General features: G+C 72.3%; 47 protein-coding genes and 1 pseudogene (1 of these 48 only partly in view). 20 read left to right on the forward strand and 28 right to left on the reverse strand.

Going from position 1 to position 57671, the window contains the following annotated elements; genetic code table 11:
* Nucleotides 1-911 carry the 5' portion of a cytochrome P450 gene (locus QP089_RS34425; RefSeq protein ID WP_285917430.1) on the reverse strand. The gene continues 340 nt to the left of window position 1, outside the view, so the window shows 911 of its 1251 coding nt (coding positions 1-911); it begins with the start codon at nt 909-911; its stop codon lies beyond the left edge, outside the window.
* Nucleotides 912-935: 24 nt separating this feature from the next.
* Nucleotides 936-2297 (reverse strand): glutamine synthetase family protein, encoded by a 1362-nt coding sequence (locus QP089_RS34430; RefSeq protein ID WP_285917431.1) that lies wholly within the window; start codon nt 2295-2297, stop codon nt 936-938.
* Nucleotides 2298-2453: 156 nt separating this feature from the next.
* On the opposite strand from QP089_RS34430, the gene QP089_RS34435 reads away from it, so the two are divergent.
* Nucleotides 2454-3242 (forward strand): acetoacetate decarboxylase family protein, encoded by a 789-nt coding sequence (locus QP089_RS34435; RefSeq protein ID WP_285917432.1) that lies wholly within the window; start codon nt 2454-2456, stop codon nt 3240-3242.
* Nucleotides 3243-3245: 3 nt separating this feature from the next.
* Here QP089_RS34435 and QP089_RS34440 read toward each other — a convergent pair whose 3' ends face one another.
* Nucleotides 3246-3728, reverse strand: coding sequence for a VOC family protein (locus QP089_RS34440; protein ID WP_285917433.1), 483 nt, complete (start codon nt 3726-3728; stop codon nt 3246-3248).
* An 86-nt stretch (nt 3729-3814) separates the two neighbouring features.
* Between QP089_RS34440 and QP089_RS34445 the strand changes: the two genes are divergently transcribed.
* Nucleotides 3815-4741, forward strand: coding sequence for a LysR family transcriptional regulator (locus QP089_RS34445; RefSeq protein WP_285917434.1), 927 nt, complete (start codon nt 3815-3817; stop codon nt 4739-4741).
* 1149 nt (nt 4742-5890) lie between these two features.
* Here QP089_RS34445 and QP089_RS34450 read toward each other — a convergent pair.
* From QP089_RS34450 to QP089_RS34460, 3 genes are all read right to left on the reverse strand, one after another.
* Nucleotides 5891-7162, reverse strand: coding sequence for an HNH endonuclease signature motif containing protein (locus QP089_RS34450; protein WP_285917435.1), 1272 nt, complete (start codon nt 7160-7162; stop codon nt 5891-5893).
* Nucleotides 7163-7808: 646 nt separating this feature from the next.
* Complete coding sequence (locus QP089_RS34455; RefSeq protein ID WP_285917436.1) at nt 7809-8609, reverse strand: SAM-dependent methyltransferase; 801 nt, start codon at nt 8607-8609, stop codon at nt 7809-7811.
* Between the two features lie 27 nt (nt 8610-8636).
* The gene (locus QP089_RS34460) at nt 8637-10091 is read right to left on the reverse strand and encodes an APC family permease (RefSeq protein ID WP_285917437.1); all 1455 of its coding nucleotides are present in this window, start codon (nt 10089-10091) and stop codon (nt 8637-8639) included.
* Nucleotides 10092-10251: 160 nt separating this feature from the next.
* On the opposite strand from QP089_RS34460, the gene QP089_RS34465 reads away from it, so the two are divergent.
* Entirely contained in the window at nt 10252-10824 is a 573-nt protein-coding gene (locus QP089_RS34465) for a MarR family winged helix-turn-helix transcriptional regulator (RefSeq protein ID WP_285917438.1), read from the forward strand.
* A 69-nt stretch (nt 10825-10893) separates the two neighbouring features.
* On the forward strand, nt 10894-11826 hold the full coding sequence (locus QP089_RS34470) for a TIGR03619 family F420-dependent LLM class oxidoreductase (RefSeq protein ID WP_285917439.1): 933 nt from the start codon (nt 10894-10896) through the stop codon (nt 11824-11826).
* 60 nt (nt 11827-11886) lie between these two features.
* On the opposite strand, the gene QP089_RS34475 is transcribed toward QP089_RS34470, so the two are convergent.
* Genes QP089_RS34475 through QP089_RS34485 form a run of 3 tightly spaced genes read right to left on the reverse strand, consistent with a single transcriptional unit; the run spans nt 11887 to nt 15070 of the window.
* Nucleotides 11887-12732: a fumarylacetoacetate hydrolase family protein gene (locus QP089_RS34475; protein WP_353070659.1), complete on the reverse strand. Its 846-nt coding sequence runs from the start codon at nt 12730-12732 to the stop codon at nt 11887-11889.
* Complete coding sequence (locus tag QP089_RS34480) at nt 12732-13634, reverse strand: DODA-type extradiol aromatic ring-opening family dioxygenase (protein WP_285917441.1); 903 nt, start codon at nt 13632-13634, stop codon at nt 12732-12734. Before QP089_RS34480 ends, QP089_RS34475 begins: the two co-directional genes overlap by 1 nt.
* Nucleotides 13622-15070, reverse strand: a complete 1449-nt coding sequence (locus QP089_RS34485) for an aldehyde dehydrogenase (RefSeq protein WP_285917442.1) — start codon at nt 15068-15070, stop codon at nt 13622-13624. The genes QP089_RS34480 and QP089_RS34485 overlap by 13 nt, the downstream gene beginning before the upstream one ends.
* A 200-nt stretch (nt 15071-15270) precedes the next feature.
* On the opposite strand from QP089_RS34485, the gene QP089_RS34490 reads away from it, so the two are divergent.
* Together QP089_RS34490 and QP089_RS34495 are read left to right on the forward strand one after the other, a co-directional pair.
* Nucleotides 15271-15969 carry a gamma-glutamyl-gamma-aminobutyrate hydrolase family protein gene (locus QP089_RS34490; protein ID WP_285917443.1) on the forward strand — a complete coding sequence of 233 codons (699 nt, stop codon included), beginning with the start codon at nt 15271-15273 and terminating at the stop codon, nt 15967-15969.
* A gap of 117 nt (nt 15970-16086) precedes the next feature.
* Entirely contained in the window at nt 16087-16353 is a 267-nt protein-coding gene (locus QP089_RS34495) for a hypothetical protein (RefSeq protein ID WP_285917444.1), read from the forward strand.
* A gap of 13 nt (nt 16354-16366) precedes the next feature.
* Here the strand turns inward: QP089_RS34495 and QP089_RS34500 are convergent, their stop codons facing one another.
* Nucleotides 16367-17068 carry a type 1 glutamine amidotransferase gene (locus tag QP089_RS34500; protein ID WP_285917445.1) on the reverse strand — a complete coding sequence of 234 codons (702 nt, stop codon included), beginning with the start codon at nt 17066-17068 and terminating at the stop codon, nt 16367-16369.
* A 49-nt stretch (nt 17069-17117) separates the two neighbouring features.
* Nucleotides 17118-18596 carry a carboxyl transferase domain-containing protein gene (locus QP089_RS34505; protein WP_285917446.1) on the reverse strand — a complete coding sequence of 493 codons (1479 nt, stop codon included), beginning with the start codon at nt 18594-18596 and terminating at the stop codon, nt 17118-17120.
* A gap of 106 nt (nt 18597-18702) precedes the next feature.
* Here QP089_RS34505 and QP089_RS34510 point away from each other — a divergent pair, with 106 nt between their 5' ends.
* Nucleotides 18703-20127, forward strand: a complete 1425-nt coding sequence (locus QP089_RS34510) for an amidase (RefSeq protein ID WP_285917448.1) — start codon at nt 18703-18705, stop codon at nt 20125-20127.
* Nucleotides 20128-20140: 13 nt separating this feature from the next.
* Here QP089_RS34510 and QP089_RS34515 read toward each other — a convergent pair whose 3' ends face one another.
* On the reverse strand, nt 20141-21505 hold the full coding sequence (locus QP089_RS34515; RefSeq protein ID WP_285917450.1) for a sensor histidine kinase: 1365 nt from the start codon (nt 21503-21505) through the stop codon (nt 20141-20143).
* 404 nt (nt 21506-21909) lie between these two features.
* On the opposite strand from QP089_RS34515, the gene QP089_RS34520 reads away from it, so the two are divergent.
* Entirely contained in the window at nt 21910-23211 is a 1302-nt protein-coding gene (locus QP089_RS34520) for a serine/threonine-protein kinase (RefSeq protein ID WP_285917452.1), read from the forward strand.
* A 25-nt stretch (nt 23212-23236) separates the two neighbouring features.
* Here the strand turns inward: QP089_RS34520 and QP089_RS34525 are convergent, their stop codons facing one another.
* Nucleotides 23237-24355, reverse strand: coding sequence for a PP2C family protein-serine/threonine phosphatase (locus QP089_RS34525; RefSeq protein WP_285917453.1), 1119 nt, complete (start codon nt 24353-24355; stop codon nt 23237-23239).
* Between the two features lie 138 nt (nt 24356-24493).
* On the opposite strand from QP089_RS34525, the gene QP089_RS34530 reads away from it, so the two are divergent.
* A complete protein-coding gene (locus tag QP089_RS34530; RefSeq protein WP_285917454.1) occupies nt 24494-24763 on the forward strand; it encodes a hypothetical protein in 270 nt (89 codons plus the stop codon).
* Between the two features lie 37 nt (nt 24764-24800).
* Here QP089_RS34530 and QP089_RS34535 read toward each other — a convergent pair whose 3' ends face one another.
* The 4 genes from QP089_RS34535 to QP089_RS34550 form a co-directional block, all read right to left on the reverse strand.
* Nucleotides 24801-25277, reverse strand: coding sequence for a ribose-5-phosphate isomerase (locus QP089_RS34535; protein WP_285917456.1), 477 nt, complete (start codon nt 25275-25277; stop codon nt 24801-24803).
* Between the two features lie 101 nt (nt 25278-25378).
* Nucleotides 25379-26512: a hypothetical protein gene (locus tag QP089_RS34540; protein ID WP_285917458.1), complete on the reverse strand. Its 1134-nt coding sequence runs from the start codon at nt 26510-26512 to the stop codon at nt 25379-25381.
* Between the two features lie 45 nt (nt 26513-26557).
* Complete coding sequence (locus QP089_RS34545; protein ID WP_285917477.1) at nt 26558-27505, reverse strand: ATP-binding protein; 948 nt, start codon at nt 27503-27505, stop codon at nt 26558-26560.
* A 93-nt stretch (nt 27506-27598) separates the two neighbouring features.
* Nucleotides 27599-28213, reverse strand: coding sequence for a mycothiol-dependent nitroreductase Rv2466c family protein (locus QP089_RS34550; RefSeq protein WP_285917478.1), 615 nt, complete (start codon nt 28211-28213; stop codon nt 27599-27601).
* A gap of 202 nt (nt 28214-28415) precedes the next feature.
* On the opposite strand from QP089_RS34550, the gene pepN reads away from it, so the two are divergent.
* Both pepN and QP089_RS34560 read left to right on the forward strand, forming a co-directional pair.
* The gene (gene pepN, locus QP089_RS34555; protein ID WP_285917479.1) at nt 28416-30950 is read left to right on the forward strand and encodes an aminopeptidase N; all 2535 of its coding nucleotides are present in this window, start codon (nt 28416-28418) and stop codon (nt 30948-30950) included.
* 82 nt (nt 30951-31032) lie between these two features.
* Nucleotides 31033-32031, forward strand: coding sequence for a hypothetical protein (locus QP089_RS34560; protein ID WP_285917480.1), 999 nt, complete (start codon nt 31033-31035; stop codon nt 32029-32031).
* On the opposite strand, the gene malQ is transcribed toward QP089_RS34560, so the two are convergent.
* Nucleotides 32012-34141, reverse strand: a complete 2130-nt coding sequence (gene malQ / locus QP089_RS34565) for a 4-alpha-glucanotransferase (RefSeq protein ID WP_285917482.1) — start codon at nt 34139-34141, stop codon at nt 32012-32014. The genes QP089_RS34560 and malQ overlap by 20 nt on opposite strands.
* Before the next feature lie 51 nt (nt 34142-34192).
* A complete protein-coding gene (locus QP089_RS34570; protein ID WP_285917484.1) occupies nt 34193-35617 on the reverse strand; it encodes an amidase in 1425 nt (474 codons plus the stop codon).
* Between the two features lie 228 nt (nt 35618-35845).
* Here QP089_RS34570 and QP089_RS34575 point away from each other — a divergent pair, with 228 nt between their 5' ends.
* The 3 genes from QP089_RS34575 to QP089_RS34585 all read left to right on the forward strand — a co-directional run bounded on the left by QP089_RS34575 (nt 35846) and on the right by QP089_RS34585 (nt 39345).
* On the forward strand, nt 35846-36661 hold the full coding sequence (locus tag QP089_RS34575; RefSeq protein WP_285917486.1) for a nuclease-related domain-containing protein: 816 nt from the start codon (nt 35846-35848) through the stop codon (nt 36659-36661).
* A 343-nt stretch (nt 36662-37004) separates the two neighbouring features.
* Complete coding sequence (ilvD, locus tag QP089_RS34580) at nt 37005-38867, forward strand: dihydroxy-acid dehydratase (RefSeq protein ID WP_285917487.1); 1863 nt, start codon at nt 37005-37007, stop codon at nt 38865-38867.
* A gap of 112 nt (nt 38868-38979) precedes the next feature.
* Complete coding sequence (locus tag QP089_RS34585) at nt 38980-39345, forward strand: DUF1330 domain-containing protein (RefSeq protein ID WP_285917488.1); 366 nt, start codon at nt 38980-38982, stop codon at nt 39343-39345.
* Nucleotides 39346-39358: 13 nt separating this feature from the next.
* On the opposite strand, the gene QP089_RS34590 is transcribed toward QP089_RS34585, so the two are convergent.
* Together QP089_RS34590 and QP089_RS34595 are read right to left on the reverse strand one after the other, a co-directional pair.
* On the reverse strand, nt 39359-39577 hold the full coding sequence (locus tag QP089_RS34590) for an FmdB family zinc ribbon protein (RefSeq protein WP_285917491.1): 219 nt from the start codon (nt 39575-39577) through the stop codon (nt 39359-39361).
* Nucleotides 39578-39592: 15 nt separating this feature from the next.
* On the reverse strand, nt 39593-40102 hold the full coding sequence (locus QP089_RS34595) for an HNH endonuclease (protein WP_285917493.1): 510 nt from the start codon (nt 40100-40102) through the stop codon (nt 39593-39595).
* Nucleotides 40103-40402: 300 nt separating this feature from the next.
* Between QP089_RS34595 and QP089_RS34600 the strand changes: the two genes are divergently transcribed.
* Together QP089_RS34600 and QP089_RS34605 are read left to right on the forward strand one after the other, a co-directional pair.
* Nucleotides 40403-42481 (forward strand): prolyl oligopeptidase family serine peptidase, encoded by a 2079-nt coding sequence (locus QP089_RS34600; RefSeq protein WP_285917494.1) that lies wholly within the window; start codon nt 40403-40405, stop codon nt 42479-42481.
* A gap of 64 nt (nt 42482-42545) precedes the next feature.
* Nucleotides 42546-43340, forward strand: coding sequence for a class I SAM-dependent methyltransferase (locus tag QP089_RS34605; protein WP_285917496.1), 795 nt, complete (start codon nt 42546-42548; stop codon nt 43338-43340).
* 84 nt (nt 43341-43424) lie between these two features.
* Here the strand turns inward: QP089_RS34605 and QP089_RS34610 are convergent, their stop codons facing one another.
* Nucleotides 43425-44126: a GNAT family N-acetyltransferase gene (locus QP089_RS34610; protein ID WP_285917498.1), complete on the reverse strand. Its 702-nt coding sequence runs from the start codon at nt 44124-44126 to the stop codon at nt 43425-43427.
* 6 nt (nt 44127-44132) lie between these two features.
* The gene (locus QP089_RS34615; RefSeq protein WP_446474110.1) at nt 44133-45782 is read right to left on the reverse strand and encodes an NsdA family TPR-like regulatory protein; all 1650 of its coding nucleotides are present in this window, start codon (nt 45780-45782) and stop codon (nt 44133-44135) included.
* Nucleotides 45783-46190: 408 nt separating this feature from the next.
* Here QP089_RS34615 and QP089_RS34620 point away from each other — a divergent pair, with 408 nt between their 5' ends.
* From QP089_RS34620 to QP089_RS34635, 4 genes and pseudogenes are all read left to right on the forward strand, one after another.
* The gene (locus QP089_RS34620; RefSeq protein ID WP_285917502.1) at nt 46191-46652 is read left to right on the forward strand and encodes a hypothetical protein; all 462 of its coding nucleotides are present in this window, start codon (nt 46191-46193) and stop codon (nt 46650-46652) included.
* Nucleotides 46653-46871: 219 nt separating this feature from the next.
* Nucleotides 46872-47870 carry a mechanosensitive ion channel family protein gene (locus tag QP089_RS34625; RefSeq protein WP_285917504.1) on the forward strand — a complete coding sequence of 333 codons (999 nt, stop codon included), beginning with the start codon at nt 46872-46874 and terminating at the stop codon, nt 47868-47870.
* Between the two features lie 97 nt (nt 47871-47967).
* Nucleotides 47968-48333 (forward strand): annotated as a pseudogene (locus QP089_RS34630) (globin); the annotation flags it as partial.
* Nucleotides 48334-48356: 23 nt separating this feature from the next.
* Nucleotides 48357-49943, forward strand: coding sequence for a glycoside hydrolase family 13 protein (locus QP089_RS34635; protein ID WP_285917506.1), 1587 nt, complete (start codon nt 48357-48359; stop codon nt 49941-49943).
* A gap of 104 nt (nt 49944-50047) precedes the next feature.
* Here QP089_RS34635 and QP089_RS34640 read toward each other — a convergent pair whose 3' ends face one another.
* From QP089_RS34640 to QP089_RS34660, 5 genes are all read right to left on the reverse strand, one after another.
* On the reverse strand, nt 50048-51469 hold the full coding sequence (locus tag QP089_RS34640) for a S28 family serine protease (RefSeq protein WP_285917509.1): 1422 nt from the start codon (nt 51467-51469) through the stop codon (nt 50048-50050).
* 216 nt (nt 51470-51685) lie between these two features.
* Nucleotides 51686-52123 carry an acyl-CoA thioesterase gene (locus QP089_RS34645; protein WP_285917511.1) on the reverse strand — a complete coding sequence of 146 codons (438 nt, stop codon included), beginning with the start codon at nt 52121-52123 and terminating at the stop codon, nt 51686-51688.
* 100 nt (nt 52124-52223) lie between these two features.
* Nucleotides 52224-53594: an enolase C-terminal domain-like protein gene (locus tag QP089_RS34650; RefSeq protein ID WP_285917513.1), complete on the reverse strand. Its 1371-nt coding sequence runs from the start codon at nt 53592-53594 to the stop codon at nt 52224-52226.
* Nucleotides 53595-53887: 293 nt separating this feature from the next.
* On the reverse strand, nt 53888-55552 hold the full coding sequence (ettA, locus tag QP089_RS34655; protein ID WP_285917514.1) for an energy-dependent translational throttle protein EttA: 1665 nt from the start codon (nt 55550-55552) through the stop codon (nt 53888-53890).
* A gap of 449 nt (nt 55553-56001) precedes the next feature.
* Nucleotides 56002-57291, reverse strand: coding sequence for a sensor domain-containing diguanylate cyclase (locus QP089_RS34660; RefSeq protein ID WP_285917517.1), 1290 nt, complete (start codon nt 57289-57291; stop codon nt 56002-56004).
* Nucleotides 57292-57671: the final 380 nt, after the last annotated feature.

The raw sequence follows: 57671 nt of genomic DNA on the forward strand, positions 1-57671 counted from the left end.
TGGTAGACCGGCGAGGCCCAGCGCAGGAACTCCTCCACCGCGACCGGCATCAGCTCCGGCTCCTCGCGTAGCCGCTCCGCCTGCTCGGGATGGTCGATCAGCGCGCGCATCGCGTGCGTGATCGCGTGCCGGGTCGTCTCGTTGCCCGCGACGACCAGCAGCAGGAAGTAGTTGTCGAAGTCGCGGTCCGACAGCGGCACGCCGTCCATCGGCGTCTGGTTCACCAGTCGGCTGACCAGGTCGGTTCCCGCTCCACCGCGCCGCCTCGCCGCCAGCTCCCGGCCGTACTCGAACACCTCCAGCGACGCCGGGCTGCGGAACGGCAGGTCGCGGTAGCGCTCGCTCTCCTCGCTGTGCAGCAGGACGTCGGCGTAGTCGGGGTCGGTGTTGGCGATGATCCGGTTGCCCCAGTCGATGAGCCGCTGCGTGTCGCCGTCGGGGACGTCCAGCATCCGCGCCAGCACGTTGATCGGGAAGTCGGCGGCGACCTCCGCGACGAAGTCGAACGTGCCGTGGGCGAGCGCCCGGTCGAGCGTCCGCGCAGTCAGGCCGCGCAGGAACGTCGCGTATCCGGCGACGGCGCGCGGCGTGAACTCGCGCTGCAGGACGCGGCGGAGCGCGTTGTGCCGCGGCCCGTCCGTCTCCAGCAGCGAGCGCCGGATCTCGGCCTGCCGCTCGTCCACCTCCTCCAGGTTCACGAACTTCTCGGAGGTGAACCGCTCCTGGTCGCGGTCGACGGCGACGACGTCGGCGTGCCGGGTCAGCGACCAGAACCCTCGGCCGCCGTCGGACTCGGGGTTCCAGTGGACGGGCGCGGTGCGGCGCAGCGCGTCGAACATCCGCCAGGGCGTCTCGTCGTCGAGGAAGTTGTCGGGGTCCGCGAGGTCCACGGCCAGGGTGTCGCTGGTCAACGCGCATGCTCCTTGTGGGTGGCCTTACAGGTGGTAGGCGTACTCGCGGAACTCCCAGTCGGTGACGTGCCGCCGGAACCGCGCGACCTCGTCCCGCTTGTAGGCCAGGAACGCCGACACGAAGCCCGTGCCGAGCACCTCGGCCAGCGCCTCGTCCGCTTCGAGGGCGGCCAGCGCGGCGGTCAGGTCACCGGGCAGGACGGGCGCCTTGGCGGCGTCGTAGCCGTAGCCCTCCAGCGGCGGCGGGGCGTCGAGTTTGTCGCGCACGCCCAGGTAGACGGCCGCGAGCAGGCCGGCGATGCCGAGGTAGGGGTTGGCGGAGGCGTCCCCGAGCCGCACCTCCAGCCGGGACGCGGCGCCCCGCTCGGGCGGGATCCGGACCATCGCGCTGCGGTTGTCGAGCCCCCAGTCGATCAGCCACGGCGCGAGCGTGTCGGGCCCGAACCGCTTGTAGGAGTTGACCGTGGGGTTCAGCAGCGCGGCGAGCGCGGGCGCGTGCTCCAGCACCCCCGCGACCGCCTGGTGCGCGGTCTCCGACAGGCCGTGCGCCCCGTCGCCCTCGAACGCGTTCCGCCCTTCGCCGTCCAGGCAGGACAGGTGGACGTGGAAGCCCGAGCCGCCCTCGTCGTTGAACGGCTTGGCCATGAACGTGGCGAGCAGGCCCTGCGTCCGGGCGATCTCCTGGACGGCCGACTTGAAGCGGAACGCGCGGTCGGCGGCGTCCAGCGCGCCCGAATGGTCCAGGTTGATCTCGAACTGGCCGCCGCCGAACTCGTGGTTGCCCATCGTCACGCCGAGCCCGAGGTCGCGCAGATACCGGAGGGTTTGCAGCAGGTGGTTGCCGGGGTCGCCCCTGAGGCCGGACGAGTAGACGTTGCCGGGCGCGTCCTCGTACCGGCGCCATCCCGTGGGCGAGGAGTCGTCGGGCTCGCAGAGGTAGTACTCCAACTCGGGACCGGCGACCGGGTCGAGGCCGATCTCGCCCATGCGCGCGACGGCTCGGCGCAGCACGTCCCGCGGCCCCTCGGCGCACGGCTCGCCGCCGCCGGGCTCGCAGGCGTCGCCGAGGCAGGACGCGACGCCCGGCTCCCACGGCAGGGTCGCCAGCGTCGACAGGTCGGGGCGCACGCAGATGTCGGGGAGCCCCGCGTCGAGCCCGCCCGCGACGTCCACCACGTCGCCCCGCGGGCTCGTGTGGTAGATCGCGCGGCAGAACGACAGGCCGTGCGCGGCGACCGCGGGCAGCCGCTCGACCAGCACGTCCCGGGCCCGGTCGACGCCGATCAGGTCGGGGTACTGGACGCGCACGACGTCGACGCCGGCGGCGGTCAGCCGCCGCACCGCGTCCTGCACCGGCTCGACGCCGGCGGGCTCGTGTCGGCTCACTCGCTCGCTCCCCTCCGGATTCGTTTGGGCTCAAACCATATGGCGGCCGGTGGGCCCTGACAAGAGTCCCGCCGGCCAGACCCCGAACACCAGCGGCGGAGTGACAAACGCGGGTGGGCGGCCTATCGTATGGGCCCAAATGAAATGGAGGTCCCGGTGGCGCCAGTGCAAGGTTTCCTGCACCCGAAGACCGCGACGGGCCGCTCGTCGCTGATCCCGAGCCCGCCCTGGCACTACTCGGGCGACCTGCTCACCGTCGAGTACCGCACGGACCCGGCGCGGGTCGCCGAACTGCTGCCCGACCCCCTCGCCCCCGCCGCCGACGACCCCGGCGCCGTCGCGATCATCTGGGCGGACTGGCAGTCCTGCTCGGACTCCGCCGAGGAACTGCTCGACCCCGTCCGCGCCCAGTACAAGGAGTGCTTCGTGGTCGTCCGCTGCTCCTTCCAAGGCCGGACGTACTCGCGCTGCGTCTACATCTGGGTCGACAAGGACTTCGCCATCGCCCGCGGCCTGCACCAGGGCTATCCGAAGAAGTTCGGCTCCGTCCACCAGACCCGCCCGCACCCCCACGGCCGGGGCGCGCCCCGCATCGCCGCCGGCGGCCGGTTCGGCGCCACCCTCGCCGCCGCCGACCGCCGTCTCGCCGAAGCCGTCGTGACGCTGCGCGAACCGTCCGAGACCAACGGGTTCGTCAACGGCCACCCCATGGCCCACCACCGCCACCTGCCGTCGATCGAACCCGGGCGTCCCCCGGCCCTGGACGAGCTGATCGAGTCCGGCGCCGCGGCCTTCGAGGGCGGCCAGGCCTGGACGGGCGACGCCGACCTGCGCCTCTTCGACTCCCCCACCGAGGAACTGTCCCGCCTGGCGGTCGAGGAGCCCATCGCCGCCTACTACCGCCAGGTCGGCGTCACCTGGAACGGCGGCCGCGTCCTCGCCTGAGGCTCACGCCGGAAGCGCGGGCCCGAGGCTCGCCTGCACGTACGCCATGGCCTCGGCGTACTTCGGATCCATCGCCCGCTCGCCGATCTCATCGGGCGTCAACTCGGCGAGCCGTTCCTGGATCCACCAGATGTTGCCCAGCGGATCGCGAACACGCCCCACCTTGTCGCCCCAGAACAGCTCCGTCGGACGGGTGACCACTGCCGCCCCGGCCGCGACGGCGCGCTCCACGACCGCGTCGGCGTCGTCCACGAACAGCCGCAGCAGACCGGGCGTCTCGACCGGGAACGGCGAGTCGAACATGAGCACGACCGAGTCGCCGATCCGGGCCTCGGCGTGCCCGATCCGCCCGTCCACCTCCATCCGGCTGAGCTCCTCGCCGCCGAACGCGTCCTCGATGAACCCGATCAGCGCGGCGGTGTCCCGCGTGACGATCCACGGCGTCACCGTGCCGTACCCCTCGGGCGCCTTGGGAAAGTCGGCCATCTTCGTCTCCTCGCTCGCGGCTTCGAGCCTGACTCTAACAGAACGGAATGATTCGTTCCACAGCCTTGCGGCTAGGGTCGTGCGGCGTGGACCTAGAAGCCGTGCGGACGTTCGCCGCCGCCGCGGACGCGGGCCGGTTCCAGGACGCCGCCGCGGAACTGTCGATCACCCAGCAGGCCGTCTCCAAGCGCATCGCCGCGCTGGAGAAGGACCTCGGCGTCCGCCTGTTCACCCGCACCGCGCGCGGCGCCCGCCTCACCATCGACGGCCAGGCGTTCCTCCCCCACGCCCGCGCCCTCCTCCAGGCCGAGGAGCGCGCCATCGCCTCCGTCCGCCCCGGCCGCCGCGCGCTCCGCGTCGACGTCATCGGCCGGCGGCTGGCCGCCGCCGCGCTGCTGCGCGACTTCCACCGCGCCCACCCCGGCATCCGGCTGGACGTCGTGACCCTCTTCGACGCCGACGCCGCCGTCGAGGCGATCGCCTCCGGCACGATCGACGCCTCCTTCCGCGCCGTCACCGCACCCGCCCGACTCCCCGCCGGCGTCGAGACCATCCGCGTCCTCGACGAGCCCATCCAGCTCATCACCGGCCCGGCTCACCCCTTCGCCGCCGCCCGCGCCGTCCGCCCCGCCGACCTCGCCGGACACCGCATCTGGATGCCCGGCATCGTCGCCGGAACCGAATGGGCCGCCTTCTACGCCGACCTCGCCGCCGCCTTCGGCCTCACCATCGACTCCGTCGGCCCGAGCTTCGGCCTGGAACCGCTGCTCGACACCATCGCCGACTCCGCCACCCTGGCCACCTTCGCCGGCGACCGGACCCGGCTGGTCTGGCCCGCCGACCACGGCCTGCGGCGCGTCCCCGTCCAGGGCCCGACGCCCGTCTACCCGCACTCGCTGATCTGGCACCGCGACAACCCGCACCCCGCCCTCACCGCCCTCCGCGACCACCTCGGCCATCCTGCGTCTGCCGCTGGCACCTGGACTCCGGAGTGGTCCCGCCAACCAACCTAGAAATCGCTGGGCCGCTTACTCGGCCGTCGCAAGTCTGTGCGCTTTCGTCATAGCGGACACCTAATGCAGGGCGGCAAGTTGAGGGGAATATGCGACGCGCCATGAGGACCGGCTCGGCTATTCGGTGGTGAAGGGCAGGGTCGGGACAGTGGGCCGTGAGGCGTTCTCGGCCATCAACCAAGTGGTGAGCGCAATGGATCCGACGGGCATCTTGTTGTGCGATGGAATGTGCGGGCCCCTGACATGAAGGGACTGGCAAGCAAAGTCGTGTTCGGGATCCTTGAATGGTCGGTTTGGCTGTTCAGGGCAGAGGCGAGGGGTTGGCCGTGCGGTGGGGTGGCGCTGGCGTACGGGGCCGGCTCCGCCTGCCCCGCCCGGGTCGCGCCACCCCACCGCCCCCGAACCAGAGGACCAAGAGGCGAGCGATCTCCACGAGCAGACCACTACCGCCGCCGCACCGGTAACTACCAGGCGAGGCGGGAATTGATCACGGGCTTTCCCTGCGATTACCGATGGCGTTGGTACGGATTTGCTGGATACAGAAGAAAAGCCAGGCGCGCAACACGGCCAGGACGCAGGTGAAGGCCCTGCCCGGCGCTCCCACCGCAACCGGCCGAGCAGTGGGGCTGCAGGAAGCGAGGCTCAAATACGAGCAACCAAGGCTGCGGCGGCGAGGTCTGGTGCAGTCCATGCGACACGGGCGAATGCCGAGCAAGTGCTGTGGTCAGGCGCACGCGACGGCTGGGACTGTGGGCGTGGCGGCTGAGCTGCTCACGGTGCAATGAGCATGGTGCCCGTCTGGGCGCGCCAGTACGCAGATGGGCACCGAGGCCAGCGCCATGGACAAGGGCGACTATGTGCGTGCGGCCTGGTCACCAGCGGTCCGAGGCCTGGCGTGAGTGGGAGTGTGATCGGCCGTCGGCCGGTTTGGTGTAGGCACGCCCGCAGACGGGGCATGTGGCAATTCGTTCGGCCACTAATGGAACGGGCGGCTGAGGCTGCCTGGCCGGGCGGGGCTGCTGATCGTCTCGTCTCGTTGCGGTGTGGTGCAGCGGGTGTCAGTGGAGTAGCGGAGGGCGGAGGGGTGATGTGGGCATGCCGGTTCGCCCGAGATCCCGGATGGATTCGGGCGAACCGTGGGTGTGTGGGTTACGCGGCCCAGGTGATGGCGGGATCGGGTGGGCCGAGTGAGCCTGGCGGACCGCTCCCGGTCCGGGTTCTTCGGGCGTCGGGTGGTGGCAGCAGCCGGTACACATACCGCCCGTCCGGATCTTTACTGATCCCGATCTGCTTCGGGCTGGTGTGTTTGAAGCGGTTGTGCCATCCGCAGGTGAGGGTGAGCTGGTCGATGTCGGTGGGTGAGTTTCCGAGTGCCCAGCCGTGGACGTGGTCGACCTCGCACAGCGTCCCGGGGATCTCGCACTCCCGCACCGCACACGTCGGGTAGAGCGTCTCCAGGACCCGGCGTTGGGCGGGGCTGGCGAACCGTTCCCGGTAGCCGAGGTACAGCGGGTTGTGGTCGCGTCCCAGGATCAGGGGTGAGACTCCGGCTGACAGGGCGATGCGGCGTACCTGCTCGGCCGGGATGGACGTCCCGTCGATGAGGTGGCCCGGAGCGTTGCCGCCGGTGAGGGTTTCGAGGTCGCAGATGACGGTGACCTTGGTGGCCTTGTGTCCGCCCGACAGCACACTCGACAGCGCCGCCGCCGTTCGCTCGGCGACATCGCGGTGGTCCTCGGGCCCGGCCGGCTTCGCAAGCGGAGCCAGCGTGCCGTCCCAGATGGCGGCGTCTTCGGCGTTCAGCCAGCCCTTGATGTACCGGCCGCCGTCCAGGGAACCGGAGCTGGTGATCCAGGACTTGGCGTAGCCGCGCTTGACTTCCTCTGGTTCGCGCTCGGTGTCATCGCGTTCGGCGATGACGTCGCGGATCCGGTGGCCGAACACCGCGATCTTCCCCGGCGAGAACCCCTGCCCGACCATCTCCAGCAACTTGTTCTCTGCCTTGGCACAGTCGGTGTCGTCCAAACGGGCCACCGAGTCAGCGACCGTGGCGGCGTAGCCGTAGGACAGCTCTCCGGCTGCCAGTTGCTCGGCGACCTGCGGCAGGCGGCGGCGTTGCCGCGCCAAGGTCAGGCGTTCTTTGGCGCGGTTCTCCCGCATGCCCAGCCGGGACCGCAGCCAGGCCCGGGTGGAGGGGAATCCCCAGCGCTGCTGCTCGCCGGTGGCATCGACGCGGCCGATGAATCCAGCCAGTGCGCTTTCCTGCATATCGCAGGCGGCGGCCAGGCCTTCGGTGAGTTCCAGACACGCGGCCGCCGATTCGGGGGCCTCTCGCTGGGCGAGTTCAGTGGCGATCGTCGAGAGCGCGTTCACCAATTCCATGGTGGACGCGCCCGCAAGGTCGACCGTCACTGACTGCATACCTAAAGTGTACCCCAAGTGACCGACAATTGCGCGCCGAGCGGGGGCCTTCTTTCTTTGCTGATCAGTGGAAAAATATTGCTCAGTGCGCCCCGAATTCCCCCGCCTTTACCTGGTCGGCGAATTGTTCCTTTGGGGTGGTTTGTCGAGCACGCGGACGGAGGGGGGCGGTGGGGTGGCGCGACCCGGGGCGGGGCAGGCGGAGCCTGCCCCTTGGCGCTGCCTCAGGGGCCGCAGAGGCTCCAAAGTCAAGGGTGGACGAAGTCCATCGCGAAGCGACGCCGAAGGCGCCCTTGACTTTGGAGGGGCGGCCCCGTACGCCAGCGCCACCCCACCGCCCGAACACCCTTCTTGCCGCTCAGCCGAACACCCTTTAGCGTCCAGACGACTTCCCGCCTACGCCTACCGCTCCACACCCCACGACCCAACACACCAACACACCAACACACCAACACACCAACACACCAACACACCAACACACCAACACACCAACACACCAACACACCAACACACCAAGAATTAAGCCCCCAACCAAGCCCGAGCCACCACACACCGCCCAAAAAGTTGCCGCCCGTCCCCACAATGACGAGCCCACCCAGATCAAAACCAGCGAGAGCAGACCCCTAGAAACCCAAACCCACCACGATCAAACCTTCCGACCCACAGCGCCATAGCCAGGAACCTCGGCGGGTTCTGCCCTACTGTCCCCCTCAGGACGCCACCGGGACATCGAGACGACCCCGGGCGGCAGCAGTTCCAGTCCGTCGAAGAAGCCCGCGATGGCATCCCGGCCGCGCGGCACCATGGGGTTGGCCGACTTCTCGTTCCAGTCCGCTTGGGCTTCGGCCTGGGCGGTCCGGCCTTTGTCGAAGTCCAGGGTCGCGTGGGTGATGGCCAGGTGGCTGCCCGCAGGGACGGCGTCCAGCAGGCGCGTGAGGATGCGGCGGACCTCGTCATCGTCGTGCACGAAATGGACGACGCCCAGCAGCATGATGGCGACGGGACGGGTGAAGTCGAGGGTCGCCGCGGCCTTGTCGAGAATGGCCTCGGGGTGCCGCAGGTCGCCGTGGACGTAGTCGCACGCGCCTTCGGGGCTGCTGGCCAGCAGCGCCCGCGCGTGCACCAGGACGAGCGGATCGTTGTCGACGTAGACGATGCGCGCTTCGGGCGCGGTCCGCTGGGCGACCTCGTGGGTGTTGTCCATGGTCGGCAGGCCGGTGCCGATGTCGAGGAACTGCCGGACCCCGGCCTCGCCGGCGAGGTGGCGGACGGCGCGGCCGAGGAAGGCGCGGTCGGCCCGGGCGATGTCGACGATCTGGGGGAACATGGCGCGGAACTGTTCGGCGGCCTGCCGGTCGACCTCGTAGTTGTCCTTTCCGCCGAGCAGATGGTTCCACACCCGCGCCGAATGCGGAACCGAGGTGTCGATGGGGGGATTTTCGGTCACGGCGGCGGCTCCCGGATCATTGGGTTTTCAGGCCAATTTAGCGTCCGGGTCGCCGATGCGGGCGTAGATGCGGGGACGGGCCAAGCGCAGATAGGCGGCGAAGGCCGCGCCCAGGATGGCGGCGGCGAAGATGAGTCCGGGAAGCGCCCAGGTGAGCGCCGATCCCTTCTCGGCGCCGAGGAGCGCGTCGAAGTTGAGGAGGCTGGCGACGAAGACGGCGCCCAGGCCGGCGCAGGCGACGGCCGGTGCGATGAGGCGGTTCCAGATGTTCTCGCCGCGGTGGTCGCGGGCGAAGTAGGCCACCACGGCCGCCGAGGTCAGGGCCAGCAGCAGAATGACGCCGAGCGCGCCGAGATTGGTGAACCAGTTGAAGAGGGTGAGGACCGGGTCCCTGCCGGAGAAGGCGAAGACCGCCACCACGACGGCGGCGAGCACGGTCTGGGTCAGCGATCCGATGTGCGGTGAGCCGTGCCTGGCATGCGTCCGGCTGAGCGGCGCCGGAAGGACGCCTTCGCGGCCGAGCGAGAAGAAGTAGCGGGCGACCGCGTTGTGGAATGACAGCAGCGCCGCGAAAAGGCTGGTGACGAGGAAGATCTGCGCGAGGTCGGCGAAGAGTTTCCCGACGTGCTCTTCGGAGAGTTCGAAAACGAGGCTGGGGCCTTCCTTCTGGGCGCGTCCGATGATGCTGGACGTGCCGGTGCCGACGGTCATCGCCCAGGCGGTGAACGCGTAGAAGACGCCGATGACGGCCACGGCGATGTAGGTGGCGCGGCTGACCGTCCGGCGCGGGTCGTGGCATTCCTCGCTGTAGAGGGCGGCAGCCTCGAAGCCCATGAAGCTGGCCATGGCGAAGCAGAACGCGGCGCCGATCGCGCCGTCGCTCGCGGCGTGGAGGCCGAGCGGGGCGAGCGACACCCCGGACGGCGCGTCCGCGATCTGGGCGAGGTCGAAGACCAGCACGGTGAGGAATTCGACGGCGAGCAGCACGCCGAGGACGCGGGCGTTGAGGTCGACGCGCCGGAATCCGAGGACGGCGACGACAGCGACGCCGAGCAGCGCGACCGTCCACCAGGGCAGGTCGAGGCCGGTCTTGGTCTTCAGCAGGTCGGCCGTGGTGAAGCCGAACAGCCCGTACAGGCCGATCTGCATCGTGTTGTAGGAGATGAGCGCGACGAAGGCGGCGCCGACTCCGGCGACGCGCCCGAGGCCGTGGGTGATGTAGGCGTAGAAGGCGCCGGCGTTGGTGATGGAGCGGCTCATCGCCGCGTACCCGCCGGTGAAGACGGCGAGCAGCACGGCGAGGACCACGTACAGCAGCGGGATGCCGGCGACGCCGGTGACGGCGAAGGAGGTCGGCAGGCCGCCGGCGGCGACGGTCAGCGGGGCCGACGCCGCGACGACGAAGAACACGATCTCGGGGACGCCGATGCGGCGGCGTCCGGTGCCGGAGGACGAGGGGGACACGACTTCGGGGATCGCCATGTGCGGCTCCAGTGCCGGTGCGGACCACCGTCCGAGAAGATCGTTTGGGCCCGCACGAGTTTGCTCGACGTGGATCGTACGGGCTCAAACGACGCCGGACAAGGGTAGATTCGCTGTCGGCCCGCGCGAAGGCGCCGGGCCGCATCCGGGGAGGACGCACGTGACCGGCCATCACACACTGCAAGAGACCGAGCAGGCGATCCAGCGGCGGCTCGGCGACGTGCCACTGCGCCACGACGCGATGATGGCGGTCTCCAACATCTACCGCGCCGCCGCCGCGATCCGGCAGCACTTCGAGAGCTCGGTGCTGCGCGCCGCGGACCTGACGTGGACCGCCTTCGTCGTGCTGTGGGTCGTGTGGATCTGGGACGAGATGGAGACCCGGCACGTCGCCGAGGAGGCCGGCATCTCCAAGGGCACGCTCACCGGCGTGGTCAAGACGCTGGAAGGGCGCGGCCTGATCGAGCGCGGCTCGCACGCGACGGACGGCCGGCTCGTCCTGCTGCGGCTGACCGACAAGGGCCAGGAGTTGATGCGCGGGCTGTTCCCGGCGTTCAACGCCGAGGAGGCGTTCGTGGTGGAGCGCCTCAGCGGGGACGAGAACCGGACGCTCGCGCAGACGCTGCGCTCGGTGGTCGAGCACCTGGAGGAGGCGGGCGACGAGCGGCGCGAGGCGCTGCGGGCCGAGTCGCCGTTCCCTCCGCGCCGCTCAGGCCGCCGCCCGCGCACCTGACCACCCGCACCCCCGACGACCATCCGCGCACCCCTTGCCGCTGATCGTTTGGGCCCTTACGATGCGCCCATGACTCCCCGCTTCGTGCTCGTGCTCAGCGAGAACTGGACCCTGACCACCGGCCGCGACCTGCCCGTGCTCGTCCGCTGGGCGCGCGAGGCCGAGGACGCCGGCTTCGACGCGGTGATGGTCAGCGAGCACGTCGTGCTCGGCCCGGACGCGGGCGCGGACGGCGTGATGGGCAACCCCCGCGAGTACGCGCTGCCGGGCAACCAGGACCCGTTCACGCCGTGGCCGGGGTCGCTGATGCTGCTCGGCGCGATCGCCTCGGTCACCTCCCGGATCCGGCTCGCCGCCGCGGCCGTCCTCGCGCCGCTGAAGCACCCGCTGGCCCTCGCGCGCGACATCGGCACGCTGGACCTGCTGTCGGAGGGCCGCCTCGTCGTCCAGCCGACGGTGAGCTGGAGCCGCGACGAGTACGCCGCGCTCGGCGTCCCGTTCACCAAGCGCGGCGCGATCCTCGACGAGCAGCTGGAGATCTGGAACCTGCTCTGGCGCGGTTCGCCCGTCTCCTACCAGGGGAAGCACTTCGCATTCGAGGACGTCTACTTCGAGCCCCGCGCCTACCGTCCGGACGGGCCGCGCATGTGGTTCGGCGGGCAGCACATGCACGACCGGCTCCTGGACCGGCTCGTCAAGTACGGGCACGGTTTCCATCCGCTGGGTCGTCCGACCCCGGACGAACTGGAGCGGCTGAGGGTGGGAATGGCGGCCGCCGGACGGGACGCGGCCGACCTGGAAATGATCGGCGGTTGCCGCCCTGTGTTCCCCGACGACGACTCGGTCTCCCCGCTCGAACCGGCTCTGGAGAGCATCCCGGAACAGCTCGCCCAGGGATTCACGACCTTCTGCATCAAGCCGTCGCAGTTCACCGACGACCCGGACGGCGTGGGCGCGTTCTGCCGCGAGGTCGTGAAGCGCACCGAGGCGCTGCTGCCCTGAGCCGGAAAGGGCGAAGAACGTCCGGGCCTGCTTGCGCGGCACAGGCCCGGATCCTTTGATTCAGCGGCGCGGTTTGCGGATACCGCGGAATTCCCAGTCGCCGCCGAACGCAGTGGAGACGACCTCCTCCGACTCGGTCGGCTGCGCGCCGCAGTCGTCCCGGATCGGCACCGGACCTGCGACGATGTGGTTGCGGAGCCGTCCGAGCCCCTCCGCCTCGACCTCCACGACGTCGCCGGGCGCAACGGGACGCGAGTTCGCCGGCGTGCCGGACAGCAGCACGTCTCCCGGGTAAAGCGTGATGGTGCGGGCGATGTCGGCGACGAGATAGTGCATGTCCCATTCCATCTCGTCGGTGCTGCCGTCCTGCACCAATTCGCCGTTCACATACGTGCGCAGATACTTGCCGCGGAAATCCCAGCCGGTGACCAGCCCGGGCCCGAGCGGGCACAGCGTGTCGGACCCTTTTACGCGCAGCATCGACCCGGCGTCGGTGTCGCGGAAGTCGTGGAGGCCGTAGTCGTTGGCAACGGTGTAACCCGCGATGTAGTCGCCGGCCTCCTCCCGCGTGATGTTGCGAGCGGCCCGGCCGATGACGATGGCGATCTCGCCCTCGTAGTTGAGGTATTTGCAGCGCTCCGGACGCACCACGGCCCCGCCGTGCGAATTCAGCGCCGACACCGGCTTGTGGAAATAGGTCGGCGCGGGCGGCAGTTTCGTCTGGAACTCCTCGACCCGGCTGCGGTGGTTGAGATGCACCGCGACGACTTTGGACGGTTCGCACGGCGGCAGGTGGACGGCGGCGTCGGCGCGCACCCGGCGGCCGTCCGCACTGAGCAGCTCGTCGCCGTCCCGGATCACCTGCGTCGCGGCTCCGTCCAGCAGTATCCGTCGGTACTCGGGCATCAGGAAGTCCATCCGTTCTGGGGGCGGTCGAACCAGATGTGCACCTGGCCCGTTCCGACGGAGTTCTCGTATTGGCTGTATAGGCGTCCGGGGGCGGTGCAGGCGTGCTCCCCCAGGGCGCCGAGCATCATCAGGTAATGCCCAAAGCGGGCCTCGGGCTTGAAGGCGAGGAATTGCGGCATGGTGTCGAGCACCCGCGCATGGTCGCCGTTCTGCAGCCAGGCGATGCGCTGCTCGTCGGCGGCGCGCGCCGCGGGAGTGAAGATGTGCTCGGGGCCGGCCGCCTCGTGGCCGCGGATGGCGCGCAGCGGCCAGAACGTGTGCGACAGCGCGCCGGACGCGATCAGCAGCACGCGCCGGTCGGTCGCGGCGATCGCGTCGCCGAGGGCGCGGCCGAGGCGCAGGAAGTCCTCGGTGTCGGCGGTCTGGCACACCCCGATCGACATCCACCGCTTGCCGGGGAGGCCGAGGTAGGGGTCGTCGCGCACGCCGAGGTGCGTCCACAGGTTGACCGTCGCGTAGAAGATCGGCAGATAGGGATCGTCGATCGCGGTGATCCACGTCCCGTGCTTGTCGGCGAAGCCCGCAACCGCGCGCGCCAATTCCGGGTCGCCCGGGAAGTCGTACGGCATGCGGCACATGCCGCGCGGCAGTTCCTCGGACGTGTAAAGCCCGGCGCGGCGTTCCTGCGCGGTCGTGACGAATTCGACGGTGGTGGCCCAGTGCGAGTCGAGAACGACGACGGTGTCGTAGTCGTCGCTCTCGAAGACATCCGCGCGGAGCCTTTTCAGGCCCGACACGAGCGTGGTGTCCTCGCCGTGGTTGAGTTCGCGGCGGGTGACCTCGGGCAGGACGATCGTGGGGACGTGCGCGAGGAGCCCCGCGCCGACTACCTCGCCCATGGAGCCGTCACCGTGTTCTTGACGTCGCAGTAGAAATCGAAGCTCCAGTCTCCGCCCTCGCGTCCCATGCCCGATTCGCGGGCCCCGCCGAACGGCGCGCGCAGGTCGCGGACGAAGAAGCAGTTCACCCAGACCGTCCCCGCGACGAGCCGCGAGGTGACGCGCCGCGCGCGTTCCGGGTCGCCGGTGGCGAGGGTGGCGGCGAGGCCGAAGCGCGTACCGTTGGCCATGGCGACGGCCTGGTCCTCGGTGTCGAACGTCTGGAGCGTCAGCACCGGCCCGAACACCTCCTCGGTGAGGATCTCGGCGCCTTCGGGGGCCCCGGTGAGCAGCGTCGGACGGTAGTACAGCCCGCCCAGCTCCTCGTTGGGCCCGCCGCCGAGCAGAGCCTGAGCGCCCGCGTCCATGGCGCGCCGGACGAACCCGCCGACGCGTTCGAGGTGGCGACGGTGGATCTGCGGGCCTATGTCGGTGGCCTCGTCGCGCGGATCGCCCTGCCGCAGCGCAGCGACCTTCGCCAGGAACCGCTCGGTGAACTCCCCCGCGACGGACGACTCGACCAGCAGCCGCGTCGCGGCCAGGCAGACCTGCCCGGCGTTGTCGTACTGCTCGACGGCCAGGTCGACGGCCAGATCGAGGTCGGCGTCGGCGAACACCAGCAGCGGCGACTTGCCGCCCAGCTCCAGCGACAGCGGCGTCAGGTTCGGGGCGGCAGCCGCGGCGATCGCCTTGGCGGTCGGCACCGAGCCGGTGAAGCTGATCCGCCTGACGTCCGGGTGGGCGGTGAGCGGGCCGCCGACCTCCGCCCCGTAGCCCTGGACGACGTTGAACACCCCGTCCGGCAGCCCGGCCTCGGCGGTGATGCCGGCGAGCAGCGACGCGGTCAGCGGCGTCCATTCGGCGGGCTTGAGCACGACGGTGTTCCCGGCCGCGAGCGCGGGCGCGATCTTCCATGTGGCCAGCATCAGCGGCGCGTTCCACGGGGTGATGAGCGCGCAGACCCCCGCAGGGTCCCAGCTCACATGGTTAATGTGCCCCCGCGTGTCGAAATCCTCATGCCCCAGCCTCAGCAGCCAGTCGGCGAAGAACCGGAAGTTGTGCGCGACGCGCGGCATCACGCCGCGCCGGTGCGAGCGGATCAGCGCGCCGTTGTCGGCGGTCTCGACCTGCGCCAGCTCCTCGACGCGCTTGTCGACGCCGTCGGCGATGGCGTGCAGCAGGCGCGCCCGCTCCTCCCGTGACGTGCGCGACCAGGCGGGGAACGCCCGGCGCGCCGCGTCCACCGCCGCGTCCACCGCGCCCGGTCCGCCCCGGGCGATCTCGGCGATCGGCCGCTCGTCGATCGGCGAGACGTCCTCGAACGCGCCCGCCGCGCTGACGCGCTCGCCGCCGATCCAGTGGCCGGGCTCGACGGCGACGCCGGCGACTGCTGCCATCGCTGCACCTCCAGTTTGTTTGGTCCCAAATAATCTAGGAAGCCGGGATGGCGGAGGTCAACCCGGCCGGGTTAATGTTCGGTCCCAAACGAGCCCAGGAGGGCACCCGTGACCGACGTCCCGTACCGGGAGTGGCTCGACCGGGCCGCCGCGCTCGCCGCGCACACCGGCACCGATCTCAAGACGACCTGGATCGAACTGTGACGCACCGCCCCCTCATCGCCCTGCCCGCCCGCTTCTCCACGAGCGCGTCCGCCCTGCGCTACCGGGCGGAGGTCGCCTCCCGCGCGCTCGTGGAGGCCGTCTATCGGGCAGGCGGCGAGCCGTTCGTCATGCATCCCGCCGTGCCGTTCGACCCGTCCCGCCTGGACCGCTGCGACGGCCTGCTGCTGCCGGGCGGCGGCGACCTGCACCCGCGCCACTACGGCGACACGACCGAGCACGAGGCCCTCTACGACGTGGACGACGCGCAGGACGCCTTCGACCTCGCCGTCGCCGCCCGCGCTCTGGAGACGGGCCTGCCCACTCTGGCGATCTGCCGCGGCCTCCAGGTGGTGAACGCCGTCCTCGGCGGCACCCTCGCCCAGCACATGGACCCCCACCATCGGCACAAGGTCCACCCGGTGGACGTCGCTCCCGGCACGCTCCTGGCCAAGACCGTGGAGACCGAGCAGGTCACCGCGTCCTGCTACCACCACCAGGCGATCGCGACCCTGGCCACCGCCCTCACCCCCACCGCCCGAGCCGCCGACGGGACCGCGGAGGCCGCCGAACTCGCCGATCCGCGCGGCTGGTTCCTCGGCGTCCAGTGGCATCCCGAGGACACCGCCGCGTCCGACCCGGCCCAGCAGGCCCTCTTCACCGCCCTGGTCCAGGCCTCCGCGAGCCGCCCTGTGTGACCCTCCGCACGCCGGGCCCTGTAAGGGTTCGCCCCGATGCGGAGCGTGGTCGAGTCATGACATGCTGTTGCCAAAGAGGGCGTCAGGGGGATCCCTCAGGACAGGAAAGCGATCGACATGCCGGACAACACCGAGCCCGGCCGCCCGGCCGTCGCGGGCCTGCTCTCCGCACCGACCTGCAAGGCCCACCGGCTCGTGGCGTGGACTCTCGTGGCGCTCGCCGCCCTGGCCGCGCTCGCCGCGATCGTGGCCTCGACCGTCCCGCGCCGCCGCCGAGGCACCCGCCACCTGCCGCGCACCCGCCCATGGCACCGCCACCGCACCTCAGCCGAGTCCCTCCAGGACACAGACGACGACCCCGCCGACCAGGAGCCGGGTCGTTGAGGGCCGGGCCTGTTCAGGTGGTGGCGATGCGGGCGAGGTAGGCGTCGAGGAGGGTGGTGGTGCGGGCGATCGAGGCGATCTCGGTGCGGCGCAGGGAGGTCATGATCGCGGTGGGGTCGGCGCCGGCGGCGCGTATCTCGGCGTCGCCGCCGTGGGCGAGCCAGAGGTCGAACTCGGCGACGGTGATCTCCGGATGGAACTGCACGCCCATCGTGCGGCCGAGCACGAACGCCTGCGAGCAGACCTCGCTGCGGGCGATCTCGACGGCGCCGGGCGGCAGGATCCACCGGTCGTAGTGGAAATGGAACCAGGGACCGGGTCCGACGAGCGAGGGGTCGTCGGTCTGCACGTCCACCCAACCCATCTCCGGACGGGGCGCGCGTTCGACGCGGCCGCCGAGGGCGGCCGCCAGGGCCTGGCCGCCGAAGCAGACGCCCAGCAGCGGCACACCGGCGGCGTGCGCCTTGGCGAGCATCGCCAGCTCCGGGACGGCCCATGACGCGACGCCCGGATCGTTCACCGACCACGGCGAGCCCATCGGGACGATGAGGTCCCAGTCGAGAGGGTCGGGGTACTCCACGCGGACGTCCGGCGTCAGGTGCCGGTCGGCGGGCACGACCGGCAGTTCCTCGACGGCGTAGCCGCGCGCGGCGAGCCGGTCGACGACCGGGCCGGCGGGCGAGACGTGGTCGTGCTGGATGAGCAGGGCGCGCACGGGACCTCCTTCGCGTCCCGCAAATCGTACGTACCCAAACGAAATGGGGTCAACGGGACGGCCGGTACCGGGCCTGGCGGCTCGCGGCGGTGCCCGGGGCCAGCCCGGACAGCTCGCGCCCGATCGCGGCGGCGGCGCGCCGGCAGAACTCCTCGGGCTCGTCCGCGGCGTCGGGACGCTCGTCGACCAGCGCGTCCACCAGGCCGTCCCGCAGCAGGTCGGCGGAGCGGACGCCCTGCGACGCCGCCATCTCCGCCGCGCGCGACGCCGTCCGGTGCACGATCACCGACGCGCCCTCCGGCGGCAGCGGAGCCAGCCACGCGTGCCGCGCCGCCAGAACCCGGTCGGCGGGCAGCAGCGCGAGCGCCGCGCCGCCCGTCCCCTCGCCCATCAGCAGGCACAGCGTCGGGGCCGGAAGGGTGACGAGGTCGGCGAGGCAGCGGGCGATCTCCCCGGCGAGCCCGCCCTCCTCGGCCTCGGCGGACAGCACCGCGCCCGGCGTGTCCACCACGGTGACCAGCGGGAGCCCGAGTTCGGCGGCCAGTCCCATGCCTCGCCGCGCCACGCGCAGCCCGGCGGGGCCGAGCGCGTGCCCGTCGCGCTGGCTGCGCCGGTCCTGGCCGACGAGCACGCACGGCGCGCCGTCGAACCGGGCCAGCGCGAGCGTCAGGCCGCGTCCCGCCTCGCCCTGCCCGGTGCCCGACAGCGGCGTCACGTCGGCGGCGCCGTGGCGGAGCAGTTCCCGCACGCCGGGACGGTCCGGGCGGCGCGACCGTTCGATCGAGTCCCACGCGTCGTCGTCGCAGGCGGGCGCGCGACCGGGCACCGCGTCGCCGCCGTCCCGAGGCGGGCGCGCGCACAGGACCGACAGCGCCCGCGACGCCACCTCCGCGAGGTCGTCCAGCCCCACGACCGCGTCCACCAGTCCCTTGGCCGCCAGGTTCTCGGCGACCTGCACTCCCGGCGGGAACGGCTCCCCGTACAGGCCCTCGTACACGCGCGGCCCCAGGAACCCGATGAGCGCGCCGGGTTCGGCGGCCGTCACGTGGCCGAGCGACCCCCACGACGCGAACACCCCGCCCGTCGTCGGATGCCGCAGGTAGACCAGGTAGGGCAGACCGGCCGCGCGGTGCGCCATGACGGCGGCGGTGATCCGGGCCATCTGGACGAACGCGGCGGTCCCCTCCTGCATCCGCGTCCCGCCCGAGGACGGCGCGGCGAGCAGCGGCAGGCCCTCGGCGGTGGCGCGCTCCACCGCCGCGACGATCCGGTCCGCGGTGGCCAGCCCGATCGAACCGGCCAGGAACCGGAACTCCGACACCACGAACGCCACGCGCCGGCCGCGCAGCAGCCCCTCGCCGGTGACGACCGCCTCGTCGGTGCCGGCGCGGTCGCGGGCGGCGGCGAGGTCGTCCCCGTACGGGGTCCCCGGCTCCGGCTCCCCGGCGGGCGGGACGTCCCAGGAGGTCCAGCCGTCCTCGTCCAGCACGCGGCGCAGCAGCTCGCGCGCCCCGACCCGTTCCGCCACGCGGCTCCTTCCGTCGGTCCCACCAGAATCATGACCGCGCGCGCGGCCGGCCGGTCACCCGGGGTGGACACTGGAAACGCCCACAGCTCAGGGAAGGGAACCGCCGTTGCCCTCCGAACGCGACGAGATCTGCTTCTCCTCCGCCCGCGACCTCGCCCGCCGCCTGCGCGGCCGCGAGCTGTCCGCGCGGGAGGTCGTGCAGGCCCACCTCGACCAGATCGAACGGACGAACCCGCACGTCAACGCCATCGTCACCCTCGTCGCCGAACGGGCGTCGGACCAGGCCCGCGCCGCCGACGAGCGCCTGGCGTCCGGCGCGGACGTCGGGCCGCTGCACGGGCTGCCCGTCGCGCACAAGGACACCCACGCCACCGCCGGGATCCGCACCACGTCCGGGTCGCCGATCTTCGCCGACCACGTCCCGGAAGCCGACGAGCTGGTCGTCGAGCGGATGCGCGCCGCCGGCGTCATCACGCTCGGCAAGACGAACGTGCCGGAGTTCGCGGCCGGGTCGCACACCTTCAACCCGGTGTTCGGGCTGACCCGCAACCCCTACGACCTCGCGCGGTCGGCGGGCGGCAGCAGCGGCGGCGCGGCGGCGGCGCTGGCGTGCGGGATGCATCCGCTCGCCGACGGCAGCGACATGGGCGGCTCGCTGCGCAATCCCGCGTCGTTCTGCAACGTGGTCGGGTTCCGCCCCTCGCCGGGCCGGGTGCCGTCGTGGCCGGTCGCGGCGGGCTGGTCGACGATGGGCGTGCAGGGCCCGATGGCCCGGTCGGTCGCGGACGCGGCGTTGCTGCTGTCGGTGCTCGCCGGGCCCGACCCGCGCAGCCCCATCGCGCTGGAGACGCCCGGCTCCGCCTTCGCCGTCCCCCTGGAACGGGACATGGCGGGCGTGCGGCTGGCGTGGTCGCCCGACCTCGGCGGAACGGTCCCGGTCGATCCCGCCGTCACCGCCGTCCTCGAACCGGCCGTGAAGGCCTTCACCGACCTCGGCTGCGTCGTGGAGGAGGCGTGCCCCGACCTGACCGGCGCCGACGAGGTGTTCCGGGCGCTGCGCGCCTGGCACTGGGACATCGTCCTCGGTCCGCTGCTGGACGAGCGCCGCGCCGACTTCAAGGCGTCCCTCGCCCGCAACATCGAGGAGGGGCGCGCCCTCACCGCCGCCGACCTCGGGCGCGCCGAGGTGCTGCACACCGCGCTGTTCCACCGCGTCCGCGCGTTCTTCGAGCGCTACGACGCGCTGCTCCTGCCGGTCAGCCAGGTGCCGCCGTTCGACGCGGACCTGGAGTACCCGGAGGAGGTCGCGGGGCAGGCCATGCCCGACTACCTGGAATGGATGCGGTCGTGCTTCCTGGTGTCGGCGACCGGGTCGCCCGCGCTGTCGGTGCCCGCCGGGTTCACCTCCACCGGGCTGCCCGTCGGGCTGCAGATCGTCGGCCCGCACCATGCCGACCTGGCCGTCCTGCGGATCGGGCACGCGTTCGAGCAGGCCACCGGGCACGCCCGCCGCCGCCCCGCCTTCGCCTGACCGCGCAGGGCCGCTAGTCGTCCTCCGCCGGGATCCGCAGGACGAACCGGGCGCCGCCGTCGCCGTCGGCGGCCACGAGCGTCCCGCCGTGCGCGCGGGCGATGTCGCGGGAAATGGTCAGGCCGAGGCCGGTGCCGCCCTTGTCGCGGCGCCGCCCCTCGGCCAGCCGTTGGAACCGCCAGAAGATCCGCTCGCGGTCCTCCGGCGGGATGCCCGACCCGTCGTCGCGCACCTCCAGCACCGCGTCCGGGCCGTCCCGTGCCGCGCTCACCCAGATCCGCGACCGGGCGTGCCGCTCGGCGTTGTCCAGCAGGTTCGTCAGCAGCCTGACCAGCTGCTCGGGCGTGGCGCGCACGGCGATGCCCTCCGCCACGTCGATCTCCACCGGGACGCGCCGGTCCCGCCGCGACGCCTCCGCCCGCACCAGCGCGCCGAAGTCGACCCGCTCCCGCTCGACGTGCACGCCCGCGCCCAGCTTGGCCAGGATCAGCAGGTCGGAGACGATGCCCTGCAGCCGGTCGGCGTCCGCGAGCGCCGCCCGCGCCACCGTGGGCCAGTCCTCGTCCTCCGGATGCTGGAGCGCCAGCTCCAGCTGCATCCGCAGCCCGGTCAGCGGGCTGCGCAGCTCGTGCGAGACGTCCCCGACGAACGCGCGCTGCCGGTCCAGCAGGGCCTCCAGCCGGTGCAGCGTCAGGTTCACCGACTGCGCCAGCTCCGCCACCTCGTCGGCCGGGTCCGGGACGGTCACCCGGCCGGGCTCGCCGCCGGTGATGTTCGCCAGCTCGTCGCTCATCACCCGCACCGGCCGCAGCGCCCGCCGCACCGCGCCCGCCACGATCCACGCGACCAGCGCGGTCCCGGTCAGCACCGCGCCGATGAGCAGGCCGATGAAGGCGCCCTTGTTGCGGGTCAGCTCGGTGAGGGGCGCGCCCGCGTAGACGGTCCGGTACCCGAACGACGTCCGGATGCGCTCCTCGACCACGTACACGTCCGCGTTGATGGCCTCGCCGTGGACGATGTGGTCCTCGGCGCGGCCCACGACGTCGGGGGACGGCACCTTCAGCGGCCGCCGCCCGCGCAGCGCGTCGCTGGAGGCGACCACGCGGCCGTGCTGGTCGACGACCTGCAGCAGCGAGAAGTCCGGGTCCTGCACGCGCAGCAGGCCGCGCGGGTCGGTGTCGCGCACCAGCGACACCAGGTCCTCGACGACCAGGTCGCCGCGCTGGTGCAGGCCGCTGTACACGGTGTGCTGGACGGCCGTGTAGAAGATGGCGACGCCCGCCACCAGGACGAGGCCGACCATCAGCGTCGCGGCGGCGGTGATCCGGGCCCGCACCGACCAGCAGGAGGGCGACAGCCTGACCCCGAGAACCCGCACCCCGGCGCTCTCCCCCTCCCCGTCGCGAGGCGCCCGGCGCGGCGCCGCGTCCCAGCGCCCGGGAGGAGTGCGCAGAACAGGTTGTTACCGGGCCATTGCCCGATGAAACCTCGCCCGCGGGTGGCCGATGCCCGCGCCGGCGGCGCCTCCCACCCCTGGGGTGCCGCCCGCGCGGGCATCGCCTTCGGTGCCGCCAGCGGGCCCGCCGCCCGCGCGCCGAGGAGGAAAATCCGACGGGATCGGGCTCGCTGTCGAACAGATCCCACTCTGCCCGTCCCCTGTGGACTGGACGCTACATCGACGTGACGATCACGTTTCCAGTTCTTCCTGGGGGAACGCGCCATAATTCCCGAACGAACGGGGATGGATGGACCCAGGAGACGCAAGGGAGTCGGAAGACCGCCATGGACGGAGACATTCGGCCGCTCGAGCCCGCGGACCCGCGCATGGTCGGCGGGCACACGCTGCTGGGCCGGCTCGGCTCGGGCGGCATGGGCACCGTGTACCTCGGCACCGACCCCGTGTCCGGCGGGCGCGTCGCGGTGAAGACCATCCATCCGCACCTTGCCGGGGACGAGTCGTTCCGGCAGCGGTTCAAGGACGAGGCGTACCTGGCGAGCCGGGTCGCCTCGTTCTGCACCGCGCGGGTCCTCGCGCACGGCGAGGACGACGGCCGCCCCTACCTCGTCACCGACTACGTCGGCGGCATCTCCCTGCACCAGCGGCTCAGCACCGGCGGGCCGCTGCCGCCCGCCGACCTGCACGGGGTGGCGGTCGGCGTCGCCTCGGCGCTGGCCGCGATCCACGCCGCCGGGCTGGTGCACCGCGACCTCAAGCCCGCCAACGTGATGCTGACGCTGTCGGGCTGCCGGGTCATCGACTTCGGCATCGCGCGCAGCCAGGACTCCGGCGGCGTCACCGCGGCGACCGGGAAGGTCCTCGGCACGCCCGGCTGGATGGCGCCGGAGGTGCTGCGCGGCGGCCCGGCGACCCCGGCCGCCGACATCTTCGCGTGGGGCTGCCTGATCGCGCACGCCGGCACCGGGCGGATGCCGTTCGGCGGCGACCCCGAGGCGCTGCGCGTCACCGACGCCGCTCCCGACCTGTCCGGGCTGCCCGAGCCGCTGCTCCCGGCCGTGCGGTCCGCGCTCGCGCACGATCCGGCCGCCCGGCCGAGCGCCTCGGACCTGCTGCTCACGCTGGTGGAGCAGCCGCAGGCGGGCGACTGGCCGGCGGCCCCGCCGGACGGGGCGCCCGCCCCGGTCCGGCCGGTCCCGTCCGGCGGGACGCCCGCCCCGTCCGGGGGGACGCCGGGGACGCCGCATCCGGCGATGGCCGATGACGGCGGCGCGTCCACCGAGACGCGGGCGTTCAACCCGATGGGCATCGCCGGCACGCTCGCCATCAACCGCAACCGGGTGCTCGCCGCCGCCGGCGCCGCCGCGGGGACCGTCCTGGTCGGCGCGGTCATCCTCGGCCTGACGCAGGGCAAGGGCGATCCGCACGCGCACGCCTCGACGCCGCTGCCGACGCCCACGGTGTCCGTCCACCCGACGAAGAAGGCGCGGGCGGGGGCGCCCCGCCCGTCCAAGCGGTCGACGCCCGCACGGACGCACACGTCCAAGCCCGTCCTCAAGCACACGCCCAAGCCGGCCCCGAAGCACAAGGCCAAGCACGCGAAGGGCAAGGGCAAGCACAAGCGCTGACACGCCCCGCCCGTCTCGACGGGGACTAGGTGCGCCAGATGAGGACGAGGGCGCAGTCGTCGTCGCGGGCGGCCGCCATCCTCTCGACCAGTTCCCGCGCGCCCGTGCCGAACCCCTGCGGGACGAGCCGCTCGGCCTCGCCGAGCAGCCGGTCGATCCCGGCGTCGAGGTCGCTGCCGGGCGACTCGACCAGGCCGTCGGTGTAGAGCATCAGCGCGTCGCCGGGACGCAGCTTGCCGCGCTCGGGGACGCAGTGCAGGTCGGGCACCACGCCGAGGACGACGCCCTTGGCCGGGCTGACCTGCCAGGCGCCGCTGCTCGCGTCGAACTGGACGGCGGGCGGGTGCCCGGCCGACCCGACCGTGTACTCCCCGGTCGCCAGGTCGACGACGACGTGCACCGCCGTGACGAACCCCTCGTCCCAGCGCTGCTTCTGGAGGTAGACGTTGCAGGCCGGGAGGAAGCGGTCGGGTTGGATCGATCCAAGCAGCCCACCGAACGCCCCCGACAGCATCAGCGCCCGGGTGCCGGCGTCGGTGCCCTTCCCCGACACGTCGACCAGCGCCACCTCCAGCGAGTCGCCCTCCAGGGACGACACCACGAAGTCGCCGCCGAAGGAGGAGCCGCCCGCCTGCAGCATCACCACCTGCGCGCCCCAGCCCTCCGGCAGCTCGGGCAGCTCGCCCTGCCGCCGCAGCCGGTCGCGCAGCTCCAGCAGCATCGAGTCGCCGCGCAGCCCCTGCACGCCGAGCTGCTGGCGGGTCCGCGCGAGGGTCAGCGCGAGCACCGCCGTGATCGTCAGGGTCGCGACGATGCCGGGGCCGATCGCCGCGACGTCCCGCCAGGCGTCGTAGGACACCATCGCCACCACGACGAACAGCAGCGCGACGAGACTGCGCACCTTCAGCAGCAGCCCGCCGCCCAGCACGATCAGCACCAGCGCGCCCGACGGCGCGAGCCCGCGCGTGTCGTCCGCCGTCGCGATGCCGATCGCGATCGCCGCGACGGCCAGCGCGGCGAAGACGTACCGCTCCCGGGTCAGCTTTCCCTGCCGCAACGCCCGGTACAGCGCGACGAGCAGCGGGATCCTGCGCAGGAAGGCGCGGACCCCCGGCGGAAGCAGCTGCACCAGTCGTTGAAGCATGTCTCCCGCACTGTATCGAGCATTCGTGACGACCGGCGGCCATCTGGCCGACCGGTGACGTGTTGCAACGATCCAGCTCCGTTCCAGATGGGTAGGACCGTTTTGGGTCGAAGTTCTGGAACGCGAGGGAGATGGCATATGGGGCAGCCGGGAATGCGCATCACCGTGGACGCGGCGATGCGGGCGCGGGACGTCTCGCGCCCGCGGCCGGACGGCGCGCCGGACCCCGCGCCGGGCGCGGCCCGCCGGGCGGACGGGGCGTCCGGGACGTCCGGAAGTGCCGGGACGGGCGAGCGCGGCGAGCCCCGGCGCACCGAACCGGCCCGCCGCTCCCGCGCCGCCAAGAACGAGCGGCGCCGCCTCGGCAAGCGCGGCGGCGCCCGGAAGGTCCCGGAGAACGAGCTGTAGGCCGCGGCGCCCGCCGGATCGGAGCGCGCGTCCGGGGTCAGCCCTCGTCAGGCAGCGGCGGCAGCTCGCCGGTCCGCTCGTAGTCGCCCAGCATGGTGATCCGGCGGGTGTGCCGGTCCTCACCGGAGTACGGCGTGCTCAGGAACAGCTCGACGAACCGGGTCGCGGTGCCGGCGTCGTGCTGCCGCGCGCCCAGGCTGATCACGTTCGCGTCGTTGTGCTCGCGGGCAAGCGTCGCGGTTTCCTCGTTCCACACCAGCGCGGCGCGCACGCCCTTGACCTTGTTGGCCGCGATCGCCTCGCCGTTGCCGGAGCCGCCGATCACGATGCCCAGCGTGCCGGGCTCCGCCGCCGTCCGCTCGGCCGCCCGCAGCACGAACGGGGGGTAGTCGTCCACTGCGTCGTACGCGAACGCGCCGCAGTCGACGGGCTCGTGCCCGTTGGCCTTCAGCCAGGAGACCAGGTGCTCCTTCAGCTCGAAGCCGGCATGGTCGGTTCCCAGAAACACGCGCATGGGCCGATTCTCGCAGGCCCGCGCGCGGCGGCGCGCGCCCGGGTCATGAGGCCCTTTTCACACGCGCCGGACGCCGCCGCACCGCCCGTGACCGGCGGCGATCACATGGGCGGCGGCATCGGGCCCGCGTCGCGGGGCAGGTCGGGCTTGCGGTCGGCCCGCGTCCGGTCGGGCAGCCGCAGGTCGTCCTCCTCGTCCCCGCCGTCGTCGTGCCCTGCGTCCTTGGACGACGCCTCGTCGGCGGGCGCGTCGTCGGGTACGGCGTCCTGCGGCTCGTGCTGCGCGGGCTCGCCGTCCTGCGCTCTGGCCTCCTCCGGCTCGGGGGCCGCCTGCTCGGCCGGCGGCTCCACCGCCGCCTCGGACGCCTGCGGAGCGGCCTCGGAGGCCGGGGCGTCCGGCTGCTGCGGCGGGACGGGGACGCCGCCCCACGCGGGCGACTGCGACGGGCGGGCCGGCGGGACGTAGGGAACGGCGGCCGGGTGCTGCGGCGGCAGGCCCGCCTGGTCGCTCGCCATCGGCATGCCCTGCTGCATGCCCTGCTGCATCGGCTGCTGCATGCCCTGCTGCCCCTGCTGCGGGGCGTAGGGCTGCGGCGCGAACGGCTGCTGGGCGTAAGGCTGCTGCATGGGCGCGGCCTGCTGCGGAGCGTACGGCTGCTGCGGGTTGTAGGGCTGCTGCTGCGGCGCGTACTGACCGAACTGCGGCGCGGCCTGGCCGCGCGGACGGCTGAGCAGGAAGCCCACCAGCGCGCCGACCCCCGCGAGCCATCCGTAAAGCAGGCCCGAGGCCGCACCCGCCTGGAGCGACTCGAAGAAGTTGCGGCTCACCGACCCGTCGGAGTACTTGACCGACCATTTCAGCAGCAGCCCGGCGACGCCGCCCGCGATGCCGCCCGCGACGACCGTGGCCCACCATCCGGTGATCAGCGCGCCGAGCACGCCGCGCTCGGGGTCGACCGTCCGGGCGCCGGCGAGCACGAGCACCGCCACCAGGGCGAACAGCAGCAGCGTGCTGAAGTCGTCCGACACGACGAAGCGCCAGTCCAGCCCGCGCGGCGGGGTGAAGCGCCAGGCGACGAAGAACAGGTGCGACACCAGCGGGCCGAGGCCCTCGTCGAACTTGAAGCCGCTCTTGTTGATCCCGTCGACGACCCACTGGTTGCCGACGAGCAGGGCCAGCACCAGCAGCGGCACCAGCGAGCCGCCCGACATCATGAACATCCGCCGCGTCGTCATGGCGGGCAGAGTAGTGCGGTTCATGGGCCGCCGGTAGGCCCGATGTCACCCGGCGTAGGCGACCGGGAAGCGGAACTCCGGGTCGACCTGCGCGGCGAGGTCCTCGCCGGTGGCCCGGTTGGCCCAGCTGCGCGCGTTCTTGAGGTGGAACTCCACGGCCTGCCGCTGGAACTTGTCCCAGTCCTTGGGCCGGGCGTCGACCTCGGCGAGCATCCGGCCGAGCGCGGCCTCGTTGCCGTCCTCCAGCACGGCGCCGGACCGGCCCTGCTCCATCGCCCGGACGGCGGCGGACTGGCCGAGCCAGACCAGCAGGTCGTCGCCGACGTGCTCGCGCAGGTAGGCGACGTCGTCCTCGGACTGCACCTTGTTGCCGACGACGCGGATGGCGACGTCGTAGTCGCGGGCGTACTCGACGTACTGCCGGTAGACGCCGACGCCCTTCCGGGTGGGCTCGGCGACCAGGAACATCAGGTCGAACCGGGTGAACAGCCCGGAGGCGAAGGTGTCGGCGCCCGCGGTCATGTCGACCACGACGTACTCGCCGGGGCCGTCCAGCAGGTGGTTGAGGTAGAGCTCGACCGCGCCGGTCTTTGAGTGGTAGCAGGCCACGCCGAGGTCGTCGTCCTCGAACGGGCCGGTGACCAGCAGCGTCGCGCCGTTCACCTCCTGCCCGAGCGCGTGCACCGGGTCGTCGCCGCGCAGCCGCAGCAGCCGCGACCCGGTGCCCGCCGGGGTCGTCTTCACCATGGTGGACGCCGAGCCGATGCGCGGGTTGCCGCCGCGCAGCCAGTCCTTGATCTCGGTGAGGCGGGCGCCGAGCGGCGGGATCTTGGCGGCCCGGTCCTCGTCGAGGCCGAGCGCCGCGCCGAGGTGCTGGTTGATGTCGGCGTCGATGGCGACCACCGGCAGCCCGCGCAGCGCGAGGTGCCGGACGAACAGCGACGAGAGGGTGGTCTTGCCGCTGCCGCCCTTGCCGACGAACGCAACCTTCACGAATGCCCCCTAAACGGATATGAAAACCGTTGCCATTTTCTCGGAGCACCGAGTCTGGCGGAGGGGCACCGGCGAGGCAACCGGAACGGCCGATCAGTCGAAGATCGGCTCCCGGGTGCGGGTGCGCTTGAGCTCGAAGAACCCGTCCGTCGAGGCCACCGCGACCACGCCGTCCCACAGCTTCGCGGCGGCCTCGCCGCGCGGGATCGGCGACACGACCGGGCCGAAGAACGCGCTGCCCTCGACCTCGATCACCGGGGTGCCGACCTCCTGGCCGACCCGGTCGATGCCGTCCTTGTGGGACGCGCGGACCGCCTCGTCGTAGGCGGTGGAGTCGGCGGCGTCGGCGAGCGCCGGGTCCAGGCCCGCCGCGGTCAGCGCCGCCTCGAAGTACTCGCGGGTGAACTTCTGCCGCTCGTGGTGGCGGCGGGTGCCGAGCTCGGTGTAGAGCCGGCCCAGCACGTCCGAGCCGTACTTCTGCTCGGCGGCGATGCACACGCGCACCGGCCCCCACGCGTCGGCCAGGCCCTTGCGGTACTCCTCGGGGACGTCCTTGTCCTCGTTGAGGACGGACAGGCTCATCACATGCCAGCGCACCTGGATCGGGCGCAGCTTCTCCACTTCCAGGATCCAGCGCGAGGTGATCCACGCCCATGGGCACAGCGGGTCGAACCAGAAGTCCACCGGGGTGGGAGCGTCCTGCGGCAACGTCGTCTCCTATGGCTGCTCGAGCATCATCGGTGAGATCTCCCCTCGGACAACCCGGCGCCCACCGCGTCGATTCCCGCCCGTCCCCGCCCGCCCGGTTTCCCGTTCCGGACGGCCCGGAAGGCCGTGGCGCGCGGACCTGGTCCCCGGCCGGTTGGTAGACATGGGGTCAGCAAAGAATTAAGCCGACCAAGGAGTACATGTGGCAGGCAACCTCACGCGCGACGAAGCGCGGGAACGGGCCCGGCTGCTCACCGTCGAGTCGTACGCGGTCGAGCTGGATCTCACGACCGGCGAGGAGCGGTTCGGCTCGACCACCGTCATCCGGTTCGACGGCACCGAGCCCGGCGCGTCGTCCTTCGTCGACCTGCACGGGGCGGTCGTGCGGGAGGCGACGCTGAACGGCGAGGCGCTGGACCCGGCGTCCTACGACGGGGAGAAGGGCCGCCTCCCGCTACCGTCCCTGGCCGCGCGCAACGAGCTCCGCGTCGTCGCCGACTGCGCCTACTCCCGTTCCGGCGAGGGCCTGCACCGGTTCGTGGACCCGGTGGACGGGAGCGTCTACCTGTACACGCAGTTCGAGACGGCCGACGCGCACCGGATGTACACGTGCTTCGACCAGCCCGACCTCAAGGCGACGTTCGAGCTGACGGTGAAGGCGCCGCAGGACTGGCAGGTCGTCACCAACGAGACCCCCGAGACGGTCGAGGGCGGGACGTGGCACTTCCTGCCGACCCCGCAGATCTCCACCTACATCACCGCGCTCGTCGCCGGGCCGTACCACGCGGTCCGCGACGAGTACCGCCGCGACGACGGCACCGTCATCCCGCTCGGCGTGTACTGCCGGGCGTCGCTCGCCGAGCACCTGGACGCCGAGGCCATCGTCGACGTGACCCGGCAGGGCTTCGCCTACTTCGAGAAGGTGTTCGGCCGCCCGTACCCGTTCAGCAAGTACGACCAGCTGTTCGTGCCGGAGTTCAACGCGGGCGCGATGGAGAACGCCGGCGCCGTCACGTTCCTGGAGGACTACGTCTTCCGGTCCCGGGTCACCGACGCCTCCTACGAGCGGCGCGCGGAGACGATCCTGCACGAGATGGCGCACATGTGGTTCGGTGACCTGGTCACCATGCGCTGGTGGGACGACCTGTGGCTGAACGAGTCGTTCGCCACCTACATGAGCGTGCTGTGCCAGTCCGAGGCCACCAAGTGGACGGGCTCGTGGACGACGTTCGCGAACCTGGAGAAGGCGTGGGCGTACCGGCAGGACCAACTGCCGTCCACGCACCCGATTTCCGCCGACATCCCGGACATCCGGGCCGTCGAGGTGAACTTCGACGGGATCACCTACGCCAAGGGCGCGTCCGTCCTGAAGCAGCTGGTGGCCTATGTCGGCCGGGAGAACTTCCTGGAGGGCGTGCGCCGGTACTTCGACCGGCACGCGTGGGGCAACACCGTCCTGACCGACCTGCTGGACGCGCTGGAGGAGACCTCCGGCCGCGACCTGGCGTCCTGGTCGAAGGAGTGGCTGGAGACCGCGGGCGTCAACACGATGCGCCCCGAGTACGAGGTCGACGCCGACGGGAACTTCTCCTCGTTCGCCGTGCTGCAGGAGGCCAAGGCCGACTACCCGACGCTGCGCTCGCACCGCCTGGCGATCGGCCTGTACGACCGGACCGGCGACGGGCTCGTCCGGCGGGAGCGGGTCGAGCTGGACGTGGTCGGCGCGCGGACGGAGGTGCCGCAGCTCGTCGGGCAGAAGCGTCCCGACCTGGTGCTGGTCAACGACGACGACCTCACCTACGCCAAGGTGCGGCTCGACGAGCACTCGCTGAAGACGCTGGTGGAGCACATCGGCGACATCAAGGAGAGCCTGCCGCGCGCGCTGTGCTGGTCGGCGGCGTGGGACATGACCCGCGACGCGGAGATGGCGACGCGCGACTACGTCCGGCTCGTCGCGAAGGGCATCCGCGGCGTCACCGACATCTCGGTCACGCAGACGCTGCTGCGGCAGGCGCGGACGGCCGTCCAGCAGTACGCCGACCCGTCCTGGCGCAAGGAGGGCCTGGCGCTGCTGGCCGACACGCTCTTCGAACTGGCCCGCGAGGCGCTGCCCGGCTCGGACCTCCAGCTCGCCTACACGCAGGCGTTCGCGGCGTCGGCGGTCAGCGAGGAGCACCTGGCGTTCGTCCGGGCGCTGCTGGACGGCTCGCAGACCCTCGACGGGCTGACGGTCGACACCGACCTGCGGTGGGCGCTGCTGCGCCGCCTCGTCGTCACCGGCAAGGCCGGCGAGGACGAGATCGACGCCGAGCACGACCGGGACCGGACGGCGGCGGGCGAGCGGCACGCCGCCGCGTGCAAGGCCGCGATCCCGACCGCCGAGGCCAAGGCCGCCGCGTGGGACCGGATCATCGGCGGCACGCTGCCGAACGCCGTCTACCGGGCGACGCTCGGCGGGTTCGTGGAGCCCGACCAGGCCGGGCTGCTCGTCCCGTACGTGGACCGGTACTTCGCCGAGGTCGGCCGGGTGTGGAAGGAGTGGACCAGCGACATGTCCCAGACGTTCGCGGAGGTCGCCTACCCCTTCCTGGTGATCGAGCAGTCCACGATCGACCGCACCGAGTCCTACATCACCGGCGAGAAGCCGCCCGCGGCGCTCGTCCGGCTGCTGTCGGAGGGCCGTGACGGCGTGGCCCGCGCGCTGCGCGCCCGCGCGAAGGACGCCGCCGCCGGCTAGCGTCGCGCGACCCTGCCGAAACCCCCGTGACCATGCGATCGTTGCAGGGTCACGGGGGTTTCGGGGAGAAGGGGATGGTCGCGTGGAGACGGCGCGGGACGTGCTGGCGGCGCTGGCGCGGCGGTACGCGTTCGGGGACCTGGAGGCGCTGATCGGCGAAGGGACGCTGATTCCGGCCGGGCGGGCGAGGGCGGTCGCGCCGCTGTGCGCGTTCGGGCAGCGCGTCCTGGACCTGGACGCCGAGGACTTCGGGATGCCGGAGGCCGTCGGGGAGGTCCCCCGCGACCTGCTCGACCGCGCCCGCGCCAGCCGGATGCCGCAGGCGCCCAAGGAGCGGCCGCGCGGCGCGCTGGCGAGCCTGCGGCCCGCGTACGCGCTGCTGCTGGAGGTCATCGCGATCCGCTGGCACCGCCGCGACATGGCCGCGCTGGTCGCGGCCGTGCACATCGCCAGCGAGTACCTGCCGCTGCTGGCGTGGGAGCCCGTCCTCGGGCACGCCGGCGACCCGGCGCTGATCGGCGCGTCGGTGAACGGGGAGGGCAGCCGGTTCGGCGTGCCGATCGCGCCGGGCTCGGCCCGCGAATGCGACCACACCCGTCCGGAGCGGTCGGCGTGCGAGCGGACGCTGCGGGTCGCCAAGGAGCCGCCGCCCGGATGGCGCGCCTACCTCGACCGGCAGCACAGCCAGGTCGCCGCCGCACTCGGCGACTGCGCGGCCCGCTGCCGCACCCCCTGCACCGTGATGACCCGGCTCGACGAGCGCGTCCGCGCCGATCTCACCGAACGCTGCAAGCTGGCCGCCGAGTTCACCGACGGCGCCCTGGTGAAGCTGCGGCACGCCGCCCCGGTCGGGCACGGCTTCGGCGTCCCGTCCCCCGAGGAGGTCGAGGCGGCGTGGGCCCGCGCCTGCAGGTCCATGTCACACCAGCCGCTCGGCAAGGCCGCGCTGGACGGCGCCGACACCGACCCGTACCCGCTGCCGGGCCTGCCCGCCCTGTTCTCGGCGATCGCGTCGGTGCCGATCGTCCCGGACACGCTCCTGTACGACGTCACCCAGCGCATCAGCGCGAGCTTGAGCTGACCTCCTTCAGCACGGCGCGGACGCGCGGGTCGGCGACGAGGTCGTCCAGGAGGACGGGACGGCCCTGCGCGTCGGCCAGCGGGACGCGCCAGTTCGGATACTCGTCGGTGGTACCGGGCTGGTTCTGGGTGCGGCGCTCGCCGACCGCGTCGGCCAGCGAGACGCCGATGAGCCGGGCGGGGCTGCGGCCGAGGAAGGCGTGCAGCGCGGCGACGACCTGCTCGTCGTGGGCGGTGGAGCCGTCGGCGAGCGCACGCACGACCTCCTCGGGCGGAACGGACAGCAGGCCCTCGGAGTGCAGCAACGCCAGCCACGCGGCCAGTTGCCGCCGGTGGTCGTCGGTCTCCTCGGCGAGCGGGCGGGTGAGCAGGCCGAGGCGGTCGCGCAGGGCGATGTGGTCGCCGTGCAGGAACCCGGTGATCGGCGGCATGTCGTGGGTGCCGACCGTGGCCAGCGACAGCTCCCGCCACTGCTCCGCCGGCTTCGGGCGGCCCTTCGCGTCGCGCTCGAACCACAGCAGCGAGGTACCGAGGACACCCCGGTCGGCGAGGTCGTCGCGGACCTCCGGCTCCACGGTGCCGAGGTCCTCACCGACGACGAGCGCGCCCGCGCGGCTGGCCTCCCACACCAGGCAGCCGAGCATCGCCTCGCGGTCGTAGCCGACGTAGGTCCCGTCCGCGGGCGACGCGCCCTCCGGGATCCACCACAGCCGCGACACCTGCATGGCGTGGTCGAGGCGGAGGCCGCCGCCGTGCTGGAGCGCGGCGGCCAGCATCTCCCGGTACGGGACGTAGGCGTTCGCCGCGAGCGTGGTCGGCCGCCAGGGCGGCTGGCCCCAGTCCTGGCCGCGCTGGTTGAACTCGTCCGGCGGCGCGCCGACGCTCATCCCGGTCGCGAGCTCGTCCCGGTAGATCCAGGCGTCGGCGCTTCCCTGCGCCACCCCGACGGCCAGGTCGTGGACGATCCCGGCGGGCATCCCCGCGTCGCGGGCGGCCCGCTGCGCGGCGGCGAGCTGCTCGTCCAAGCGCCATTGCAGCCACGTGTGGAACTCGGCGCGGTGGTGGTGGCGGGGCTCGTCCAGGACGGCCCGCCCGTGCGCGTCCCGCAGCGGGGACGGCCACCGCCGCCAGTCGGTGGTGCCCTGCTCCTCGCTGATCGCGCACCAGGTGGTGAAGTCGCGGAGCGCCGCGCCGTTGCGCTTGCGGAACTCCTGGTAGCCGGGCTCGTTGCGGACGTTCGGCGCCGAGCGGTACATCGCCTCCAGCGCTTCGAGCTTCGCCGTCCAGACAGCACTGCGATCCAGCGGGCCCTCGAGCGCGCGCAGTCGGGCCGCCATGGCCGCGAACCGTTCGCGGCCCTCGGCGGGCAGCGCCGCGTACTCCGGCATGTCCTCGATCCGCAGGTAGATCGGGGCGGGGAAGCGGCGGCTCATCGGCGAGTACGGCGACGGGCTCACCGGCGGGACCGGCTCCGCGGCGTGCAGCGGGTTCGCCACGACGAAACCGGCGCCGAGGTCGCGGCCGCTCCACGCCGCGAGATCGGCCAGGTCGTGCAGGTCGCCGAGCCCCCAGGAGCCGCGCGAGCGCAGCGAGTACAGCTGGACGGTCAGCCCCCACATCCGCGGCGGTCGCGGCAGTGAGGCCGGCGCCACCAGCAGCGCCGCGTGCTCGTCCTTGCCGCCCCGCCGGACACTCAGGCGATGCCACCCGTACGGGACGTCATCCCCGAAGTCCTCCAGCGGGACGGGCTCTCCGCGCGCGTCGCCGTCAGCCGGTGCCGACAGGACGTCGGGCATGCCCGGCCCGATGCGCACGTCCAGGTCGCCGTCCGGGCCCAGAGTCCGGCGGAGCTTCGCCAGGATCCGGTCGGTGGCCCGTTCCCCGCCCTCGTCGCGGCGGACCACGACGGTCGGCGGGAGGGCGCGCTCGCGTTCACGGTGGCGTTCCAGCTCCGCGCGCACGCTGGACGGGGACGAGGCGTCCACTCCCAGTGCGCCGAGGACGGCGACCAGGGTGGCGGGCGGTACGTCCGCCTTCCTTCCCCGCCAGTCGATGTACCGCGTCGCGACTCTGTGGTGTCCGGCCAGCCTGATCAGTTCGTCGTCAGCCACGCCTGCACCCATGCCCCGGCGGCGCGCCGCCAAGCGCCGCGCAAGCGCTCCTCACTGCCCCCAGATGGGCGGTTTGCGGCCGGTCCAGGGACGCGCCTCCTCCAGCTGCGCGGCGAGCGAGATCAGCGTCCCCTCCCCGCCGAGCCGTCCGGCCAGCATGATCCCGATCGGCAGTCCGTCGGCGTTCCAGTGCAGTGGCACATTCACGGCGGGCTGCCCGGAGATGTTGTAGGCGGCACAGAACGGCGTGAAGAGCATCTGCCGCCGGAAGTTCTCCTCGGGCGGCTGGTCGTGGAAGTGCCCGACGGGGACGGGCGGCTGCGCGAGCGTCGGGTGCAGGATCGCGTCGAACGCGTCCATGACGGGGAACGCCGCGCGCACCGCTGCCTGCAACGCGGCGTGCGCCTGGAACAGCTGCGGCCCGCTGGTGGCGTTGCCGCGTTCGCGCAGCCAGCGCGTCAGCGGCTGGAGCAGGTGCTCGCCGCCGTCCGGGACGGGCGTCATCGTGGCCATGACGCCCCAGAGCAGCTCGAAATGCGGGACCATCTCGGGCCCGAACACCTGCGGCAGCTCCACGACCTCGTGCCCGAGCTCCTCCAGCAGCTCGGAGGCCTCCTCGTAGGCGGCGACGCAGTCGGGATGCACTTCCGCGCCGGGCACGGCGGGCTGCCGGCTGCGCGCGATGCGGAGCCGTCCCGGCGGCCGTCCCGCATACGACAGGAACGTGCCGTCGACGGGCGGGGCCGCGTAGAGGTCGCCGGGCATCGGCTTCGCCATCACGTCCAGTAGGAGGGCGGCGTCCTCGACGGTCCGCGCGATCGGCCCGTTGGTGGACAGGCCGAACAGGTCGGGGACGATCGGGCCCTGGGAGATGCGGCCGCGGGTCGGCTTGATCCCGAACAGCCCGCACACGCTGCTCGGGATGCGGATGGAGCCACCGCCGTCGCTGCCCTGGGCGACCGGCGCGAGCCCGGACGCGACCGCCGCGGCGGCGCCGCCGCTCGAACCGCCCGCCGACCTGGCGGGGTCCCACGGGGTGCGGGCGGGCGGCGCGACGTCGCTCTCGGTGTAGCAGGGGAGCCCGAATTCCGGGACGGCGGTCTTGCCGGGCAGCACCGATCCGGCCGCGCGCAGCAGCCGCACGACGCTGTCATCCGAGAACCCGGTGAAACCGGAAAAAACGGACGAGCCAAAAGTCATCCGGACGCCGTCCACCATGTTCAGGTCCTTGACCGGAACCGGCACCCCGTGCAGCGGCGGCAGGTCCGCCGGGTCCGCGGCGTCGAGGACCGCCTTCTCGGCCCGCGCGGCCTGCTCGCGCGCCACCTCGGCGGTGACCGTCACATAGGCCCCGACCTGCGGGTTCAGCCGTTCGATGCGGTCCAGGTAGTGGTCGGTCAGCTCGACCGGGGACAGGCGCCCCGAGCGGACGGCCTCAGCCGCCTCCCTAGCGCCGAGGTCATGGAGATGTGTCACGAACCGGAACGCTAGACCGCCCGGCGGGCGGGCATCAAAGAGGGCAGCGACTCTCGTGCCCGGGAAGAGGTGGTAAATGACCGACCTACCCGTCCTGCGCGGAAGTCAATCACTCACCCGCGGCGACAAAACTATTAACCCTGCATGACTAGTCGCCGTCCCGCATGATGATTACTCTGCGCACGGAGGATCATGCCCCCGATAGGAAAGGAACACGGAGCGTCACTTATGGCGATCATGGAGCGGGGCAACACACAGCAGGCACGGGGCCAGCCCCGTGAGCAGCCCGAACAGCGAGAGGAACCACGCGAGCGGCCCGCGGCGACCCCGCCGCCGGAGGAACGGACGCTCGCGGGAACGCTCGCCGACCCCCGGATCCGGCGCTGGGCGTGGCGGATCGGCGTCGCCCTCGTGGCGCTCGTCGTCGTCACCCTCGCGGCCGGCGGGCGGCTCGGGATCACCGCGGCGGTCCTGGTGGTGATCGTGGACGTGGTCCGCCGGTCCCGCCGCGACTCCAGCATCCCGGCCTGGCAGAAGTCCTCGGCCGCCGAACGGCGCACCGAGAAGCAGCTGCGGTCGCTGGAGCGCAACGGCTACCTCGTGCTGCACGCGCGGGCCGTCCCCCGCGACGACGAGGGCGTCAGCGACGGGCGGATCGACCACCTGGTGATCGGGCCGAGCGGCGTCTACGCCATCGACTCCGAGAAGTGGGACAAGCGCCTGCCCGTGCGCACCCTGTCGCACCGCAAGCTCTTCCACGGCCCCTTCAACAAGAAGGACCGGCTGGACGAGGCGCGCTGGGAGGCCGACCAGGCCAGCAGGATCATCGGAGGGCAGGTCGGCTTCGAGGTGCCGGTGCAGCCCTCCGTCGCCATCTACGGGCCGTCCATCCCGTGGAAGGTGATGCGCGTCCGGGACGTCGACGTGTACGCCGGCAACCGGGCCCGCTCCTACCTGCGCCGCCGTCCCAAGATCCTCACCGACACCGACGTCCAGCGGATCTTCCAGGCGGCGGAGAAGGCGCTGCCGCCCAAGTACGGCTGACCGGCACGGCCGGGGATCCCGCAGCGACGCCGGATCCCCCCACCGGATCCCCACCGGCGCGGCCCGCTCCCCCGGGCCGCCCGGCGGCTCGACGACGAGCCCCGACCGGGCCCCTCGCGGGCCCGGCCCTTTTCAACCCCGGCCTTCGCGAGCCCCGGCTCCCACCTTGTAGCATCGAGGAGAACAGGGCCGGCCCGCGCGCGACCTCCGCTGAGCCGGCGGCAGCGCCGCGATCCGCCGCTGAGAGCTTCCACCGCGCACCGCTCGCTCCCGCCCGCCGCACCCCGGCGCGGCGACGCGTCCGGCGGCACGGCACCACGGCACAGGTTGGAGAGGTCACAGGATGCCCCCGCTCAGGTCACGTACGGTCACCCATGGCAGGAACATGGCGGGCGCCCGCGCGCTCATGCGGGCCAGCGGCGTCGAACGCGAGGACTTCGGCAAGCCGATCGTCGCGGTGGCCAACAGCTTCACCCAGTTCGTGCCCGGCCACGTCCACCTGGACGAGGTCGGCAAGGTCGTCGCCGGCGCCGTCCGCGAGGCCGGCGGCGTGCCCCGCGAGTTCAACACGATCGCCGTGGACGACGGCATCGCGATGGGCCACGACGGCATGCTGTACTCGCTGCCGTCCCGCGAGGTGATCGCCGACGCCGTCGAGTACATGGTCAACGCGCACTGCGCCGACGCCCTGGTCTGCGTCTCCAACTGCGACAAGATCACCCCGGGCATGCTGCTGGCCGCGATGCGGCTGAACATCCCGACCGTGTTCGTCTCCGGCGGCCCGATGGAGGCCGGCAAGCCCGTCGAGGGCGTGATGGGCGGCCACAAGCTCGACCTGATCGACTCGATCGTCGCCTCCGCCGACGACTCGGTCAGCGAGGACAAGCTGCTGCAGATGGAGGAGAGCGCCTGCCCGACGTGCGGGTCCTGCTCCGGCATGTTCACCGCCAACTCGATGAACTGCCTCACCGAGGCGATCGGGCTGGCGCTGCCCGGCAACGGCACCGTCCTCGCCACCCACACCGCCCGCCGCCGCCTCTACGAGGACGCCGGCCGCACCGTCGTGGAGATCGCCCACCGCTACTACGACGGCGACGACGCGTCCGTCCTGCCGCGCAGCATCGCCACGCGCGAGGCGTTCGAGAACGCGATGACGCTGGACGTGGCGATGGGCGGCTCCACCAACACGATCCTGCACCTGCTGGCCGCCGCCTACGAGGGCGAGGTCGACTTCGGGCTCACCGACATCGACGCGCTGTCCCGCCGCGTGCCGTGCATCTGCAAGCTCGCCCCCGCGACCGCCGAGTACCACATCGAGGACTGCCACCGCGCCGGCGGCATCCCCGCCCTGCTCGGCGAGCTGTACCGCGCCGGGCTGCTGAACGAGGCGACCCACTCGATCCACTCGGCGTCGCTGGCCGAGTTCGTCGACCGGTGGGACGTCCGCTCCCCCAACGCGCTGCCCGAGGCGACCGAGCTGTTCCACGCCGCGCCCGGCGGTGTCCGCAGCACCTCCGCCTTCTCGCAGAGCGCCCGCTGGGAGGAGCTGGACCTCGACCGCGAGAGCGGCTGCATCCGCTCGGTCGAGCACGCCTACACCGCCGACGGCGGCCTGGCCGTGCTGCGCGGCAACATCGCCCCCGACGGCGCGATCGTCAAGACCGCCGGCGTGGACGAGGAGCTGTGGACCTTCACCGGCCCCGCCGTCGTCTTCGAGTCGCAGGACCAGGCCGTCGAGGGCATCCTCGCCGGCCGGATCAAGGCGGGCGACGTCGTCGTGATCCGCTACGAGGGCCCCAAGGGCGGCCCCGGCATGCAGGAGATGCTGTACCCGACGAGCTTCCTGAAGGGCCGCGGCCTCGGCAAGGCGTGCGCGCTGATCACCGACGGCCGGTTCTCCGGCGGCACGTCCGGGCTGTCCATCGGGCACGCCTCCCCCGAGGCCGCCGGCGGCGGGATCATCGCCCTGGTCGAGGACGGCGACCGGATCGTGATCGACATCCCGAACCGGACGCTGGAGCTGGACGTCCCGGCCGACGAGCTGGAGATCCGCCGCGAGAAGCTGCTCGCCGACCTCGGCGGCTACCGCCCCCGCGACCGCGACCGCAAGGTCAGCGCCGCGCTGCGCGCCTACGCCGCGATGGCGACGTCCGCCTCCACCGGCGCCGCCCGCGACGTCTCCCAACTGGAGCGCCCGCAGGTCTGAGCATTACCCGGCGGGTAATCGCCGCCATTCCCCGCGCTGGGCAGAGTGGGACATGTCAGGCCGGGGCCGCCGATCCGGCGGCCCCGGCCCCCACCACCCGGAGGAGACGGCGATGACCGCCTACGCGCTGGCCCACTTGCACACCCCGGCCTCGCTGCACGACGACGTGTTCACCTACATGGAGCGCATCCAGGCGACCATGGACCCGTTCGGCGGCCGCTTCATCGTCCACGGCGAGACCCCGGACGTCCGCGAGGGCACCTGGACGGGCGACCTGGTCCTGCTGGAGTTCCCGGACATCGACGCCGCCCGCGCCTGGTACGACTCGCCCGCCTACCAGGAGATCAAACACCTGCGCGCCGACCACATCCCGGGCACGCTCCTGCTGATCGACGGCTGCGGCCGCGACCACGACAGCGCCGCGATGGCCGCCGCCGTCCGGGCCGCACAGCGCGGCCAGGAGCAACAGCGCGACTAGGAGCAGCAGGCGGCTAGGAGCAGCACCCTCCGCCGCAGCAGCCGCCCCCGGCGGACGGCGGGGGCTTGGGCGCGCCGCCGCGGGACGTGCCGGTGACGGCGACCGTGGACAGCAGCTTCACCGTGTCGTCGTGACCGTCCGGGCAGATCGCCGGGTCGAACGCGTTGATCATCGGGCGGGAGACCTCGAACGTCGACCCGCACGCGCGGCAGCGGTAGTCATAACGTGGCACGCGAACAGGATACGGTCACGCGGCCGGTTCCGACACGTACGGGGCCCACTGGGGGTCGCCGTCGTGGACGATCCCGATGAGGCGCCAGTGGGCTCCGCGCGGGACGCCGGGGGTCATCCCGAGCGTCCAGCCGAGCTCGGACAGCAGCCGGTCGGCCTTGCGGTGGTTGCAGGTCATGCAGGACGCGACGCAGTTCTCCCACACGTGCTTGCCGCCGCGGCTGCGCGGGTGGACGTGGTCGATCGTCTCGGCGCGGCGGCCGCAGTAGACACAGCGGAAGTTGTCGCGGCGCATGAGCGCGGCGCGGGTCAGCGGGACGCGGGTCCGGAACGGGATGCGGACGTAGCGGCGCAGCCGGATCACCGACGGCACCTCGATCTCCATGGTCGCCGAGTGCAGGGAGGCCCCCGAGACGTCGTGGTGGACGATCTCGGCCTTCTCCCGGAGCACGAGGCAGACCGCCCGCCGGAGCGGGAGCGTGGTGAGTGGTTCGTACGTCGCGTTCAGGAGAAGGACCTGTCTCATCAGACGGCCTCCGCCGGCGTGCCGGGGTTCGCCTCGGCGGACGCGGCTGACCGCGCCTCGCACCGAGGCCGAGATATTGTCTCCGGCACCTGCGCACTCGCCATGAGGACCTCCCCAGAGGCGAACCGACCTGGAATCAGTGTGGCGGCTGGGGCAGCCCGACCGCTACCCCAAATATCCCCATCGCGGGGCCAGATCGAACGCAAAAGCGCCCACGTTGCGCCGCGGGGCCGGTGGTGGGCGCGGTACCGGGCGGCCTGACCGGACGGAGGGCCCGGACCGGTGAATACAGTGCATCCCATGACCGGAACGCCTTATCCGCCCGCGCGGCGCCAGGACATCGTCGAGGACATCCACGGGCACCGGGTCGCCGACCCGTACCGCTGGCTGGAGGACGCGGAGAGCGCGGAGACCCGGGACTGGCTCGCCGCGCAGGACGAGCTGTTCCACAAGATCGCCGACGCGCTGCCGGGCCGGGACCGGCTGCGCCGCCGGCTCGGCGAGCTGCTCGGCGCGGGCAGCGTCGGCGCGCCGGTCTGGCGGGGCGACCGGCGGTTCTTCACCCGGCGGACCGCCGAGCAGGAGCACCCGGTGCTGTACACCGTCGACCCGGACGGGTCGGAGCGGGCGCTGGTCGACCCGATGGCGCTGGACCCGGGCGGCACGACGACGCTGGACGGCTGGCAGCCCGACAAGGAGGGCCGGCTGCTGGCGTACAAGATCTCGACGGGCGGCGACGAGGAGTCGCTGCTGTTCGTGATCGACGTCGCCACCGGCGCGCGGGTGGAGGGGCCGATCGACCGGACCCGCTCGTCCAGCATCGCCTGGCTGCCGGGCGGGGAGGCGTTCTACTACACCCGGCGGCTGCCCGCGCGGGCCGTCCCGGAGGGCGAGGAGCAGTACCACCGGCGCGTCTACCTGCACCGGGTCGGCACCGAGCCGGAGACCGACGACGTGCTGGTCTTCGGCGAGGGGATGGACAAGACCAACTACTACGCCGTGGGCGTCAGCCGCGACGGGCGGTGGCTGACTGTCTCCGCCTCGCAGGGCACCGCGCCGCGCAACGACATGTGGATCGCCGACCTGTCCGCCTCGCCGCCCGACCGGCCCGGGATGCGGCCGGTGCAGGTGGGGGTGGACGCCGAGACCTGGCTGCACGTGGGCCGGGACGGCCGCGCCTACGTGTTCACCGACCGGGACGCGCCGCGCTCGCGGCTGTGCGTGACCGACCCGTCCGACCCGTCGTACGGGACGTGGCGGGACCTGGTCCCGCAGGACCCCGAGGCCGTCCTGACCGACTACGCGATCCTCGACGATCTCGACTCTCCGGTGCTGCTGGCCGGGTGGACGCGGCACGCGATCAGCGAGATCACCGTGCACGACCTGGCGACCGGGGAGCGGCTCGGCACCGTCCCGACACCGGGGCTCGGCTCGATCGGCGGGATCGTCGAGCGGCCCGAGGGCGGCCACGAGGCCTGGTTCGGCTACACCGACAACGTGACCCCGTCGTCGGTGCTGCACTACGACGCGCGCACCGGCGAGACGACCCTGTGGGCGTCCGCGCCCGGCACCGTCGAGGTCCCCGAGATCGAGACCCGGCAGGTGGCCTACGCGTCCGCGGACGGCACCGAGGTGCGGATGCTGGTGGTGTCCCGGCCCGGCTCGTCCGGCCCGCGCCCGGCGATCCTCTACGGCTACGGCGGGTTCAACATCTCGCTGACGCCCTCGTACTCGGCGAGCATCCTGGCCTGGGTCGAGGCCGGCGGGGTGTACGCCGTCGCCAACCTGCGCGGCGGGTCCGAGGAGGGCGAGGAGTGGCACCGCGCGGGGATGCGCGAGCGCAAGCAGAACGTGTTCGACGACTTCCACGCCGCCGCCGAGCGGCTGATCGCCGACGGGCTCACCACCCCGGCGCAGCTGGCGATCTCCGGCGGGTCCAACGGCGGGCTGCTGGTCGGCGCCGCGCTCACCCAGCGCCCCGAGCTGTACCGGGCGGTGGTCTGCTCGGCGCCGCTGCTGGACATGGTCCGCTACGAGCGGTTCGGCCTCGGCCAGACCTGGAACGACGAGTACGGGACGGCGGACGACCCGGTGGAGTTCGGCTGGCTGATCGGCTACTCGCCGTACCACCACGTCCACCCGGGGACGGCGTATCCGGCGACGCTGTTCACCACGTTCGGCAGCGACACCCGCGTCGACCCGCTGCACGCCCGCAAGCTGTGCGCCGCGCTCCAGCACGCGACCGCGTCGGACGCCCCGGTCCTGCTGCGCAACGAGTCGGAGGTCGGGCACGCCGCGCGCTCGGTCAGCCGGTCGGTGGACCTGATGACCGACACGCTCGCCTTCCTGGCCGCCCAGACCGGCCTCGGCCTGGCGTGAGCGGGGTCACGGGCGGCGGGGGTGGCACGGCGAAATTGACGGCTGATCTAATAAAGGGGTGAACGTGTCGACGACGCAGCGCCCGTCCGCCGCGCGGCGGGTGCTCGACCTGCTGCGCGACCCGCCCGCCGACCCGGACCTGTCGGCCGGGTACCTCGACCTGCTCGGCCCGGCCGAGGAGCGGGCGCCGTCCCTCGCCCAGTCGGTGATGGAGTCGACGTTCCTGCCGCGGATCTACGAGAAGGTGTGGCGGCCCGTCGGCTTCAACCTCGCCAAGGGCTGGCCGATCGGCCCCGACACCGCCGCCGAGCAGGCGACGGCGCGCGACTGGCTGGGGCTCGGGCGGCCGGGCGACCCCGACCGTCCCGCCGCGACCGTGCTGGACGTGGCGTGCGGGCCGGGCAACGTGACCCGCGCGCTGGCCGAGGGCGTCGGCGGGGACGGCCTCGTGGTCGGCCTGGACGCCTCCGCCACCATGCTCGCCCGCGCCGAGGCCGACACCCCGGCCGGCGACAGAGCCTGCTACGTCCGCGGCAACGCCGTCGACCTGCCGTTCCGCGACGCGGCGTTCGACGCCGTCTGCTGCTTCGGCGCGCTGTACCTGTTCGACGACCCGTGGACGGCCCTCGACGGCATGACCCGCGTGCTGCGCCCGGGCGGACGCCTGATCATCCTGACCTCGCGGCGGCTGACGCCGCTGCACGCCTCGAAGGTGGGCGGCGAGCTGATCCGCCGCGTCACCGGCTACACGGTGTTCGGCGACCGGGAAGTCACCGGGGCGCTGGCCGACCGCGGCTTCACCGCCGTCCGCCGGCGCCGGTACCCCCTCATGCAGCTGGTCGGCGGCACCCGTACCTGACGGGTGCCGCGGGCGCTGGGCCCGAGCCGCGGGCGATGCGCGCCGCGCCGCGCCGCCGGCGCGCGTCCCGCGGCTCGGGTGTCCTCAGCGCAGTGCCTTCTCGATGTAGATGTTGACGATGCCCCCGATCACCTCGCGGCGCGTCTCCCGCCAGCCGAACTTGCGGTACAGGGCGAGCGCCGGGGCCTGCAACTCGGTCGTGTCGCCGCGCAGCACCCGGTACCCGTACTCGACGGCGCGCTCCTCCAGCGCGGAGACGACGGCGGTGCCGTAGCCGCGCCGCTGGACCGACGGCCGCACCCGCAGCCGGACCATCTCCACCGCGTCGAGCACCGGCGCGCCCGGCGCGTAGCCGCCGAACGCCCGGGCCGAGCCCCCGGGGACGAGGTCGGCGCGGCGCAGGCCGCCCATGGCGACGATCCGCCCGTCCACCTCGCCGACGAGGAACTCGCCGTCGTTGCGCAGATAGATGTCCTCCATCCGGAAGAAGTCGTGGTCGTAGTAGACGCCGTCGCCGGGACGCAGGCCGACCTGGGCCAGGCCCTCGCGGTGCAGGGCGAGGACGGTGGCGTGGTCGGTGGCCCGGTAGCGGCGCAGCCGGAGGTCGCCGAAGCTCCAGACGGGGGGATCGGCCTGCAGCCGCACGAGGGTGCGGCCGCCGGGCCGGGTGCCCGGGGTCCGCGACGGCGGCCGCGGTCTCGGCGCCGGAGGCCGCGGTCCCGGCGCCGCGGGTTCCGCGCCGGGCGCGGGGTGGTCCTGCCAGGAGGCGCTGTCAGGAGTGCCCATGCCCGGTCAGACCTGCTCGGTCGGGGGGACGGAGCCCTGCTCGTTGGTGGGGCTGGTGATCCAGGGCCCGGCGAGCGCCTCCCGGAACTCCCGCAGCCCGGCGATCTCGCCGTGCTTGGACTGCACGGCCGCGCCGATCTGGCGGGCCCGGTGCACCAGGATGTCGGAGCGGTGGTCGGGCGGCAGGTCCAGGATCGCCTCCTGGCCGCCGGTCAGCGCCGCGTCCGGATGCCCGGCGTGCAGCTTGCACATCGCCCGGTCGAGGCGCACAAGGGTCAGGTCGACGCGGTCGGTCGGCGCGTACAGGGTCAGCGCGTGGCTCAGCACCTCGTCGCCGTGCTTGTGGTCGCCGAGGTTGGTGAACGTGTCGCCCTCATAGAAGGCCATCTGCCGGTCGGTGAACCCGAACACCAGGTCGCCGGTGTCGGTCTTGGACAACTGGTCGAACACCGAGCGCCCGCGCACGAGCGCCCGGCGGGCGCTGGGCGCGGCGTCGCCGCGGCCGCGCATCGCCAGCATGCCGAGCGCGCGGGCCTCCACCGCGGGCGCCATGGCGGCGGCCACCCCGGGGGTGCGGCCGGCCAGGTCCTGCGCCTTGCGCGCCAGGTGCAGCGCCTCGCGGGGGTCGCCGTAGTACATCGGCACGAGCGACTCGCGGACGGTCACCCAGGCGCGCAGCTGCCGGTCGCCGGTCTCGTCGGCCGCGGTGCGCGCGGTCCGGAAGAACGAGCGGGCCAGCCGGTGGTCGCCCAGATTGATCATGATCAGCCCGGACAGCCCGGACAGCTGCGCCGCGATCCGGCACAGCCGCTCCTGCAGCTCGACCGGCTGCCGCTTGTCGCACATGCGCCGCACCTCGCTGAAGTCCAGCAGCACGTCGCACAGCATCCGCAGCGACGGCGTCGCCTGGTACTGCCGGCCGTAGCCGTAGGTGGTCTCCTCCCATTGGTCGAGCATGGTCGGCGAGACCGTCGCGCCGACCAGCGTGTCGTCCATCTTGCGCCGAAGGTTGTCGACCGCCCCAAGGAACTGGCCGTCGAGCGCCACGCCCGCTCCGGCCAGCAGTTGCAGAAGGGTCCTACGAAGCACGATGTCCTCCTCTCCCACATCAATGGACAGGGGGCCGTCGGCGCGGTCGGGGCCCCGTAGGTCGTTGACGTCCACCCAGGGGCGGTCTTCCGCCCTGGGGATGATCGACCCGACGAGGGTGACGTCGGGCTGCTGCACCGCGTGCCGTTCGGGGCGGCGCGGCTGCGGCACCGTGGCGGCCCCCGGGCGGACGGCGTGCCCGCGTCCGCAAATGCAGGGGCTCTTGTAGTCGAGCTCGTCCGGCTCGACCCGGTACACGGCGCACAGGTAGTGCAGATACTCGGGACCGGGTCTTTTGTACCCGCTCTCGTAGGCCGACAGCAGCGTCTCCCCGAGCCGGGGCGCCGGCTTGCCGTCGACCTCGTACAGGGCCTTGACCTGGGCCACGATGTCCGACAGCGCGACACCGTGGGCCAGCCGGTACGCCTTGACCCGGCTGGTGCCGAAGAGGGGGCCGCACTGCTCGTGGATCTCGCGCGCGATCTCCTTCGGGCTCCGCCCCCGGGCCAGAGCGTGCGCACGGATCCTGCGAGCCACGTCCGTTTCTTTCCGAGGGGGGTCCGACATCGGTTCCGGCCTCCTCACCGTCGGGCCGGGGCGGCGCCCCTCGGGGGAAGGGCGGCCGTCCGGGCCACGGCGACCGGTCAATAGCTGGCCACGACAGATAATCTCTCGCGCACGCAGCGTAACCCTGACGAGGGGGCGGGCCAAGCGATTCCCCGGAAAGACCAGGGCTGCGGATGCGTCCTCACCTCCCAGGGTAGAGATTCTTCCTCCGGCGGGTGTGAGGCTTCCTCTGAGGTGGGGGAATCCGGTACTTCGCCGGACGGGGCCGCCCTTGACCCGCCACCGTGAGAGTTGCAATTCTCACCATGAGCAACGGAACGGATCCAGAGGGTTGATCATCTGCCGGCCGTCCCGGCGGCCGCGCGGTCACGCGCCGCGCACGCCGGGGCCGGCGACGAGGGATCGGCGATGCACACGACGGCGATGCACATGACGGCGCAGGGACCGGCGGCGCGGCGGATCGGCGCGGCGGCTCCCGGCACGACCGACGGGACGGGCGACGGCATGACCGGTGGAAAGGGAGCGCAGGCGGCCGGCGACGGACGCGTCGGCCATCTCCGGGAGCTGGAGCGGGAGCTCGGCGCGCGGGGCCTGGTGGCCCGCGTGGTCCGGACCCGTTCGGGCCCGGCGTTCCTGCGGGTGGTGAACCCGGCCGCCGCGAGCCTGGCCGAGGACGTCACCTGCGCCCCCGCCCCCGGGGGCCACGACCACTACTTCTGGTGGTCCTGGGGCGAGCGCATGCACCGCGTGGACGACGTCGACGGCGCGGCCGTGAAGCTCGCGCACGTCCTGCAGCCCCTGGACGAGCCCCTGGACGAGCGGCTCGACCGACGATCCGCCCGGAGGATGCGGCCGGCCGGCCGCCCCTAGAGCCGGGCGTGCCCCGCGGGGCCGTGGCCGGAACGGCGCGGCAGCCGCGGACCCCGCGGGGCACGCTCGCCGGAACAGCCCCTCCCCGGCCTTGTCAAGACACGTCGCGGGCGCAGTACGAACCGGTCGTTACCGTCCCCTACGATCGGGCTCGTACCCGCCGAAGGTCCACGGCGAGGTGTCGAGACGCCCACAAAGGCCGGGGAGGGTCTGCCCGACATGTTCGTCGATGCTCAGTCGCTGCTGCCCTGGGCGGAGAAGGGCACGCCGGAGGCGGCATGCCGCGACCAGACGCCGAGCACCGGCTGCCGGCTGGTCTGGAACGTCTCCCACAGCCACGACTTCACCCAGTTCTACGCGACGTGGCTCGACAAGCCCCTCGGCACCCTCCTGTCGATCATCCTCACCTTCGTGGTCGCGCTGATCGTGAAGAACATCGCGCACCGGATGATCACCAAGGTGACGGTGCGGATGGCCGAGGGCACCATGTCCGAGCGGGTCAAGGAGCGGTCCCGGACGGTGTTCGAGGGCAGCCCCGCGCTGCTGAACCGGCGGCGCGCGCAGCGCGCCCAGACGATCGGCTCGGTGCTGCGGTCCATCGCCTCCATCGTGATCATGGGGACGGCGGCGTTCAGCATCCTCGGCGCGCTCGGGCTGAACCTCGCGCCGATCCTGGCCAGCGCGAGCGTGATCGGCGTGGCGGTCGGCTTCGGCGCGCAGAACATCGTCAAGGACTTCCTCGCCGGGCTGTTCATGCTGCTGGAGGACCAGTACGGCGTCGGCGACTACATCGACGTGGGCTCGGCGAAGGGGACGGTCGAGGCGGTCACCCTGCGGGTCACCCGGATGCGCGACGTCGACGGCGTCGTCTGGTACGTGCCGAACGGCGAGATCAAGAAGGTCGGCAACGAGTCGCAGAACTGGGGCCGGGCCGTCCTGGACATCCCGGTCGACATCCGCGAGGACACCGAGAAGGTCAAGGAGATCCTGCAGGCCACCGCCGACGATCTGGCCGCCGCCTCCGGCTGGGAGGACGTGATCCTCGAGGAGCCGTCGGTGTGGGGCGTGCAGGCCCTCGCCGGGGACGCGCTCGTCATCCGGGTGGTGCTGAAGACCGCGCCGGGCAAGCAGGGCGACGTGGCCCGGGAGCTGCGTGAACGGGTGAAGAACGCGTTCGACGACGCGGGCGTCTCGGTCGCCACCCCGGCCGCGACCTGACCCCGCGGGCGTCCGCCGGGCCGGTCCGCCGCCCGCTCCGCGGACCTGATCACCCGGCGGCCGATCGCATAGGGTGGGCAGCGCCATGACTGAACAGGTGACCTTCTACGAGGCGGTCGGCGGCGAGGAGACCTTCCGCCGGCTCGTGCACCGCTTCTACCAGGGTGTCGCTGAAGACCCCGACCTTCGCGCCCTCTACCCGGAGGAGGATCTCGGCCCCGCAGAGGAGCGGCTCCGGCTGTTCCTCATCCAGTACTGGGGCGGTCCGAGCACCTACAGCCGGCAGCGCGGGCATCCGCGGCTGCGGATGCGGCACGTCCCGTTCGTCATCGGCGAGGCCGAGCGGGACGCGTGGCTGCGGCACATGCGGGTGGCGGTGGACGAGCTGGAGCTGCCCGAGCAGCTGGAGAAGATGCTCTGGGACTACTTCACGATGGCGGCGCGGAGCATGGTGAACGCCCCCTCGTAAGCGGGTAGAGCGCGGGTATGACGCGAACCCCCTGGTGGCGCAATGCCGTCGTGTACGAGGTCTACGTCCGCAGCTTCGCCGACTCGGGCGGTGACGGCGAGGGCGATCTCCAGGGGATCCGCTCGCGGCTGGGCTACCTGCGCGACCTCGGGGTGGACGCGCTCTGGCTGACGCCGTTCTACACCTCCCCGCTCGCCGACGGCGGCTACGACGTGGCCGACTACCGCGACGTCGACCCCCGGTTCGGCACGCTCGCCGACTTCGACGCGCTGGTGGCGGACGCGCACGCGCACGGCCTCCGGCTGATCGTGGACATCGTGCCGAACCACTCGTCCGACCGGCACCGGTGGTTCCAGGAGGCGCTGGCGTCACCGCCCGGCTCGCCGGAGCGGGACCGCTACATTTTCCGCGCTGGAAGGCCAGCGGAGAGTCCCGGCGAGGAGCAGCCGCCGAACGACTGGCCGTCGGCGTTCGGCGGACCGGCGTGGACGCGGGTCCCCGACGGCGAGTGGTACCTGCACCTGTACGCGGCCGAGCAGCCGGACTTCAACTGGCGCAACCCGGAGGTGCGGGCCGAGTTCGAGGACATCCTGCGCTTCTGGCTGGACCGCGGCGTGGACGGCTTCCGTATCGACGTCGCCGCCGGGCTGGTCAAGGACGCCTCGCTCGGCGACCTGAACGGCCGGGGCCGCCGCGTCGCGAACGGGCCGATCTACAGCCGTCCCGAGGTCCACGAGATCTACCGCCGGTGGCGCCGCATCCTGGACGAGTACGACGGCGACCGGATGGCGATCGGCGAGGTGTGGACGGACGGGCCCGAGGACCTCGCGCTCTACCTGCGTCCGGACGAGCTGCACCAGGTGTTCCAGTTCGACCTCCAGCTCGCGCCGTGGTCGGCGCCGGCGTTCCGCGACGTGATCGAGGCCGCGATCAAGGCGGTCGCGGCCACCGGCGCGGCGCCCACCTGGGTGCTGTCCAGCCATGACTCCGTACGCCACCTCACCCGGTACCGGCGTCCGGGGGGCGTCCCGGGGATCGAGCACGCCCGCGCCAAGGCCGCTCTGCTGATGCTGCTGGCGCTGCCCGGGTCGGCGTACCTCTACCAGGGCGAGGAGCTGGGCCTGCCGGAGGTCACGGACCTTCCGGACGAGGCGCGCCAGGACCCGATCTGGAAGCGCAGCAACGGCGGCCAGCCGGGACGCGACGGCTGCCGGGTCCCGCTCCCCTGGTCCGGCACGGCGGAACCGTTCGGTTTCTCGCCGGACGGCGTCCGTCCCTGGCTGCCGATGCCCGCGCAGTGGGCGTCGCTGACGGCCGAGGCCCAGGCCGCCGAACCGACCTCGATGCTGGCGTTCTACCGGCGCGCGCTGGCGATGCGCCGAGAACTGCTGGACGAACTGCCCGAAGAGCTGGAATGGCTCGACTCCCCCGAGACGGCCGTGTTCTTCACACGCGGCCCGGTCACCTGCGCCGTCAACTGCGGCGAGAACCCCATCCGGCTCCCACCGGGCCGCCCGATCCTGACGAGCATGCCCATGTACGGCGACCTCCTCCCCGGCAACGCGGCTGCCTTACTGCAATCCCGGCCCAGCGGGCTCGCCTAGAGGCACGCCCGCCGGTTGTGAGGCTGTTTCGCCGCGGAGCGCTAGCGGAGCGGCGAAACAGCCTCACAACCGTTGACGGGGGTTCCAGGGGGTCGCCCCCTGGGCTACAGGGGCGGGCGCTGGAGTTCGAGCGGGTCGTCGGCGGTCGGGCCGGTGGTGAGGGTCTTGGCCTGGCCCTGGACGCCGGCCCAGCGCAGCACGTCGGCCTTCGCCTTGGCCTGCTCGTCGGCGGGCAGCTTGGCGATGAGCCGGCCGCTGTGGTTCATGCCGGGGGCGACGTAGACGGCGGAGTCACGGCTGCCGCGGCCGAGGCGGAAGGGCTCGGCTCCCCACGGGTCGTTCTGGCCGTAGAGGAACAGCATGTGGTCGGCGTGCCAGCGGACCCAGCCGTCGATGTCGTGCATCGCCCGGCCGTGGTCGAAGCGCATGGGGATGTCGCGCGGGACGTAGGTGCGCGGCTGGTAGCTGCTCTCGTACCGCAGCAGCGGGCGCAGGCTCTTGAACTTCGGCGACGGCCAGCCGAGCTGCGTGCCCGCCTGGTAGTAGTACGGGATGTAGGGGGCGAGGCCCTGGTCGGTGTAGAACGACAGCCCGGAGATGTCGTCGAGGGTCTTGTAGATGGCGTCGTCGGAGGCGTTCACCGCGGGCAGGGAGGCGCAGTCCGACTGCAGGTGGTACTGCCAGAAGCCCCACTCGTAGTCCATGACGGAGTTCTCGAACGCGCGGTCCGGGGTGCGCAGGATCTTGAACGTCCAGCCGTTCTCCGCGGCGGCGGCCGTGAACCGCTTGAGCATCGCGGGGCGGCGCTTGAGGAACTCGCGGGCGAGCGCCTTCACGTGGGCGCGGCATTCGGGGTCGGTGCCGACGGTCTGGAAGAACTTGTCGTAGGCGCTGTCGTCGTTGTTGTTGACGTCGTTGGGCGCCACGTAGACGACGCTGCCGTCGACGTCGCGGGGGTAGAAGCGCTTGTGGTAGACGGCGGTCATGCCGCCCTTGCTGGCGCCCGTCGAGATCCACTTGCCCTTGTAGATCGTCTTGAGCGCGCCGATGATCCGGTGCTCGTCGGTGGCGGCCTGCCAGATGGTGTCCTTCTTCCAGTCCGCCGGCTCGGGCCGCGACGGGGTGAAGTAGCGGTACTCGACCGAGATCTGGTTGCCGTCCACGAGCGCGGTGGGCTCGGCGGTGAACATGGTCTCGGGGGTGTCGTAGCCGCTGGTGTAGAGCACCATCGGCCGGTCCGCCGCCTTGTGCTGGAGCATGATCCGCTGCTCGAACCACTGCCCGCGCGGGTTGCGGTGGTCGACGGGCTGCCGGTACTCCAGCCAGAACCAGCGGTAGCCGGGGATCGTCGAGGTCTTCTCCGTGACCTGCATGCCGGGGATCGCCTTGAGCCGGGCGAGGACGTCGTCCGGCTGCGCCGCCCTGGCCGCCGTCGCGGGGGCCGCCGCCTGCGCCGCGGTGGCGCCGGTTCCGGCCATTCCCGCGGCCAGCAGCAGGGCGATCGCTCCTCGTGAGATGCGCCGCATTTCATCCCTTCCACGTGGGTTCGCCACTTTCGCGCAGCGACCCTAGAGGGATATGCGCGGCGAAAACGGATGCCTGTTGCGCTTGTTACTTATCCGTGACGGCATGGACATCACCCGGACGGGCCGGTGCGGCCGGGGACACCGGGTCAGCCGGGATCGGCCGGGATCGGCCGGGATCGGCCGGGATCGGCCGGCGCCGGAGCAGGTTCGGCCGGGTCAGTCCGTGGGGACGACGTAGCGCCCGATGAACTCGCGCTCCTCCGGCGTGAAGCGGCGCAGCCGGTTGGCCTCCACGTCGAACGCGACGAGCGTCGAGGTGGCGGTCGCGTACACGTTCTCGTCGTCGCGCACCTCGTAGGCCAGCTTGAACGACGCGGCGCGCGCCTCGGTCACCCACGTCTCGACCCGGATCGGGTAGACGGTCGGCAGCAGCGGCAGCTTGTAGTCGATCTCGTGCCGCGAGATCACCATGCCGCGGACCGGCTGCTCGCCCTTGCGCACCGGGTCGCCGTGGAACATCTCCAGGCGCGCGTCCTCCAGGTAGCCGAGGAACTTGACGTTGTTCACATGGCCCTGGGAGTCGATGTCGCCGAACCGGATGTAGAACTCGTAGACGTGCCGGTACTCGGTCGCGGGCAGGTCGCTCTGCTGCATGTCCTCGCCTGGGGTCGGGGGCCTGGAGCCGGCGACGGGGGAACTCCACCGGTCGGCCCGATGGTACCGGCCGGTGGCGGCGCGCCCGGCGGGCGCCCCGTCAGCGCGCGGCGTCCCTCACCAGGCACGGACGTTTCGGGTCGAACGTCCAGCCGGGGACCAGATACCGCATCGCCGCCGCGTCGTCGCGGTCGCCGAGCCCGTGCTCGCGGTACAGCCGGTTCGCCGCCTCGACCCGCTCCTCGTCGATCTCGACGCCGAGGCCGGGCGCGTCCGGCAGCGCGACCCCGCCGCCCTCGATCCGCAGCGGGTCGCGGGTGAGGCGCTGGCCGTCCTGCCAGATCCAGTGCGTGTCGATCGCCGTGATCTCGCCCGGCGCGGCCGCCGCCACCTGCGTGAACATCGCCAGCGACACGTCGAAGTGGTTGTTGGAGTGCGACCCCCAGGTCAGCCCCCACGCCTGGCAGAGCTGCGCGACGCGGACCGAGCCTCGCATCGTCCAGAAGTGCGGGTCGGCGAGCGGGATGTCGACCGCGTCCAGCCGGATCGCGTGGCCCAGCTCCCGCCAGTCCGTCGCGATCATGTTGGTGGCGGTCGGCAGCCCGGTCGCCCGGCGGAACTCCGCCATCGTCTCGCGTCCCGAATAGCCGTGCTCAGGGCCGCACGGGTCCTCGGCATAGGCCAGCACGCCGGCCAACTCGCGGCCGATGCGGACCGCCTCCTCCAGCGACCACGCGCCGTTCGGGTCGAGGTTGATCCGCGCGGACGGGAACCGCTCGGCCAGCGCCCGCACCGCCTCGGCCTCCTCGTCGGGGCGCAGCACGCCGCCCTTCAGCTTGAAGTCGGCGAACCCGTACCGCGCCCGCGCCGCCTCCGCCTGCCGGACGATCGCCTCCGGCGTCAGCGCCTCCTCGTGCCGGACGCGCAGCCAGCCGTCCGCGCCGTCCTCCGGCTCCTGGTAGGGCAGGTCCGTCCGGCGCCGGTCGCCGACGTAGAACAGGTAGCCGAGCATCGGGACCCGGGTGCGCTGGACGCCGTCGCCGAGCAGCGCCGCCACCGGCACGTCGAGGTGCTTGCCCATCAGGTCGAGCAGGCACGACTCGATCGCGGTCAGCGCGTGGACGGCGATCCGCGTGTCGTGCGTCAGCGGACCGCGCCCGCCCGCGTCCAGATGCCCGAACGCGGCCCGCACCCCGTTCAGCACCTCGTCGGACCGGCCGATCCGGCGACCCACGACCAGCTCCCGCGCGTCCTCCAGCGTCCGCCGGATGCCCTCGCCGCCGGGGACCTCCCCGACCCCGGTGGCCCCCGACTCGTCGGTGAGCAGCAGCAGGTTCCGGGTGAAGAAGGGCGCGTGCGCGCCGCCCAGGTTGAGCAGCATGACGTCGTGCCCGGCGACCGGCACCACCCGCATCTCAGTGATCCTGGGCGTGCTCATCGCCGTCCCGACCTCCCCGCTCCACCCGTCCACCCCACCAACGGTAGGAGCCTGCAGCGATACCCGTCCAACACTGTTTCCGCATCGCCCGATGCCGTCACCGCATCAATCCGCCAACCCGGAGACCCGCGAGCGCGTGAGAGGCGGTCGAGTCGCGCCAACAGCACGATCCCCGAAACCGAACAACATAGCCGCACCAGCATCGTGCCCGCCGGTCCGGCGGCGGATCGCCCTTGGGCGGAAAGCGCCGGAACGCCCCGGAAAGGCGAACGGCCGCGCGGGCGCCTCGTCGGGGCCCGCGCGGCCGTTCGCCGCCGCTCAGGTGATCAGTCGCGGGTGAGCTTGCGGTGCGTCACCCGGTGCGGGCGGGCGGCGTCGGCGCCCAGCCGCTCGATCTTGTTCTTCTCGTAGTCGGCGAAGTTGCCCTCGAACCAGAACCAGTTCGAGCCCTCCTCCCACGCCAGGATGTGCGTGGCGATGCGGTCCAGGAACCACCGGTCGTGCGAGGTGATCACGGCGCAGCCGGGGAACTCCAGCAGCGCGTTCTCCAGGCTGGACAGCGTCTCGGTGTCCAGGTCGTTGGTCGGCTCGTCCAGCAGCAGCACGTTGCCGCCCTGCTTCAGGGTCATCGCCAGGTTCAGCCGGTTGCGCTCACCGCCGGACAGCACGCCCGTCGGCTTCTGCTGGTCGGGGCCCTTGAAGCCGAACGCCGCCACGTACGCGCGGGACGGCATCTCGACCTGCCCGACGTTGATGTGGTCGAGGCCGTCGGAGACGGTCTGCCACACGGTCTTCTTCGGGTCGAGGCCGCCGCGGCCCTGGTCCACGTAGGAGATCTTGACGGTCTCGCCGAGCCGCAGCTCGCCGGTGTCCGGCCGCTCCTCCCCCACGATCATGCGGAACAGGGTCGTCTTGCCGACGCCGTTCGGGCCGATCACGCCGACGATGCCGTTCGGCGGCAGGTTGAACGACAGGTCCTCCATCAGGGCCCGTTCGCCGAAGCCCTTGCCCAGCTTCTCCGCGACGATCACGGTGTTGCCCAGGCGCGGCCCCGGCGGGATCTGGATCTCCTCGAAGTCCAGCTTGCGGGTCTTGGCCGCCTCGGCCGCCATCTCCTCGTAGCGCTCCAGACGCGCCTTGCTCTTGGTCTGCCGCGCCTTGGGGTTGGAGCGGACCCACTCCAGCTCGTCCTGGAGGCGCTTCTTGCGCTTGGCGTCCTTGTTGCCCTCGACCTTGAGCCGGTCGGCCTTCTTCTCCAGGTAGGTGGAGTAGTTGCCCTCGTAGGGGAAGCAGCGGCCGCGGTCCAGCTCCAGGATCCACGTCGCCACGTTGTCCAGGAAGTACCGGTCGTGGGTGACGGCCAGGACGGTGCCCTCGTACTTGGCGAGGAACTGCTCCAGCCACTGCACGCTCTCGGCGTCCAGGTGGTTGGTGGGCTCGTCGAGCAGCAGGAGGTCGGGGGCCTCCAGCAGCAGCTTGCACAGCGCGACCCGGCGGCGCTCACCACCCGACAGCTTGGAGACCTCGGCGTCGCCGGGCGGGCAGCGCAGCGCGTCCATCGCCTGCTCCAGCTGGCTGTCGAGGTCCCAGGCGTTGCGATGGTCGAGCTGCTCCTGCAGCTTGCCCATCTCCTCCATCAGCTCGTCGGAGTAGTCGGTCGCCATCTTCTCGGCGATCTCGTTGAAACGGTCGACCATCGCCTTGGTCTCGGCGACGCCCTCCTGCACGTTCCCGAGGACGGTCTTCTCCTCGTTCAGCGGGGGCTCCTGCTGGAGCATGCCGACGGTGAAGCCCGGCATGAGGCGCGCGTCGCCGTTGGACGGCTGTTCCAGACCGGCCATCATGCGCAGCAGCGTCGACTTACCGGTGCCGTTCGGCCCCAGAACACCGATCTTGGCGCCTGGAAGGAAATGCAGGGTGACGTCGTCCAGGACGACCTTGTCGCCATGTGCCTTGCGCACACGCTGCATCGTGTAGATGTACTCGGCCATATTCTCCAGCCTAGGGGACCGCCGGCACCATTTCGTCGCCCCGCCCACCCCCGCCACCCTCAATCCCCGAACCGGCTTGAGTCCGGCCGGCCCGATGAACGCCAACGCCCGCCGCCCCCAAGACGGCGAAACGATACCGCCCGGCCCCAGAAGCGACCGCGACCAGCGTCGCCACAACACTGATCACCGTGGCAGCCCCCGCGCCCACCGCCCCCGCGTTCGCCGACGGCCGACCGCTGCAGGCGGTGGCATCGCCACAAGTCAGGACCACGGTGAGCCAGACAGCGACCTGGCGACATCTACGGTGCACGAGCCAACAAGGCGGCCCGTTATCGCTCAAGAGCAGCGACGGTTCATGCGCCGACCGGGCCGAGGTGTGGCCGTTTACGGGGTGGTGGGGTGGGGGTGTGGCGCTTGAGGGTGGGGGCGGGGAGCGGGGGGCCGGAGGGTCAGGTGTCGCCGGGGCGGGAGGTGTCGATGGCGGGGAGGCAGACGCGGTCGCGGCCGGACTCCTTGGCTCGGTAGAGGGCGAGGTCGGCCGCAGCCAGGAGCTCGATGAGGTCTTGGCCGTGGGTGCGGAACAGTGCGACGCCGACCGAGACCGTCACCGTGACCGTGCCCTCCTCGGCGGGCACTGCGAGGCGGCGGACGCGGCCGCGCAGGCGCTCGGCCACCCGGCACGCCTCCACGGTGTCGGCGCCGGGCAGCAGCACCACGAACTCCTCGCCGCCGAACCGGCCGACGACGTCGTAGTCGCGGAGCTGGTGGCACAGGGTGCTCGCGACCCCCACCAGCACCTGGTCACCGATCAGGTGCCCGTGGGTGTCGTTCACCCGCTTGAAGTGGTCGATGTCGATCAGCAGCAGGGCCAGGGCGTCCTGGGTGCGCTGGGCACGGGACAGCTCGGTGTCGGCCTCGCGCTGCCAGGCCGCCGCGTTCAGCAGCCCCGTCTTGGCGTCCGTGCGCGCCGCGGCCTGCAGCTGCTGGTGCATGAGGCTGCGTTGCAGCAGCATCACCGGCGGGAGCGCCAGCAGCAGCAGCCCGAGGGTCAGCGCGCTGGTGATCGCCACGAGGGTGCCGACGCAGAGCTCGACCAGGTCCAGCAGGAGGCTCTCGCGCGTCCAGAGCACGTCCCGCCAGCGGCTCTCGGGGTTGGCCGCGTGCGCGGCCACCGCGACCAGCGCCGTGTTCACGATGGTGAACAGCGCCGCGCAGCCGACCGCCGCCGGGATGCCCGGATACGCCTGCACCACCCAGTGCGGTGCGCCCTCCAGCGGGTCTGGCACGACCACATGGAACACCAGCGACGCGCAGGCTCCGGCGATACCGTGCGCGGCGGCCACCAAGCCCCGCCGGTAGACGAGGGTCCGGCGCACCCGGAACTGCAGGAGCGCCTGCAGCGGTATGGGGATCAACAGCGCGTACAGCGGCGGCAGCAGCAGCGCGACGGGCAGCCACCACGCCGACAGCAGGTCCCGCGCGACCCCGGCCGGCATACCGAGCCGGCGGGACGCCTCGATGCAGACCGCACCGCACGCCAGCAACGCCGCGAACGTCGCCAGATCGTGGACCCGCAAAGGAGTGCGGAACAGCAGGGCGACGATCAACCCCAGATGGACCGCGACGACCGCCGGGACGTAGACCACGAGCAGGGACGGATGCCCCAGAAGCGATCGGCGGCGGGGCACGCGGGTGAGTTCCCCGCCCTGGTCCTCGGCGGACGACTGCACTGCCGTCATCCTTCCCCCTTACACGCATCACGTTGTGTAACACGATAGTTGCAACGTGTGCGGAACGGGCGTGAAACAGGTACCTTCGATAAGGCACATGCTGGTGACCGTTCTGGGCACCATGCATAGGAGGCCGCGGATCCGCGGACCTCGGCACATCCTGAGGGGGGCAACACCATGCGCGGCGTTTCCTGGATCTAGGCAGGCCGCAGGACCCCGACGGTGCGGGGGCGCAGACCGGCAGCGGACCATCTGCCGGCCACGCCCCCGGCCGCTCACATCCGGATCCCCCCGACCTCCGGCCCCCGGACGCCCCGGCGCCGCCATTCCCGCACGCCCGCTCCTCCCCCACGCGTCCACTCTTCACCTCCGTCGCGCTTCCGGTCTCT

Origin of the sequence: Actinomadura opuntiae, from assembly GCF_030283205.1 — a bacterium.
Taxonomy (GTDB): Bacteria; Actinomycetota; Actinomycetes; order Streptosporangiales; family Streptosporangiaceae; genus Spirillospora.

Coding starts and splice junctions, on each gene's coding strand:
- QP089_RS34440 (WP_285917433.1), bottom strand. CDS start 3,728: ATGGCCGACTTTCCCAAGGCGCCCGAGGGGTACGGCACGGTGACGCCG.
- QP089_RS34450 (WP_285917435.1), bottom strand. CDS start 7,162: ATGCAGTCAGTGACGGTCGACCTTGCGGGCGCGTCCACCATGGAATTG.
- QP089_RS34460 (WP_285917437.1), bottom strand. CDS start 10,091: ATGGCGATCCCCGAAGTCGTGTCCCCCTCGTCCTCCGGCACCGGACGC.
- QP089_RS34470 (WP_285917439.1), top strand. CDS start 10,894: ATGACTCCCCGCTTCGTGCTCGTGCTCAGCGAGAACTGGACCCTGACC.
- QP089_RS34475 (WP_353070659.1), bottom strand. CDS start 12,732: ATGCCCGAGTACCGACGGATACTGCTGGACGGAGCCGCGACGCAGGTG.
- QP089_RS34480 (WP_285917441.1), bottom strand. CDS start 13,634: ATGGGCGAGGTAGTCGGCGCGGGGCTCCTCGCGCACGTCCCCACGATC.
- QP089_RS34485 (WP_285917442.1), bottom strand. CDS start 15,070: ATGGCAGCAGTCGCCGGCGTCGCCGTCGAGCCCGGCCACTGGATCGGC.
- QP089_RS34495 (WP_285917444.1), top strand. CDS start 16,087: ATGCCGGACAACACCGAGCCCGGCCGCCCGGCCGTCGCGGGCCTGCTC.
- QP089_RS34520 (WP_285917452.1), top strand. CDS start 21,910: ATGGACGGAGACATTCGGCCGCTCGAGCCCGCGGACCCGCGCATGGTC.
- QP089_RS34525 (WP_285917453.1), bottom strand. CDS start 24,355: ATGCTTCAACGACTGGTGCAGCTGCTTCCGCCGGGGGTCCGCGCCTTC.
- QP089_RS34530 (WP_285917454.1), top strand. CDS start 24,494: ATGGGGCAGCCGGGAATGCGCATCACCGTGGACGCGGCGATGCGGGCG.
- QP089_RS34535 (WP_285917456.1), bottom strand. CDS start 25,277: ATGCGCGTGTTTCTGGGAACCGACCATGCCGGCTTCGAGCTGAAGGAG.
- QP089_RS34540 (WP_285917458.1), bottom strand. CDS start 26,512: ATGACGACGCGGCGGATGTTCATGATGTCGGGCGGCTCGCTGGTGCCG.
- QP089_RS34575 (WP_285917486.1), top strand. CDS start 35,846: ATGGCGATCATGGAGCGGGGCAACACACAGCAGGCACGGGGCCAGCCC.
- ilvD (WP_285917487.1), top strand. CDS start 37,005: ATGCCCCCGCTCAGGTCACGTACGGTCACCCATGGCAGGAACATGGCG.
- QP089_RS34585 (WP_285917488.1), top strand. CDS start 38,980: ATGACCGCCTACGCGCTGGCCCACTTGCACACCCCGGCCTCGCTGCAC.
- QP089_RS34595 (WP_285917493.1), bottom strand. CDS start 40,102: ATGAGACAGGTCCTTCTCCTGAACGCGACGTACGAACCACTCACCACG.
- QP089_RS34600 (WP_285917494.1), top strand. CDS start 40,403: ATGACCGGAACGCCTTATCCGCCCGCGCGGCGCCAGGACATCGTCGAG.
- QP089_RS34610 (WP_285917498.1), bottom strand. CDS start 44,126: ATGGGCACTCCTGACAGCGCCTCCTGGCAGGACCACCCCGCGCCCGGC.
- QP089_RS34615 (WP_446474110.1), bottom strand. CDS start 45,782: ATGTCGGACCCCCCTCGGAAAGAAACGGACGTGGCTCGCAGGATCCGT.
- QP089_RS34620 (WP_285917502.1), top strand. CDS start 46,191: ATGCACACGACGGCGATGCACATGACGGCGCAGGGACCGGCGGCGCGG.
- QP089_RS34625 (WP_285917504.1), top strand. CDS start 46,872: ATGTTCGTCGATGCTCAGTCGCTGCTGCCCTGGGCGGAGAAGGGCACG.
- QP089_RS34635 (WP_285917506.1), top strand. CDS start 48,357: ATGACGCGAACCCCCTGGTGGCGCAATGCCGTCGTGTACGAGGTCTAC.
- QP089_RS34640 (WP_285917509.1), bottom strand. CDS start 51,469: ATGCGGCGCATCTCACGAGGAGCGATCGCCCTGCTGCTGGCCGCGGGA.
- QP089_RS34645 (WP_285917511.1), bottom strand. CDS start 52,123: ATGCAGCAGAGCGACCTGCCCGCGACCGAGTACCGGCACGTCTACGAG.
- ettA (WP_285917514.1), bottom strand. CDS start 55,552: ATGGCCGAGTACATCTACACGATGCAGCGTGTGCGCAAGGCACATGGC.
- QP089_RS34660 (WP_285917517.1), bottom strand. CDS start 57,291: ATGACGGCAGTGCAGTCGTCCGCCGAGGACCAGGGCGGGGAACTCACC.